56 protein-coding genes and 1 pseudogene (1 of these 57 running past the window's edge) are annotated in these 56,329 nt (G+C 64.4%); 17 read left to right on the top strand and 40 right to left on the bottom strand.

Features of this window, described 5'->3' with window-relative positions:
* Positions 1-32 precede the first annotated feature (32 nt).
* The 4 genes and pseudogenes from R2669_RS19935 (at position 33) to R2669_RS19920 (ending at position 3,224) form a co-directional block, all read left to right on the top strand.
* Entirely contained in the window at positions 33-950 is a 918-nt protein-coding gene (locus tag R2669_RS19935) for a LysR substrate-binding domain-containing protein (protein WP_316887775.1), read from the top strand.
* A 3-nt stretch (positions 951-953) separates the two neighbouring features.
* A pseudogene (locus tag R2669_RS19930) lies at positions 954-1,151 on the top strand (DsbA family protein); the annotation flags it as partial.
* 3 nt (positions 1,152-1,154) lie between these two features.
* A complete protein-coding gene (locus R2669_RS19925; protein ID WP_316887773.1) occupies positions 1,155-1,982 on the top strand; it encodes an isocitrate lyase/PEP mutase family protein in 828 nt (275 codons plus the stop codon).
* Positions 1,983-2,012: 30 nt separating this feature from the next.
* Positions 2,013-3,224 (top strand): MFS transporter, encoded by a 1,212-nt coding sequence (locus R2669_RS19920; protein WP_316901806.1) that lies wholly within the window; start codon positions 2,013-2,015, stop codon positions 3,222-3,224.
* On the opposite strand, the gene R2669_RS19915 is transcribed toward R2669_RS19920, so the two are convergent.
* On the bottom strand, positions 3,217-4,119 hold the full coding sequence (locus R2669_RS19915) for a LysR family transcriptional regulator (protein ID WP_316901805.1): 903 nt from the start codon (positions 4,117-4,119) through the stop codon (positions 3,217-3,219). The genes R2669_RS19920 and R2669_RS19915 overlap by 8 nt on opposite strands.
* 108 nt (positions 4,120-4,227) lie before the next feature.
* Here R2669_RS19915 and R2669_RS19910 point away from each other — a divergent pair, with 108 nt between their 5' ends.
* Positions 4,228-5,109, top strand: coding sequence for an MBL fold metallo-hydrolase (locus R2669_RS19910; RefSeq protein WP_316901804.1), 882 nt, complete (start codon positions 4,228-4,230; stop codon positions 5,107-5,109).
* Between the two features lie 25 nt (positions 5,110-5,134).
* Positions 5,135-5,830 carry a DsbA family protein gene (locus R2669_RS19905; RefSeq protein ID WP_316901803.1) on the top strand — a complete coding sequence of 232 codons (696 nt, stop codon included), beginning with the start codon at positions 5,135-5,137 and terminating at the stop codon, positions 5,828-5,830.
* An 11-nt stretch (positions 5,831-5,841) separates the two neighbouring features.
* On the opposite strand, the gene thpR is transcribed toward R2669_RS19905, so the two are convergent.
* From thpR to pcaH, 3 genes are all read right to left on the bottom strand, one after another.
* Entirely contained in the window at positions 5,842-6,510 is a 669-nt protein-coding gene (gene thpR / locus R2669_RS19900; protein ID WP_316901802.1) for an RNA 2',3'-cyclic phosphodiesterase, read from the bottom strand.
* A 61-nt stretch (positions 6,511-6,571) separates the two neighbouring features.
* Complete coding sequence (pcaG, locus tag R2669_RS19895) at positions 6,572-7,267, bottom strand: protocatechuate 3,4-dioxygenase subunit alpha (RefSeq protein WP_004626744.1); 696 nt, start codon at positions 7,265-7,267, stop codon at positions 6,572-6,574.
* Positions 7,267-8,016: a protocatechuate 3,4-dioxygenase subunit beta gene (gene pcaH, locus R2669_RS19890; protein ID WP_004626742.1), complete on the bottom strand. Its 750-nt coding sequence runs from the start codon at positions 8,014-8,016 to the stop codon at positions 7,267-7,269. Before pcaH ends, pcaG begins: the two co-directional genes overlap by 1 nt.
* A 93-nt stretch (positions 8,017-8,109) precedes the next feature.
* Here pcaH and pcaQ point away from each other — a divergent pair, with 93 nt between their 5' ends.
* A complete protein-coding gene (gene pcaQ / locus R2669_RS19885; protein ID WP_096744913.1) occupies positions 8,110-9,054 on the top strand; it encodes a pca operon transcription factor PcaQ in 945 nt (314 codons plus the stop codon).
* A gap of 63 nt (positions 9,055-9,117) precedes the next feature.
* On the opposite strand, the gene R2669_RS19880 is transcribed toward pcaQ, so the two are convergent.
* From R2669_RS19880 to R2669_RS19830, 11 genes are all read right to left on the bottom strand, one after another.
* Positions 9,118-10,506 (bottom strand): L-cystine transporter, encoded by a 1,389-nt coding sequence (locus R2669_RS19880; RefSeq protein WP_316901801.1) that lies wholly within the window; start codon positions 10,504-10,506, stop codon positions 9,118-9,120.
* Positions 10,507-10,742: 236 nt separating this feature from the next.
* Complete coding sequence (locus R2669_RS19875; RefSeq protein ID WP_316876132.1) at positions 10,743-11,798, bottom strand: porin; 1,056 nt, start codon at positions 11,796-11,798, stop codon at positions 10,743-10,745.
* A gap of 48 nt (positions 11,799-11,846) precedes the next feature.
* On the bottom strand, positions 11,847-12,191 hold the full coding sequence (locus tag R2669_RS19870; RefSeq protein WP_316887762.1) for an L-rhamnose mutarotase: 345 nt from the start codon (positions 12,189-12,191) through the stop codon (positions 11,847-11,849).
* Positions 12,192-12,198: 7 nt separating this feature from the next.
* Positions 12,199-12,975 (bottom strand): SDR family oxidoreductase, encoded by a 777-nt coding sequence (locus R2669_RS19865; protein ID WP_316901800.1) that lies wholly within the window; start codon positions 12,973-12,975, stop codon positions 12,199-12,201.
* Positions 12,976-12,978: 3 nt separating this feature from the next.
* Complete coding sequence (locus tag R2669_RS19860) at positions 12,979-13,860, bottom strand: L-fucono-1,5-lactonase (RefSeq protein WP_316901853.1); 882 nt, start codon at positions 13,858-13,860, stop codon at positions 12,979-12,981.
* A gap of 19 nt (positions 13,861-13,879) precedes the next feature.
* Positions 13,880-15,157, bottom strand: a complete 1,278-nt coding sequence (locus R2669_RS19855; protein WP_147218343.1) for an L-fuconate dehydratase — start codon at positions 15,155-15,157, stop codon at positions 13,880-13,882.
* A 41-nt stretch (positions 15,158-15,198) separates the two neighbouring features.
* Entirely contained in the window at positions 15,199-16,059 is an 861-nt protein-coding gene (locus R2669_RS19850; RefSeq protein WP_316901799.1) for an ureidoglycolate lyase, read from the bottom strand.
* A 40-nt stretch (positions 16,060-16,099) separates the two neighbouring features.
* Positions 16,100-16,849: an SDR family oxidoreductase gene (locus R2669_RS19845; protein ID WP_316901798.1), complete on the bottom strand. Its 750-nt coding sequence runs from the start codon at positions 16,847-16,849 to the stop codon at positions 16,100-16,102.
* 141 nt (positions 16,850-16,990) lie between these two features.
* Positions 16,991-17,938, bottom strand: coding sequence for an ABC transporter substrate-binding protein (locus R2669_RS19840; RefSeq protein ID WP_316901797.1), 948 nt, complete (start codon positions 17,936-17,938; stop codon positions 16,991-16,993).
* 153 nt (positions 17,939-18,091) lie between these two features.
* Positions 18,092-19,123 carry an ABC transporter permease gene (locus tag R2669_RS19835; RefSeq protein WP_027677438.1) on the bottom strand — a complete coding sequence of 344 codons (1,032 nt, stop codon included), beginning with the start codon at positions 19,121-19,123 and terminating at the stop codon, positions 18,092-18,094.
* Complete coding sequence (locus R2669_RS19830) at positions 19,116-20,621, bottom strand: sugar ABC transporter ATP-binding protein (RefSeq protein WP_316901852.1); 1,506 nt, start codon at positions 20,619-20,621, stop codon at positions 19,116-19,118. The genes R2669_RS19835 and R2669_RS19830 overlap by 8 nt, the downstream gene beginning before the upstream one ends.
* A gap of 297 nt (positions 20,622-20,918) precedes the next feature.
* On the opposite strand from R2669_RS19830, the gene R2669_RS19825 reads away from it, so the two are divergent.
* The 4 genes from R2669_RS19825 to R2669_RS19810 all read left to right on the top strand — a co-directional run bounded on the left by R2669_RS19825 (position 20,919) and on the right by R2669_RS19810 (position 25,702).
* Positions 20,919-21,626: a FadR/GntR family transcriptional regulator gene (locus tag R2669_RS19825; protein WP_027677440.1), complete on the top strand. Its 708-nt coding sequence runs from the start codon at positions 20,919-20,921 to the stop codon at positions 21,624-21,626.
* 410 nt (positions 21,627-22,036) lie between these two features.
* The gene (locus R2669_RS19820; RefSeq protein ID WP_316901796.1) at positions 22,037-23,044 is read left to right on the top strand and encodes a zinc-binding alcohol dehydrogenase family protein; all 1,008 of its coding nucleotides are present in this window, start codon (positions 22,037-22,039) and stop codon (positions 23,042-23,044) included.
* 4 nt (positions 23,045-23,048) lie between these two features.
* Positions 23,049-24,176, top strand: a complete 1,128-nt coding sequence (locus tag R2669_RS19815) for a mannitol dehydrogenase family protein (RefSeq protein WP_316901795.1) — start codon at positions 23,049-23,051, stop codon at positions 24,174-24,176.
* 14 nt (positions 24,177-24,190) lie between these two features.
* The gene (locus tag R2669_RS19810; RefSeq protein ID WP_316901794.1) at positions 24,191-25,702 is read left to right on the top strand and encodes a UxaA family hydrolase; all 1,512 of its coding nucleotides are present in this window, start codon (positions 24,191-24,193) and stop codon (positions 25,700-25,702) included.
* A gap of 19 nt (positions 25,703-25,721) precedes the next feature.
* On the opposite strand, the gene R2669_RS19805 is transcribed toward R2669_RS19810, so the two are convergent.
* On the bottom strand, positions 25,722-26,495 hold the full coding sequence (locus R2669_RS19805) for a DUF2182 domain-containing protein (protein WP_316901793.1): 774 nt from the start codon (positions 26,493-26,495) through the stop codon (positions 25,722-25,724).
* Positions 26,470-27,240: a DUF899 domain-containing protein gene (locus R2669_RS19800; RefSeq protein WP_316901792.1), complete on the bottom strand. Its 771-nt coding sequence runs from the start codon at positions 27,238-27,240 to the stop codon at positions 26,470-26,472. The genes R2669_RS19805 and R2669_RS19800 overlap by 26 nt, the downstream gene beginning before the upstream one ends.
* An 87-nt stretch (positions 27,241-27,327) precedes the next feature.
* Between R2669_RS19800 and R2669_RS19795 the strand changes: the two genes are divergently transcribed.
* The gene (locus R2669_RS19795) at positions 27,328-28,548 is read left to right on the top strand and encodes a helix-turn-helix domain-containing protein (RefSeq protein WP_316901791.1); all 1,221 of its coding nucleotides are present in this window, start codon (positions 27,328-27,330) and stop codon (positions 28,546-28,548) included.
* Positions 28,549-28,584: 36 nt separating this feature from the next.
* Positions 28,585-29,229, top strand: a complete 645-nt coding sequence (locus R2669_RS19790) for a Vgb family protein (protein WP_316887745.1) — start codon at positions 28,585-28,587, stop codon at positions 29,227-29,229.
* Between the two features lie 74 nt (positions 29,230-29,303).
* On the opposite strand, the gene R2669_RS19785 is transcribed toward R2669_RS19790, so the two are convergent.
* The 4 genes from R2669_RS19785 to guaB all read right to left on the bottom strand — a co-directional run bounded on the left by R2669_RS19785 (position 29,304) and on the right by guaB (position 33,538).
* The gene (locus R2669_RS19785) at positions 29,304-29,507 is read right to left on the bottom strand and encodes a cold-shock protein (RefSeq protein ID WP_027677448.1); all 204 of its coding nucleotides are present in this window, start codon (positions 29,505-29,507) and stop codon (positions 29,304-29,306) included.
* Between the two features lie 271 nt (positions 29,508-29,778).
* Positions 29,779-31,398 (bottom strand): glutamine-hydrolyzing GMP synthase, encoded by a 1,620-nt coding sequence (guaA, locus tag R2669_RS19780; RefSeq protein ID WP_012761918.1) that lies wholly within the window; start codon positions 31,396-31,398, stop codon positions 29,779-29,781.
* Positions 31,373-31,951 (bottom strand): hypothetical protein, encoded by a 579-nt coding sequence (locus R2669_RS19775; protein WP_012761917.1) that lies wholly within the window; start codon positions 31,949-31,951, stop codon positions 31,373-31,375. The genes guaA and R2669_RS19775 overlap by 26 nt, the downstream gene beginning before the upstream one ends.
* 123 nt (positions 31,952-32,074) lie before the next feature.
* Complete coding sequence (guaB, locus tag R2669_RS19770) at positions 32,075-33,538, bottom strand: IMP dehydrogenase (RefSeq protein ID WP_102067139.1); 1,464 nt, start codon at positions 33,536-33,538, stop codon at positions 32,075-32,077.
* A 154-nt stretch (positions 33,539-33,692) separates the two neighbouring features.
* Here guaB and R2669_RS19765 point away from each other — a divergent pair, with 154 nt between their 5' ends.
* Complete coding sequence (locus R2669_RS19765; RefSeq protein ID WP_316901790.1) at positions 33,693-34,637, top strand: DMT family transporter; 945 nt, start codon at positions 33,693-33,695, stop codon at positions 34,635-34,637.
* 154 nt (positions 34,638-34,791) lie between these two features.
* Positions 34,792-35,331, top strand: a complete 540-nt coding sequence (locus R2669_RS19760; RefSeq protein ID WP_316876158.1) for a DUF4124 domain-containing protein — start codon at positions 34,792-34,794, stop codon at positions 35,329-35,331.
* A 9-nt stretch (positions 35,332-35,340) separates the two neighbouring features.
* Here the strand turns inward: R2669_RS19760 and R2669_RS19755 are convergent, their stop codons facing one another.
* Together R2669_RS19755 and R2669_RS19750 are read right to left on the bottom strand one after the other, a co-directional pair.
* The gene (locus R2669_RS19755) at positions 35,341-35,706 is read right to left on the bottom strand and encodes an RnfH family protein (RefSeq protein ID WP_316901789.1); all 366 of its coding nucleotides are present in this window, start codon (positions 35,704-35,706) and stop codon (positions 35,341-35,343) included.
* Positions 35,693-36,130 carry a type II toxin-antitoxin system RatA family toxin gene (locus tag R2669_RS19750; protein ID WP_009238217.1) on the bottom strand — a complete coding sequence of 146 codons (438 nt, stop codon included), beginning with the start codon at positions 36,128-36,130 and terminating at the stop codon, positions 35,693-35,695. The genes R2669_RS19755 and R2669_RS19750 overlap by 14 nt, the downstream gene beginning before the upstream one ends.
* 125 nt (positions 36,131-36,255) lie before the next feature.
* On the opposite strand from R2669_RS19750, the gene smpB reads away from it, so the two are divergent.
* On the top strand, positions 36,256-36,702 hold the full coding sequence (gene smpB / locus R2669_RS19745) for an SsrA-binding protein SmpB (protein WP_027677453.1): 447 nt from the start codon (positions 36,256-36,258) through the stop codon (positions 36,700-36,702).
* 20 nt (positions 36,703-36,722) lie between these two features.
* Here the strand turns inward: smpB and R2669_RS19740 are convergent, their stop codons facing one another.
* The 3 genes from R2669_RS19740 to ppsA form a co-directional block, all read right to left on the bottom strand.
* Complete coding sequence (locus R2669_RS19740; RefSeq protein WP_316901788.1) at positions 36,723-37,649, bottom strand: SPFH domain-containing protein; 927 nt, start codon at positions 37,647-37,649, stop codon at positions 36,723-36,725.
* Positions 37,650-37,698: 49 nt separating this feature from the next.
* Positions 37,699-38,124 (bottom strand): NfeD family protein, encoded by a 426-nt coding sequence (locus tag R2669_RS19735; RefSeq protein WP_316901787.1) that lies wholly within the window; start codon positions 38,122-38,124, stop codon positions 37,699-37,701.
* A 164-nt stretch (positions 38,125-38,288) separates the two neighbouring features.
* Complete coding sequence (gene ppsA, locus R2669_RS19730; protein WP_316901786.1) at positions 38,289-40,676, bottom strand: phosphoenolpyruvate synthase; 2,388 nt, start codon at positions 40,674-40,676, stop codon at positions 38,289-38,291.
* A gap of 230 nt (positions 40,677-40,906) precedes the next feature.
* Here ppsA and ppsR point away from each other — a divergent pair, with 230 nt between their 5' ends.
* Positions 40,907-41,758: a posphoenolpyruvate synthetase regulatory kinase/phosphorylase PpsR gene (ppsR, locus tag R2669_RS19725; protein WP_147218375.1), complete on the top strand. Its 852-nt coding sequence runs from the start codon at positions 40,907-40,909 to the stop codon at positions 41,756-41,758.
* Positions 41,759-41,825: 67 nt separating this feature from the next.
* On the opposite strand, the gene R2669_RS19720 is transcribed toward ppsR, so the two are convergent.
* The 14 genes from R2669_RS19720 to R2669_RS19655 form a co-directional block, all read right to left on the bottom strand.
* Positions 41,826-42,722, bottom strand: coding sequence for a metal-dependent hydrolase (locus tag R2669_RS19720; RefSeq protein WP_316901785.1), 897 nt, complete (start codon positions 42,720-42,722; stop codon positions 41,826-41,828).
* A 32-nt stretch (positions 42,723-42,754) separates the two neighbouring features.
* On the bottom strand, positions 42,755-44,563 hold the full coding sequence (locus tag R2669_RS19715; protein ID WP_316901784.1) for an SDR family oxidoreductase: 1,809 nt from the start codon (positions 44,561-44,563) through the stop codon (positions 42,755-42,757).
* A gap of 17 nt (positions 44,564-44,580) precedes the next feature.
* Positions 44,581-45,456, bottom strand: coding sequence for a M24 family metallopeptidase (locus tag R2669_RS19710; protein ID WP_316901783.1), 876 nt, complete (start codon positions 45,454-45,456; stop codon positions 44,581-44,583).
* A gap of 142 nt (positions 45,457-45,598) precedes the next feature.
* Positions 45,599-46,381, bottom strand: coding sequence for a TrmH family RNA methyltransferase (locus R2669_RS19705; protein WP_316901782.1), 783 nt, complete (start codon positions 46,379-46,381; stop codon positions 45,599-45,601).
* Between the two features lie 22 nt (positions 46,382-46,403).
* Entirely contained in the window at positions 46,404-47,102 is a 699-nt protein-coding gene (gene rnhB, locus R2669_RS19700) for a ribonuclease HII (protein ID WP_316901781.1), read from the bottom strand.
* A gap of 4 nt (positions 47,103-47,106) precedes the next feature.
* Entirely contained in the window at positions 47,107-48,240 is a 1,134-nt protein-coding gene (gene lpxB, locus R2669_RS19695) for a lipid-A-disaccharide synthase (protein ID WP_374220548.1), read from the bottom strand.
* A gap of 41 nt (positions 48,241-48,281) precedes the next feature.
* Positions 48,282-49,097: an acyl-ACP--UDP-N-acetylglucosamine O-acyltransferase gene (gene lpxA, locus R2669_RS19690; protein WP_027677464.1), complete on the bottom strand. Its 816-nt coding sequence runs from the start codon at positions 49,095-49,097 to the stop codon at positions 48,282-48,284.
* Positions 49,094-49,597 (bottom strand): 3-hydroxyacyl-ACP dehydratase FabZ, encoded by a 504-nt coding sequence (gene fabZ, locus R2669_RS19685; protein WP_147218386.1) that lies wholly within the window; start codon positions 49,595-49,597, stop codon positions 49,094-49,096. The genes lpxA and fabZ overlap by 4 nt, the downstream gene beginning before the upstream one ends.
* Positions 49,594-50,667, bottom strand: coding sequence for a UDP-3-O-(3-hydroxymyristoyl)glucosamine N-acyltransferase (gene lpxD / locus R2669_RS19680; RefSeq protein WP_316901779.1), 1,074 nt, complete (start codon positions 50,665-50,667; stop codon positions 49,594-49,596). The genes fabZ and lpxD overlap by 4 nt, the downstream gene beginning before the upstream one ends.
* 10 nt (positions 50,668-50,677) lie before the next feature.
* The gene (locus tag R2669_RS19675; protein ID WP_124381025.1) at positions 50,678-51,229 is read right to left on the bottom strand and encodes an OmpH/Skp family outer membrane protein; all 552 of its coding nucleotides are present in this window, start codon (positions 51,227-51,229) and stop codon (positions 50,678-50,680) included.
* Positions 51,229-53,526 (bottom strand): outer membrane protein assembly factor BamA, encoded by a 2,298-nt coding sequence (gene bamA / locus R2669_RS19670; RefSeq protein WP_027677467.1) that lies wholly within the window; start codon positions 53,524-53,526, stop codon positions 51,229-51,231. The genes R2669_RS19675 and bamA overlap by 1 nt, the downstream gene beginning before the upstream one ends.
* Before the next feature lie 115 nt (positions 53,527-53,641).
* A complete protein-coding gene (gene rseP, locus R2669_RS19665; protein WP_316876178.1) occupies positions 53,642-55,030 on the bottom strand; it encodes an RIP metalloprotease RseP in 1,389 nt (462 codons plus the stop codon).
* Between the two features lie 86 nt (positions 55,031-55,116).
* Positions 55,117-56,307: a 1-deoxy-D-xylulose-5-phosphate reductoisomerase gene (gene ispC / locus R2669_RS19660; RefSeq protein WP_316901778.1), complete on the bottom strand. Its 1,191-nt coding sequence runs from the start codon at positions 56,305-56,307 to the stop codon at positions 55,117-55,119.
* Between the two features lie 11 nt (positions 56,308-56,318).
* Positions 56,319-56,329 carry the end of a phosphatidate cytidylyltransferase gene (locus R2669_RS19655; RefSeq protein WP_316901777.1) on the bottom strand. Its footprint extends 808 nt past the window's final position, so 11 of the gene's 819 nt are visible here — the last part of the coding sequence; its start codon lies beyond the right edge, outside the window; its stop codon occupies positions 56,319-56,321.

Below are 56,329 nucleotides of genomic sequence, written 5' to 3'. Positions count from 1 at the left end.
ATCTTTGAGAACGCCTTGCATGAGGAAAACGCATGTCGACTCCCCTGGTTCGGTTGGCCTCCCTGGACTTGTTGCGCGGCTTCGTGGCGGTAGGCCGGCGCATGAGCATCACGCTCGCGGCCGATGATCTGTGTCTGACGCAATCGGCTGTGAGCCGGCAGGTGTCTGCGCTGGAAGAGGCGCTGGGCGTGAAGCTGCTCGTGCGCGGGCACCGCTCGATTGCGTTCACGCCCGAGGGCGAACGCCTGTTCCGCAGCGCCGACAGTGCCGTGCAGCAGCTGCAGGACGCCATCGGGGCCATTCGCGTGGCGGCCGAACGTCGGCCGGTCACGATCACGGCCAGCATCGGCGTCACCGGCCTGTGGCTGCTGCCGCGCCTCGCCCGCTTCCAGCAGCAATACCCCGACATCGACGTGCGCGTCGCCACCAACAACCGCCTCGTCGACCTGAAGAACGAAGGCATTGAACTTGCCATCCGGTATTGCCCACCGAGCGATGCGCCGCCCGGTGCAATCCGGCTGTTTGGGGAGACCGTTGCGCCGGTCGCGCATCCGTCGCTGGGACTGCGCTCGCTGGATTCCGCCGAGGCGCTTGCTGGCCAAACGCTGCTCGACTTTGACGACCGCGACCTGCGCCGCCCCTGGCTCCAATGGACTGACTGGCTGGCCGCCGCCGGCTGGAGCCACGCCAAGCCGCGCACCGTGCTGCGCTTCAACCAGCACGACCAGATCATCCATGCAGCGGTGGCCGGCCAGGGCATCGCGCTGGGCCGTCTGGAGTTGATCGCGCCGCTGCTGGCGGACGGCCGCCTGGTCACCGTACCGACCATCGCCCCGGGGGTGCGCAACACGCATGCGTACTGGTTGATCCAATCCGAGCCGAGCCCGCGCCGCGACGTGCGCGATGTGGCTGCCTGGATCTGTTCGGAAGCGGCCACGCACGCTGCATGAAAGGTGCTTGAGGCGAGCACTGACAACGCTCGGTTTACCGCCCTGCGCGAGCAAACGCACGCCGGGCAGATTCGTGGCATCTTTGGCGCTCCCATGTTCTTTGTCGGCGACGCGATGTTCTGGGGCAATGACCGCCTGGACGATGCGCTCGCCCGTGCCGCAGCAGTGCAGTCCAACCCTCATCCACTTCACACCGGATAGCCCATGCCGACCCAGATCGAAAAAGCCCACGCCTTCCGCGCGCTGCACGAACGCAGCGGCACCTTTGTGATTCCCAATCCGTGGGACCCGGGCTCGGCCCGGCTGCTGGCATCGCTGGGCTTCGAAGCATTGACCAGCACCAGCGCCGGCTTCGCCTTCTCGCGTGGGCTGCCCGACTATGGCGTCGGCCGCGACACCATCCTCGCGCATGTGGCCGACCTGGCAGCCGCCACGGACGTACCCATGGCTGCCGACCTGGAAAACGGCTTTGGCGACGCCCCGGAAACCGTCGCCGAGACCATCCGCCTGGCGGGCGCCACCGGCATCGTCGGCGGCTCGATTGAAGACGCGACGGGCCGCGCAGACGCGCCGATCTACTCGCTGGAAGCTTCGGTCGACCGCGTGCGCGCTGCGGTGGAGGCTGCGCGCGCGTTGCCGTTTCCGTTCACGCTGACCGCCCGCGCCGAAAACCACCTGCACGGCCGCAACGACCTGGCTGACACGATCCGCCGCCTGCAGGCCTTTCAGGACGCCGGCGCCGACGTGCTCTACGCCCCAGGCCTGAAAACGCGCGACGAAATCGCCACCGTGCTGCGCGAGATCGATCGGCCGCTCAACGTGCTGATGGGCTTCGCCGACGGCAACCTTAGCGTGGCCGAGTTGACGGAACTGGGCGTCAAGCGCATCAGCGTGGGCGGCACGCTGGCACGCGTTGCCATGGGTGCATTCCTGCGGGCGGCGGAAGAGTTGCGCACCACCGGCACGTTCGCCTTCGCGCGCGATGCCGCCAGCGGCGCCAAGCTCAACAGCCTCTTCGCGCCGTTCGCCTGACGCTCTCGATCGAAGGAAAGCCAATCGTCCATGGCACCCTCCCCGACCGACACCAAGCCGCCCGGCGGCCTGCGCCAGATTCCCGCCGGGATCTGGGTGCTGGGCTGCGTCAGCCTGCTGATGGACATTGCCTCCGAGATGATCCACAGCCTGCTGCCGCTGTTCATGGTGTCGGCGCTGGGCGCCAGTGCGTTGTCGGTCGGACTGATCGAAGGCCTGGGCGAATCGACTGCGCTCATCGTCAAGATCTTCTCCGGCACGCTGAGCGACTACCTTGGCAAGCGCAAGGGCCTGGCGGTCTTCGGCTATGCGCTGGGCGCGCTGTCCAAACCGTTGTTCGCCATCGCACCCACCGCGGGCATTGTGCTGACGGCCCGCCTGCTGGACCGTGTCGGCAAGGGCGTCCGCGGGGCGCCGCGCGATGCGCTGGTCGCCGACATTGCCCCGCCTGCACTGCGCGGGGCGGCCTTCGGGCTGCGGCAGTCGCTCGATACCGTGGGCGCGTTTCTGGGGCCGCTGCTGGCGGTCGGCTTGATGCTGCTGTGGGCCGATGACTTCCGCGCCGTGTTCTGGCTGGCCGTGGTGCCGGGGCTGCTCTCCGTTGCGCTGCTGATGTTCGGCCTGCGGGAGCCCGAAACCCACAACGGCGCCCATCGCACCAACCCGATCCGCCGCGACAACCTCCGGCGGTTGAACAGCGCGTACTGGTGGGTGGTGATGATCGGCGCCGTCTTCACGCTCGCGCGGTTTTCCGAAGCGTTCCTGGTGCTGCGGGCACAGCAAGGCGGCATTCCGCTGGCGCTGGTGCCGCTGGTCATGGTGGCGATGAACGTCGTCTATGCGGTGGCGGCGTATCCGTTCGGCAAGCTCTCTGACCGCATGAGTCACACGAAGCTGCTCGCGCTTGGGCTGGTGGTGCTGATTGCCGCCGATGTGGTGCTCGGCCTGTCCGCTCACTGGAGCGTGGTCATCGCAGGCGTGGCGCTGTGGGGCGTGCACATGGGCATCACGCAGGGCTTGCTGGCAACCATGGTCGCCGACACCGCACCGGCCGACTTGCGCGGCACCGCTTACGGCATGTTCAACCTCGTAAGCGGGTTGGCCATGTTGGCTGCCAGCGTGCTGGCGGGCTTGTTGTGGGACAGGCTGGGCGCAGCCGCGACATTCCACGCGGGGGCGGTGTTCTGCGTGCTGGCGTTGGGCCTGTTGGCTATGCGAGGTAAGTCTTCCGGAATCATGTGACGTTCGGCTGCGCCCTGAACCAGTCCACCAGAAAATCCAGCATCGCCCGCAGCGCCGCCGGCATCTGCCTGCGCGAGCTGTACACGCCGTGAATGCCCAGCGCCTGCGGCACGTGGTCGGGCAACAAACGCACGAGTTGCCCGCTGGCGATCAGCGGCGCGGCAGCAAACACCGGCTGCAATGCAATGCCTGCGCCCTCCCGCGCCGCTGCCAGCAGGACCATCGATTCATTCGCACTCAGATTGCCGCCCACCGGCACGTCTGATGGGGCGCCCGTCTTCGCCTCGGTGAACTTCCACAGGCTCTTGCCGAAGTACGAATACGTCAGGCAGTTGTGAACGGCCAGGTCCTGCACGCGACACGGTGTGCCGTGCGCGGCCAGGTAAGACGGCGCCGCCACCACGACGGATTCGCACATGCCCAGCGGCCGCGCAATCAGGTTCGGATCCAGATCGTTGGTAATGCGCACGGCCAAGTCGATGCGCTCTTCCACGAGGTTGATGGTGCGGTTGTCGACCACCAGATCGACGGCCGTTTGCGGATAGCGTCGCAGATAGGCCGTCACCGCCGCGCTCAGCATCTGCTGCGCCAGGGACTGCGCGCACGCAATGCGCAGCAGACCGCGCGGCGTATCGGCTTCAGGACCATCCGTCACGGCCATCTGTGAAGCGATTTCCAGCATCTGCCGGCAGCGCGCGAGCGTGGCCTCGCCGGCGGGTGTCAGGCCGATGCGGCGCGTGGTCCGGTGCAGCAGCCGCGCGCCCGACCACGCTTCCATCTGCGCCAGATAGCGCGTGACCATCGCGCGCGACATGTCGAGCGCTTCGGCGGCGGCGCTCAGGCTGCCGCGCTCGACAATCGCCACAAACACTTCGGCCGACGTGATGCGATCCATATTCGATCGATTGGAGAAACAAATATGCGCATCTTAGGGGGTTTTTCGATCGAATCAAGCAACCTAAAGTGGCGACATTGCACTCATTTCGTCCGACTGGAGAAACCGATGTCCCTGCTCCGCACCTTGCTTGCCGCCGGCCTGGTCAGCGCTGGCCTTGCTGCTCACGCTGCCCCGGCCGCCCCCTTGCATCTCGAGGTCTACAACCCCGGCGCCAAGGGCATCTTCCCGGTGTCGTCGGAGATCATCAGCGGCGCGCACGAGGCGATCCTGATCGACGCGCAATTCCAGCGCAGCGATGCAGAAGCGCTCGTGCAGAAACTCAAGGCCGGCGGCAAGACGCTCACCACGGTCTACATCAGCCAGAGCGATCCGGATTATTACTTCGGCCTCGACGTCATCCGCGCTGCCTTCCCGAACGCGAAGATCGTGGCCACACCGCAAACCGTGGCCGCCATCAAGGCATCAATGAACGGCAAGCTCGCCTACTGGGGCCCGATCCTCAAGGACAACGCGCCCAAGACGCTCGTACTGCCCGACGTGCTGAACGCCGACCACCTCACGCTGGAAGGCCGCACCATCGACATCAAGGGACTGAACGGCCCCGACGCGGCACGCACGTATCTGTGGATCCCGTCGATCAAGACCGTGGCCGGCGGCGTGGTCGTCAACAGCGGCGACCACGTTTGGGTAGCCGACACGCAGACACGCGAATCGCGCCTGGGCTGGTTGCAGACGCTGGACAACATCACAGCGCTCAAGCCGACGACCGTGGTGCCCGGTCACTTCACGGGTGCAATGCCAGCGGGGCTGGACGCGGTACGCTTTACCGCGGATTACCTGAAGACCTTTGAGGTACAGGCCGCCAAGGCGAACAACTCGGCGGAGCTGATCAAGGCGATGAAGGCGGCTTATCCGACGCTGGCCGGCGAGGCATCGCTGGAGCTGAGCGCCAAGGTCATCAAGGGCGAAATGAAGTGGCCGCAGTAAGCTGGCCTGCCACCGAGGAAACAACATGACGACGTTGCATTACATCTACGACCCGCTGTGCGGCTGGTGCTACGGCGCCGCGCCGCTGGTGGAAGCCGCGCGCACGGTGCCCGGCCTCACGATCGCCTTCCACGGCGGCGGCATGCTTGCCGGGCCGAATCGCCGCGCGGTCACGCCCCAATGGCGCGACTACGTGATGCCGCACGACCATCGCATTGCCGAGTTGACCGGCCAGCCGTTCGGAGAGCCCTACTTTGACGGCCTGTTGCGCGACACCACGGCGGTGATGGATTCGGAGCCGCCGATTACCGCCGTGCTTGCAGCCCAGGCGCTCGGCGGCCGCGGGCTGGACATGATCCATCGCATCCAACGTGCGCATTACGAACAAGGCCGTCGCATTGCCGATGTGCCGGTACTGCGCGCGCTGGCAGCCGAGATCGGTCTATCGCCCGAAGCATTCGATGCGGAATACGCACGGCAAGCCGGTGCGCTCACGCAGCAGCACATCGCGCAAAGCCGACAATGGCTCGATCGAGTGGGCGGTCAGGGTTTTCCGACGTTTGCGCTGGAAGATGCCGAGGGTCAACTGGGCATCATCGACATTGGCCCGTGGCTCGGCAAACCGGAACACTGGGCTCAGGCGCTGGCGCAGCACATCGGCACGCCTGCCCCGGTGGACCAAGCCGATGGCCCTGTCTGCGGGCCGGACGGCTGCGCGTAACGACATGGCGCTCAACCTTTAAGCGCCCAGCGGCCGAGTTCGTCGTAGCGCGTTTTGCCTAGCCAACTATGGATGAGAACGAACTCGCGCACGGTCCACGTGATGGGCTCGACCGCTTTCGGCGCAAAGCCGCCGCGGTCATACAACAGCGTGATGTGCGGCTTGAAATGCCCACGCGGCACCGGCACGGCGGCATGCTGGAGCGCCTCGCCCAGCGCCGCCTGAAACGCCATCAAGCCGCCCACGCCCTCATCGCCCAGCAGCACGAACGGCCGATGGTCGCGCCGCCCATGAAAGCTCACCACCTGGTTGAACGTGGCGTCGAATGCCGGCAACGCCAAGCTGTCCGCCGCTGCGCGCACACGCGCCACGACGTCGTCAGGCGGCAGATGAACGAAATCGCCCAGATGATGCAGCGTGACATGCAGGCGCTCCGTACGCAGCGCCTTGCCCTTGAAGCCCACGACGGGCCGCAATTGCTGGATCAGCCGCGCGATGCGCTCGGCGGTATCCACGTCAGGCTTGATCGCCAGAAACAGGCGATGCGCGGGCAATTGCGGAGTGGCTTCGAATCCGGGAAGAGTGAGCTGGGTCACGGCAGGGTCGTCAAACGCCGGGCTGGCGATCCACCCATTATCGACGCCCGCATGACGTCCCGCTGAAAGTCTTGCTGCCCGCATCAAAAACAACGCCCGGCGGTGTGAACCTGCCGGGCGTGGTCTCTTGGATGTGATGCGGCGATCAGATGTCGAAGAACACCGTCTCCGCGCCGCCATCCGGCGTGTCTTGCAGGCGCACGTCGAAGGTGTAGACCACCTCGCCGTTACGCTCGCTGCGCTGGGCAATCAGCGTCTTGCGGCGCACTTCCCACTCGATGCCGTTCAGCACCGGGTCCGTGCCGTTGGCCGCGGCCTCATCGCTGAAGTACACGCGTGTGTGCAGACCGAGGTTGATGCCGCGCGCAAACAGGATCATGCAGATGTGCGGTGCCTGCGTGGTCCCGCTGCGACCCGCCACGGCGCCCGGCTTGATCGTGTCGAAGCGATAGACGCCCGTATCGAAATCGGCTCCGGCGCGGCCCCAGCCGCGGAATGCCGGGTCGACAGGTTTGTCTTGCCGATCGGCCGGATGGGCGTATTTGCCGTCCGCGTTGGCTTGCCAGATCTCGATCAGCACGTCGCGCACGAGCGAGCCCGAGCCATCGTAGACGCGGCCTTCCAGCGCGATGCGTTCGCCGCGTGTGGCGGGCGTCGTCAGGACGCTGCCGAATTCCTTGTCGTAGATGTCGAAGCCGGCCTGGCGCGGTGCGAGGCCGATGTGCACGTATGGGCCGCCCGTCTGCGATGCGGTTTCGTTGAAATGCGCGAACGGCGGCGTTGTCGTCATGGCCGTTGCCTGGGCACGTTCGAGCGATTCACGCAGTGTGGTCGTGGTCATCACTTGGCTCCTTGCAGGGCGGGCACGGCGTTTTCGAAATGCGTGGCACGGCGGCCGCGCAGCGTGATGTCGAAGCGGTAGCAGCGGCTGTCGAGGGGCACGTGGTTCGCCGTGTCGTGCAGCGCGATCAGGCCGCGCACCTGCTCTTCGCTGGGGATGGTCTTGATGATGGGGCACTGCGCGATCATCGGGTCGCCCTCGAAGTACATCTGCGTGATGAGGCGCTGGGCCCAGCCATCGCCCGAGAGCGAGTAATGGATGTGCGACGGGCGCCAATCATTGATGCGGTTGCGCCACGGATACGGGCCGGGCTTGATGGTGCGATAGACGTAGTAGCCGTTGGCATCCGTCAGCATGCGGCCGCAGCCGCCAAAGTTCGGGTCGATCGGCGCGATGTACTGGTCTTTCTTGTGGCGGTAGCGGCCGCCGGCGTTGGCCTGCCACACCTCCACCAGCGCGTTCGGCACGGGGCGGCCGAACTCGTCGCGCACGTAGCCGTGGACGATGATGCGCTCGCCGATCGGCAGGCCTTCCTTGGCGTAGTTGAGAATCAGGTCGTTGTCGAGCGCGCCCAGGTCGTCGGCATGGAATACCGGTGCGGTGGTTTCCGACAGCGTATTCAGGGTGGAAATGAGCGCATTGCGCGGCGAGCGCAGCACGCTGGTCTTGTAGCCGGGGGTCAGTGCGGGCGGATGCTGCGCGGTGTCGCGCTGGGCGAATTCGCCGGTGCCGGAAAGCGGCAGGGTCATGGGGCGTCTCCTTATGAAATCGTGCAGAGACTGTATCGCCGACAAAAAGTGAAGTAAATTGACTTCTTATCGGAAAATCGATAACCCCAAGTTATGGAAAGTGCCTTCTCAACGGACTTGCCGTCCCGCATCCGCTTTCGCCATCTGAGCTGCTTTGTCGCCATCGCGCAGGAGCGCAACCTGAGGCGCGCCGCCGAGCGGTTGCATCTGAGCCAGCCGGCGGTGTCGAAAACGCTCGGTGAGCTGGAGGCGCTGGCGGGTGTGCAGCTCGTGGAGCGCGGCCGGCAAGGCGCACGGCTCACCGCGGCCGGCGAGCAATTCCTGCGGCATGCGGTGGGCGTAACGCAGGCGCTGGAATCGGCCACCGCCGCGCTGATGGGATCGACGGATGCATCCGCGCCGGTCGTGCATGTGGGCGCCCTGCCCACGGTGGCCAGCAGCCTGCTGCCCCAGGCGATTGCCCATTTGCACGCGCAGCGCCCGCATGCCGGCGTGCGGTTGCGCACCGGCACCAATGTCGAGCTGCTGACCGCGCTCAAGGCCGGCGAACTCGATTTCATCGTCGGGCGCATGGCCGAGCCGGACCGCATGCAGGGGCTGTCGTTCGAGTTGCTGTATGCCGAGCCGCTGGCGCTGGTCGTGCGGCCCGGGCATCCGCTGCTAACGCAGCCGGGTGCATCGGCCTCGCTGCAGGCGGTGCTGGATTACCCGCTGGTGATCGCCACGCCGGGCACGGTGCCGCGCCATCACACCGAAGCGCTGTTCCAGACGCACGGGCTGCGCTTGCCGGCGGGCGTGACGGAAACGCTTTCGGTGTCTGTCGCACGGTTGCTGGCGTGCCGGTCGGATGCGGTGTGGATCACGCCCGAGCGCGCCGCCGCCGACGACCTGGCGCATGGTCAACTCGCCCGTCTGGACATCGTCACGTCGGGCACCAAGGAGCCCGTCGGCCTGCTACGCAGAAGCGCCGCCACGCCCAGCGAACTGGCCAGCGCGTTCATGGAACTGCTGACGGAGCTGGCGCAGACGCCCGACTGAGCCGCCCTGCGCTCAAAAAAAATGCCGACCCCATGGCCGGCATTTTTCGTTTCGACGCGCAGATCAGCGGTGCGCCATCTCCACGTCATCGTCAGCATCGAAGACACTGCGATCGGTCTGCCCCAGCAACTGGCTGGTGATCGTCCCGGCCGTCATCGAGCCGTTGACGTTGAGCGCGGTACGGCCCATGTCGATCAACGGTTCGATGGAGATCAGCAGCGCCACGAGCGTCACCGGCAAGCCCATCGCCGGCAGCACGATCAACGCTGCAAACGTGGCGCCGCCGCCCACACCCGCCACGCCGACCGAGCTGAGCGTGACCACCGCCACGAGCGTCGCAATCCAGACAGGATCGAACGGGTTGATGCCCACGGTGGGCGCCACCATCACTGCCAGCATGGCGGGATACAGGCCTGCGCAGCCGTTCTGGCCAATGGTCGTGCCAAACGATGCGGCGAAGCTGGCGATCGACTCCGGCACGCCGATGCGCCGCGTCTGCGCCTCGATGCTCAGCGGAATGGTGGCTGCACTCGACCGGCTCGTGAACGCGAACGACAGCGCCGGCCAGACCTTGCGAAAGAAGCGAAGCGGATTGATGCCGTTGAGCGTCAGCAGCACGGCATGCACGCCGAACATGATCGCCAGGCCCAGGTAAGACGCCACCACGAAACCGCCGAGCTTGATGATGTCCTGCACGTTGGACACAGCCACCACGTTGGTCATCAGCGCCAGCACGCCGTAAGGGGTCAGGCGAATGACGAGCCGCACGAGCTTCATCACCCACGCCTGCGCGGTGTCAATGGCGGTCAGCACGCGCTCGCCCTTCACCGCATCATCCTTGAGCAGGTTCAAGGCAGCCACGCCGAGGAACGCCGCGAAGATCACCACGCCGATGATGGACGTCGGCTTGGCGCCGGTCAGCTCGGCGAACGGGTTCTTCGGAATGAAGGACTGCACCAGCTGCGGCACCGACAGATCGGCCACCTTGCCGACGTAGTTCTCCTGGATGGCGGTCAGCCGCGCGGTTTCCTGGGCGCCTTGCACCAGCCCCTGCGCCGTCAGGCCAAACAGGTGCGTGACGAACACGCCGACCAGCGCAGAGATTAGTGTCGTAAGCAGCAGCGTGCCGATCGTCAGCACGCTGATCTTGCCCAGCGACGCAGTGCTGTTGAGCTTGGCCACCGAGTTCAGCACTGACACCAGCACCAGCGGCATGACGATCATCTGCAGCAACTGGATATAGCCGCCGCCAACGATGCCGAACCACGAGATCGACTGCTTGAGCGTCGCGTTGTCGTCGCCATAGATCAGGTGCAGTGCCAGCCCGAACACGATGCCCAGCACCATGCCCAGCAGCACACGTTTGGCCAGACTCCAGTTGGCGTTCACGCGACCCAGAGCGATCAGGAGGACGACGAACGTCGCGATATTGAGTAAGAGCGGAAGGTTCATGTTGCTTTGGTGTCGCACGCAGCGATCAAAAATCGAGCGGGCATCTTACGCCAGTTGCACAAAGGTTGCCGAGGCACGAAGCGCGTCGCAAATGCGGTTCGATCTGCAGCAGATCCGCTCGCAACGGCCATTCCCGCCGCGCATAGATGCACTCCAAAAAAGAAAAAAACCCGCACAAGTGCGGGCTGACAAGGAGCCGAGCGATCAGGAGGTCACGCTCAGTCAGAAGCCAGACGTCAGAACGAGTGAACGATACCCGTATAGGCACCCAGCTGGTTCTTGCCCGGTGCCGGGTTGTTGTTGGTCGCTTCCACCGAGAAATTGGCGGTGGAGCTGTTCTGCACCGTGCCCACGCTCGCGTACAGCATCGTGCGCTTGGACAGGTTGTAGTTCGCGCCGGCCATGAACAGGTTGGCGTTGCCGCCGCCATGGTTGACGTTGACGCGGTAGGCCGCGCCGATCAGCGTCAGCGCCGGCGTGACTTCGTAGTTGATGCCCAGCCAGTAGTGGTTCGCCTTGGTCGGCGCGCCCGCTGCAGCATCCGGCGCCGACAGGTTTTCATACGCGGCAAACAGCTTCGCCTTGCCGATGGTGTACGTGCCGCCGATCGTCGCTTCCTTCGAGAAGTTGAAGATGTCGCTGAACTTGCCGTTGCCGTCGCGGATCACATCGTAGATCGCGCGCACTTCCAGCGGGCCCGTCTTGTAGACGGCCGATACGCCATCGCGGCGGCTGTTGGTGAAGGAGCCCGGCTGCTCGCCCAGACCGGTCTGCAGGCCGATCTGGAAGCCGCCCCAGGTCGGGCTTTGATATTCGACGATGTTGTTGGCGCCCGGCCAGTTGCGTCCGCGCACCAGCGTGGCCGAGCCGATGAACTGCTGGCCGGTCGGGTCGAGGAACCAGACGTCGTTGCTGATGAAGAGGTTCTTACCGGCCGTCAACGTGCCCCAGGTCGGGCTGGACAGGCCGACATACGAACGGCGATTGAACAGCGCATCGCCGTTGGTCCGGCCCTGCGCCGCGCCGAAGCCGGATTCGAGCCGGAAGAGCGCCTGCAGGCCACCGCCCAGATCCTCCTTGCCCATGAACCCGAACATGCTGGTCCCCCACTGGTTGTCGGCGGCGCGCCAGAGGCTGCCGCCCGGCGAGGTCGCGGTGGGGGCGACGTTGTTCTGGTAGTCGATGCCGCTGGCGACGCGGCCGTACAGCGTGACGTTGGTTTGTGCATGCGCCGCGCCAGCAGCCGCGCACAGGATTGCCGCACACAGCGGCAGGGTGGCTCGTTTCTTCATTGTCATCTCCTCTCTCTGGTGTCATGCCGGCCACGGCCGGAATTGCTTCTACTGCGGTTGCTGTTGCAAATCGAAGATCCGGCGCATCGGCGTCCACTTCTGCCCGGCGGGCGTCCACGGGGTGGGCGCCTGGAACTGCCACATCAGCGCTTCCCATTCGCGGATCTTCGGGTCCGTTTCGGTGGCAAGCGCCATGCGGTCGGCGTCGTAGATGGCGTCGTCGGTCTCCATGAGCATCACCATGCGGGTGCCTAGGCGATAGATCTCCATGCCGGTCACGCCGTGCTTGCGCAGGTGTTGCGCGACTTCGGGCCAGATGCGTTGATGGTGGGCTTCGTACGTGGCGATGACCGCCGCGTCGTCTTTCAGGTCCAGAGCGAGGCAGTAGCGCATGGCAGCCTCACGTCAGGGCACGGTCGAGGTGCGTGTAGCCGCCGTCGACAAACACCCACTGGCCCGTCGTATGCGAGGCCTGCGCAGAGAGCAGGAAGACCGTGGTGCTGGCAATCTCGTCGGCGGTGGTCATGCGCTGGCCGAGCGGAATCTTCGATGTAATCGCCGCGAGCTTGGCATCGGGGTTGTCGAACGTGGCGATCCAGCGTTCATACAGCGGCGTCAGCACCTCGGCCGGAATGACCGCGTTGACGCGCACGCCGTCCGGCGCCAGCGACGCCGCCCATTCCCGTGTCAGCGACAGCTGCGCACCTTTTGCGGCGGTGTACCCGCTCGTATTGCCCTGCCCCGTCAGCGCCGTTTTCGACGAAATATTGACGATGGCCCCTCGGCTCGCTTTCAGGTGTGGCACGCACAGATGTGCCATGACGTAGTAATGGATCAGGTTCTTTTCGAGCGACCGCACAAAGGCGTCGCGGCCGGCGTCCAGGCCCACGCTGTCATTGATGCCTGCATTGTTGACAAGACCATCGATGTGCCCGAACGCGCGCACGGTTTCTTCCACCATGCCCCGGCAGTCGACTTCATCCTCCAGATCGAACTGGAAGAAGCGTGCCTTCGGCTGCCGATGCATCAGTTCGGCTTCAAACGCCGGGGCCATCGGGCTCTTGCCACAGACGACGGGAATGGCGCCCTCGGCTGCCAGTTGCAGCGAGATGGCCGCGCCAATGCCGGCCGCGCCGCCCGTGACGATGACGACTTTGTCTTGCAGATGCAAATCCATGGTTCAAGCCTTGAGTTGCAGGTTGTAGCAGCGGGCGGCGGTGCCACCCCAGAGATCGATGCGTTCGGTGGCGCTGAGCCGCTCTTCGGCCCAGACGTGCAGCACGTCGTACACCGTGCCGTACGACGCCGCCAACTGGCAGACGGGCCAATCCGAGCCGAACATCACGCGACCTGGGCCCAACACGTCGAGTGCCACGTCAAGGCACTGGCGAGCGTGCTGAACGTCGCGCACGGTCACGCCCTTTCGCCAGTCGGCTTCGGTCAGCAAGCCGGAAAGCTTGCACGCGACATGCGGCATGTCCTTGAGCGGTGCCAGCGCGGCCCGCCAGCGCGCCAGGGCCTGTGCGTCACGCTCGAACGCCTCCAGCGGCGGCTTGCCGAGGTGGTCCAACACCAGCCAGTGGTGATCGTGCCGACCGCAGAAATCCACGGCGGGCGCAAGCTGATGACCGAACACCAGCACGTCGTACGTGTAGCCCCAGAGCTGCAGCAGCGCGACGCCCTGCTCGAATGCCGGGTCTGACAAGAACGCCGCGACGTCCGGTTCGTCCTGCACGGTGTGCCGGAAGCCGACCAGCTTGTGGTCACCGCTCCTTGCCTCGAGGCGCGCTTCAAGGTCGGTGGCATGCAGGTCTTCCCAGCCCACCACGCCGACAATCCAGTCGTGCGCAGCGGCGAGTTCGAGCAGGAAATCCGTTTCCTCTCGCACGCCGCGCGCCTGCACGGCGATCGCAGCGTCCAGGCGTTGCGCCCGAAGCTCCGGCAGCAGGTCGGCAGGCAGGCGGTCTTCGGCCAGGGCTTCCATGCCGGGACCGATCCACGAATACGCCTCGGGGCGATAGCGCCAGAAATGCTGGTGCGCGTCTATTCGCGGCACGGGCAGCGCAGGATCCGTCATCGCATCAGCCCCGGAAGCGGTATTGCTCAAGCGATGCCGGTTTCATCGTGATGGAGAAACCGGGAGCCTGCGGCGGCAGATAGGCGGCATTGCGCACCACGCACGGATCGACAAAGTGCTCGTGCAGGTGGTCGACGTACTCGACCACGCGGCCTTCTCGCGTGCCCGACACGCAGATGTAGTCGATCATCGACAGATGCTGCACGTACTCGCACAGGCCCACGCCGCCAGCGTGCGGGCACACCGGCAGGCCGTACTTGGCGGCCAGCAGCAGCACAGCCAGGATTTCATTCACGCCGCCCAGCCGGCACGCATCGATCTGCACAACGTCAATCGCGCCGCGCATGATGAACTGCTTGAAGAGGATGCGGTTCTGGCACATCTCGCCGGTAGCGACCTTGACGGGGGTGACGGCTTCGCGAATCTTGCGATGGCCTTCCACGTCGTCCGGGCTGGTCGGCTCTTCAATGAACCACGGCTTGGCGAAACCGAGTTCGCGCACCCAGTCGATGGCCTCCTTGACGTCCCAGACCTGGTTGGCGTCGATCATCAATTCGCGGTCCGGCCCCAGCACTTCACGGGCGATAGAGACGCGGCGAATGTCATCCTTCAGATCGCGCCCGACCTTGAGCTTGATATGGCGGAAGCCGCTGTCGACCGCCTCGCGGCAGAGGCGGCGCAGCTTGTCGTCGTCATAGCCGAGCCAGCCGGCGGACGTGGTGTAGCACGGGTAGCCTTCCTGCTCCAGCGTGCGGATGCGCACGGCCTTGCCGGGCACCTGTTTGCGCAGCAGCTCCAGCGCTTCTTCGGGCGTGATGCCGTCGGTGATGTAGCGGAAGTCGATGCAGCGCACGAACTCTTCGGGCGTGAGATCGGCCACCAGGCGCCACAGCGGCTTGCCTTCCGCCTTCGCCCACAGATCCCACGCCGCATTGACGACCGCGCCCGTCGCCAGATGAATGGCGCCCTTGTCCGGGCCGATCCAGCGCAGCTGGCTGTCGGACGTGACATGGCGCCAGAAGCGGCCCATGTCTTCACGAATCCAGTCGAGGTCGAGCCCTTCCACCAGATGACGCATCGCCGCGATGGCGGCGCAGCACACCTCGTTGCCGCGACCGATCGTGAAGGTCAGGCCATGGCCTTCCAGGCCCGGCTGGTCAGTCTCCAGGATCACGTAGGCCGCGGAGTAATCCGGGTCCGGATTCATCGCGTCAGAGCCGTCGAGATGCTGCGAGGTCGGAAAGCGCACGTCCAGCACGCGCAGGGATCGGATGATGGTCATGAGTATCGTGTTCGGGATTGCGGAATGCGGAACGCGTGCTTTCAGCCTTGTGCATCCACCGTGCGCTGGCGCTGCTCGCCCAGGCCCTCGATGCCCAGGCGCATGGTCTGGCCCGCGCGCAGGTAGACCGGCGGCTTCTGCCCCAGCCCCACGCCCGGCGGCGTGCCGGTGGAAATCACATCGCCCGGCTGCAGGCTCATGAAGCGGCTCAGATAGCTGACGAGATGCGCCACACCAAACACCATCGTCGACGTCGATCCGTTCTGGTAGCGATGCCCATCCACCTCCAGCCACAGATGCAGCGCCTGCGGGTTGGGCACCTCGTCGGCGGTGACGAGCCACGGGCCGATGGGGCCAAACGTGTCGCAGCCCTTGCCTTTGTCCCACGTGCCGCCGCGCTCGAGCTGATATTCGCGCTCCGACACATCGTTGATGACGCAGTAGCCCGCCACATGCGCGAGCGCATCGGCCTCGCTGATGTACCGGCCGCCCTTGCCGATCACCACGCCAAGCTCGACTTCCCAATCGGTCTTGACCGAGCCGCGCGGGATCTCCACATCGTCGTTCGGGCCGCAGATGGCGCTCGTCCATTTGCCGAAGACGACCGGCTCGGCAGGCACCTCGGCGCCCGTCTCGGCGGCATGGTCGGAATAGTTCAGGCCGATGCAGATGAACTTGCCGACGTTGCCCACGCAGGCGCCCAGGCGCAGGCCCGCTTGCGGTGTGCCATCGACGATCGGCAAGCGGCTGATGTCGAGCGCGCGCAGGCGAGCCAGGCTCTCGGGCAGCAGCGCCGCGCCGGCAATGTCGTCAATCACGCCCGACAGGTCGCGCACTTGACCTTGCGCGTCGAGCAGGCCGGGCTTTTCCTGGCCCTTGGGGCCGTAACGGAGGAGTTTCATCGTGTTGTCGTTATCAGCTACTGCAATCAATCAAGCCAAATCAGTTCGACCAGCCGCCGTCGATCACGCAGCAGGTGCCGGTCGTGAAGCGGGACTCATCCGAAGCGAGGTAGGTCGCCAGCGCGGCAATCTCCTCTGCCGTGCCGACACGGCCCATCGGCTGGCGCGCAACGAAGGCTGCGCGGACGGTGTCGATCGACACGTTCTGCTCGCGCGCCTGCGCGGCAATGCGCTGCTCGAGCGACGGAGACTCCACCGTCCCCGGACAGATGGCGTTGCAGCGGATGCCGCGCGCCACAAAGTCGGCGGCAATCGCCTTGGTCATGCCGATGACGGCGGCTTTGGTGGTGCCATACACGAAGCGGTTCGGCACGCCCTTCACGCTGGACGCGGCGGAGGCCATGTTGATGATCGAGGCGCCGCCGTTGTCGAGCATCTTCGGCAGCAGCGCACGCGTCAGCCGGTACATCGACGTCACGTTGAGCTGCCACGAGAACGCCCAGTCGTCTTCCGAACATTCGAGGATGCTGCCCGGGTGCACGAAGCCCGCGCAGTTGAACAGCGCATCGAAGGCGGCTTCCTCGCGTGCCAGGACGGCGACGGCGTTGGCGTCTGTCACGTCCAGGCGCAGGGTGCGCACGCCGGCGGTCTCTGCCAGCGTGGCCAGCGCTTCTGCGTTGATATCGGTGGCGAGCACCTGCGCGCCCTCTCTTGCAAACATCATCGCGCTGGCCCGGCCAATACCCTGCCCGGCCGCCGTCACGAGGATGCGTTTTCCTTGGAGTCTCATTGCGTCTGCGTTCCGGCGCGGGCCACGTTGGCGATGGTCCGTTCCGGCAATGGAGTGAAAAGCACTGCGCCGTTCAGGAAGGAGATGCAGCCGGCATGGCGGTGAACGACACGCCGCCACGCCCCTTGTCGCGATGCCTCGTCAGTACAGGACGTTCTTGGCTTCAGGCGAATCCAGGTTCTGCTTGTTGACCATCATCACGCCGGTGTCGACCTGCTTCTGTACGGGCTTCTTCTCGATCACGCTGACGACCGTTTCGATGCCCTTGTAGCCCATCTGGTACGAGCTTTGGACAGCGATGGCGCGGATCGTGCCGTCGCGCACGAAGCCCTGCAGATCTTGGTTGCCGTCAAAGCCGATGGCCGCCACCTTGCCGCTCTTGCCGGACTGCTGCAGCGCGCGCCCCATCCCGACGGCCGTCGGCTCGTTCGCACCGAAGATGCCCTTCAAATCGGGATTGGCGGCCAGCACGTCCGTCGTCTGGTTCAGTGCCGTCGCCATCTGCGATTGCGAATAGAACGGCCCGACGACCTGCAGCTTCGAATGCGTCTCGATGTATTTCCTGAAGCCGCCCACGCGGCCGATTTCAGAGCCGGCGCCCGGCACGTACGACATGATGGCGATCTTGCCGGTCTGGCCGACGGCCTCGATCATGGCCTTCGCACACAGCTCACCGGCCTTCGTGTTGTCCGTCGACAGGAACGACTGGTAATACTGCTTGCCGGAATCGGACACCATCGAGTCGATCAGCACCACGGGGATGTGCGCTTCCCACGCTTTCTTCATCGCCGGCACCAGCGCGTCGGGGTCCGACGGCGCGAGCACGATGCCCGCCACATGCCGGTTGACGGCGTTCTCGACCATGTTCACTTCGTCGGCAATGGCCGATTCGGCAGCGGGCCCCTGGAAGGTCATCGTGTAGCCCTTCGCGTTGCCCATGGCGGCCGTCGCGCCTTTCTGAACGTTCTGCCAGTAGTTGGAATTTGCCGATTTCACGATCACGGCAATTTCACCGCCTGCCGCCTGCGCATAGGCAGAGAACAGTGCGCACGTTGCTGCAACCACCGCCAGCACGGAAAGCTTCTTCATGTCTCACTCCTTGGTTTTGGTTTGAACTTCTCGACTTAGAGCCGCCAACAAAACCGCCCTGGCGTCGTTGCGCCTCCCGAGGTGACGAACATTCGGTACTACATGTACTGTCTGCGTCGGCACGCCTAGCCAGGACAATTTTGTTAGCGGCTCTTACAACTTGCGGTTTCTGAGCTGATCGATCCAGACGGTGCCGAGGATGACCACGCCGATGATGATCTGCTGGATAAAACTCGATACGCCGTTCATGTTGAGCCCGTTGCGCAACACGCCGATCACGAACGCGCCGATGGCCGTGCCCGAGACCGTTCCGACACCGCCCATCAGCGACGTCCCGCCGATCACGGCGCTGGCAATTGCATCCAGCTCGTACATCACGCCTTCATTCGGCTGCGCCGTCACGAGGCGAGACATCAGCACGCAGCCCGTCATCCCGGCCAGCAAGCCCGAGAGCACATACGTGAACAGCTTCACGCCCTGCACGTTCACGCCGGACAGGCGCGCCGCCTCCGCGTTCGAGCCGACCGCGTAAATGTGGCGACCGAGCGAAGTCCGTGACAGCAGCACCGACACGGCGACGAACAGCGCCAGCATGATCACCACCGGGTAAGGAATGCCGGGAAAGACCGTGTCCGGAAAGCCGTCTGCGCCGATGTGCGAGATGCGGAACAGTGCGCCGTTGCCGAGTTCGCCAAAGGCGTCGCCCAGGCCCGAGACCGGACGGGCGCCCGTGATCTGCAGGGCCAGGCCGCGCGCGACCAGCATCATGCCCAGCGTGGCGATGAACGGCGGCAGGCCCATCCGCGTGATGCAGATACCGTTGACCCATCCGCACACGGCGCCGACGGCCACACCGGCCAGCATGGCCAGCGGCACCGGCACGCCCATCTTCACGAGCAAGGCGGCCACCACGCCCGAGAGCGCGAGCACCGAACCGACCGACAGGTCGATGCCGCCGGTGATGATCACGCACGTGGCGGCCACGCCCAGGTAGGCAATCGACGTGACCTGCAGTGCGACGGTCATGAAATTGCCGACCGAAAAGAAGGCCGCGCTGGTGGCGGAGAACGCAATCACGAGCGCCACAAGGCTGCCGAGCGCTGCAAACTTCTGGATCAAGTCGCGGTGGTGTTGCTTGCGCTGCGTCTTCACGGGCTGCGGCTGATCTGATGTCATTTCAAGCATGGGTTCGTCCTGATGCGTAATGCAGAATTTCTTCCTGGTTGGTCTTCCGTGTTTCCAGGACTGCGGTGATGCGGCCTTCATGAAAGACGGCAATTCGATCGGTCATGCCCAGCAGTTCCGGCAACTCCGAACTGATCAGCACGACGCCGACACCGTCCGCGGCAAGTTGGTCCATCAATCCATAGATCGCGTACTTGGCGCCCACGTCGATGCCGCGCGTCGGTTCATCGAAAAACAGGATGCGCGAACCGCGATACAGCCACTTGCCGATCACGATCTTCTGTTGATTACCGCCGGAAAGATTGCGCACCGTCTGCCCGACCGACGGCGTGCGGATGTTCAGCTCGCGCACGTAGCGTTGCGCCACGGCGGTCTCTTCGGAAAAGCGCAGGAAGCCGTGCGAGGAAATCGCCCGCACGTTGGCCAGGGTGATGTTGACGGCCACCGGCATCGAGAGCGCCAGCCCGTCCTTCTTTCTGTCTTCCGACAGGTAGGCAATGCCTTGCCGGATCGCCTCGCGCGGCGAACGGATCGTGACCGGCTGATCGCCCATATGGCTCAGCATGATCGAGCCGGAATCGAGCCGCTCGGCACCGAAAATGGCGCGCGCCACCTCCGTGCGGCCCGCGCCCATCAAGCCGGCAAAACCAAGAATCTCGCCCTTGCGCAGCTCGAACGACACCGGGCCGAAGACGCCTGCCCGGCTCAGCGCATTGACACGCAGCAAGACCTCGTCGGTCGGCACCGATTTGCGCGCGGGAAACACATCGTCGAGCGAGCGACCGACCATCCGCGCGACGATCTCGTTGACGCTGGTGGAAGCGAAATCGCTCGTGGCGATATGGCGGCCGTCACGCAGCACCGTCACGCGATCGACGATCTCGGCCATCTCGTCCAGCCGGTGCGAGATGTACAGAATCGCCACGCCGTCAGCGCGCAGCTCCTTGATGATGCGAAACAGCTGGACGGTTTCGGATTCCGTGAGCGAAGACGTCGGCTCGTCCATGATCAGCACACGCGCGTTGAGCGAGAGCGCCTTGGCGATCTCCACCATCTGTTGCTGCGCGATCGACAACGCGCCGACCAGCGTAGTCGGCTCGACGGCCAGACCGATCCGCTGCAGATAGCTGCGTGCGTTCGTGTTGAGCTTGCGGTAATCAATGAACGGGCCGCGCTTGGGCTCGCGCGCCAGGAAGATGTTCTCCGCCACCGACAGATGCGGCACGAGATTCAGTTCCTGATGGATGATGGCGATGCCCGCCGCCTGCGCTTCGGAGGTCGAGGTAAAGCGCACTGCCTCGCCGCAGTAAGTGATGGCACCATCGTCCGCCGTGTACTGGCCGCTGATGATCTTCATCAGAGTGGATTTGCCGGCACCGTTTTCGCCGCAGATGGCATGGACTTCGCCCACACGCAGATCCAGATTCACGCCATCCAGCGCAACGACGCCGGGAAAGCGTTTGCCGATGCGCTGCAAGCACAGGATCTCTTGCGGCATCGACGATCTGGAGCTGCTTACGTGCGTAGGCACGGCATCAGCACTGCTCATCGTGGTCTCCGTTGTGTTGCGCGGCTCTGATCTTCCGCTCGACGCACTGGTAAGTCCAGTTTGGAACGTTTCGATCGGGTCGTGCATTTTTTGGTCAAGCCAATATCACTTATAACGTACCTGCCTGACCACTAGTGCAAACCCTGAACTGCTGCCGACACCAGTGTAGACAACGGCTCGCGGTGCGCATGCTAGACTCGAAACAGACCCCAACGCGGTAATGCCCGCGCCAAAAATCACACCACAATGAAGCAGACAGAGCCAAAGCGGCTTTACCAATCTGTAGCCGCGCAGATCCTCGCGCTGATCCAACAAGAAAAGCTGGGCCCGGGCACACGCCTGCCGCCCGAGCGCGAACTGGCGCAGACGTTGGGCGTGTCGCGACCGTCGTTGCGCGAGGCGCTGATCGCCCTGGAGATTGGCGGCCAAGTGGAAATCCGCATGGGCTCCGGCGTCTACGTGCAAGACGCAAGCGCGGTCAGCGAAAGCGCGGCCATTCCGTCGCTCGGCGAAAGCCCTTCTGAATTGATGCAGGCTCGGGCCGTGCTCGAAGGCGATGTCATCACGCTTGCCACTGGGCGGCTGACGGCCGCCACGCTCGACAAGCTCCAGCGCACCATCGACCGCATGAAGAAACTCGCATCGAGCGGAAAGTCGCCCACCGACGCCGACCGCCAGTTCCACATGCTGATTGCCGAGACCGCCGGCAATTCAGTCCTGAGCCGATTCGTGGCGGAACTGTTCGACAGCCGCCATGACCCGCTCGCCATGGCGATCCGCGACCATGCCGAGGGCGAATCCAGCTGGCATGCAGCCGTGCATGAACACGAAGAGATTCTCAAGGCGCTGCAGGCCGGCGACCCGATCGCGGCGCAAACCGCCATGCGGGCGCACTTGCGGGCGTCGGAAGAACGCTGGATCGCAGGCGCCATTCAGCAAGACGCCCCGCAGTAAGCCCCTTCTCCATGCGCGGCCCGCCTGTGGCTGCGCCCCCCTGCTTGGGCGCATCTACGCCACTCCGCCCGCCTCTCAAAGCGGTCTGACCAAATATCTCACCACCGCGCCTTGCCCCCTTGAAAACAAGGGATTTCCGGCATCAGGGTTTCCCCCCTCCAGGAATTTCACGCGAGATGTTAAATTGGCCTGACCAATAGGTGAGGCCTGTTTGGCATGACCAGTTGTGGGAGCCGCGCACCATTTCCCTCAACTTGGCGCAGTACACGCACGCAATCGCCCTCACCTCATCCCACTCAAGGAGACCGGAAGGTGACTCACCGTTTGTCATTGCCACGCGCCCATACACAACTTATTCAAGGCCCACGCCAGGCGGAGACTGGCGGCGCTACCTCGGCGGGAGCCGCATCATGCTGACCGTCGTTTGCGAAACGCCGGGCACGCTGCGCGCACTGGACCGGCCCGTCCCGAGCCCCGCCGACGGCGAAGTGCTGCTGCGCGTCAAACGCGTGGGCGTGTGCGGCACCGACCTGCACATCTTCACCGGCAATCAGCCTTACCTGAACTACCCGCGCGTGATGGGGCATGAGCTGTCGGGCATCGTCGAACAGGCGCCCGCCGGCAGCGCCCTGAGCAAGGGCGACGTGGTGTACGTGATGCCGTACCTGTCCTGCGGCCACTGCGTTGCATGCCGCCAGGGCCGGACAAACTGCTGCGTCAATATCCAGGTGCTGGGCGTGCATCGCGACGGGGCCTTCACGGAATACCTGAGCGTGCCGCAAGCCTTCGTGCACAAGGCAGACGGCGTCAGTCTCGATCAGGCCGCGATGGTGGAATTTCTGGCCATTGGCGCGCACGCCGTGCGTCGGGCGCAGGTGCGCGCCGGGCAGCGCGTGCTGGTGGTCGGCGCCGGCCCGATCGGCATGGCCGCCATGATCTTCGCCAAGCTGCGCGGCGCGATGGTCACGGCGCTGGACTCCCGCGCGGACCGCCTCGCCTTTGCGACGAAGCAACTCGGCGTGGATGCCAGCGTTGCGCTGGGCGATACCGACGAAGCGCAACTCGCCGCGCTTACGGACAACGAGTTCTATGACGTCGTGTTCGATGCCACGGGCAATCCGAAGGCCATGGAGCGCGGCCTGCGCTTTGTGGCGCATGCCGGCACGTATGTGTTGATCTCGGTGGTGGCGGCCAACATCTCGTTCTCCGATCCGGAATTCCACAAACGCGAGACCACGCTGCTCGCCAGTCGCAACGCCACCACGGAAGACTTTGAAACCGTGCTCGACGCCATGCGCGCGGGCAAGATTCCCGCCGCACTGAACACGCACCGCATGGCGCTGGCGGATGTGCCCAAGCATTTCAAGACGCTGCTCGATCCCGCCGCCGGCGTGGTGAAAGCCATCGTGGAGTGCTGAGCGCATGACGGCGCCGATCCTCCAGTTCGGCACGAGCCGCTTCCTGCAGGCGCACGTCGACTTGTTCGTGTCGGAAGCGCTCGACGCGGGACAAGCGCTGGGCGGCATCACGGTCGTACAGACGACCGCCAACCCGGCCAGTGCCGCGCGTGTGGCGGCGCTTGCCGGCGGCGCGGGTTACCCGGTGCGCATTCGCGGCTTGCGAGACGGCGCACCCGTTGACCAGACTGTCACCTGCCGCGCCGTGCAGCGCGCCTTGCAGGCCGACGCCGATTGGGAGCAACTGCGCGAACTCATGGCAACAGATGTGCAGGTCGTCGTGTCCAACACCGCCGACCAGGGCTACCAGCTCGACCCGCGCGACGATGCCAGCTTGATACAGCAGCCATCGCGCGTGCCGCGCAGCTTCCCCGCGAAACTGGTGGCGCTGCTGCTCGGCCGCTGGCTGCGACAGCCGCAGGCGCCGCTGTCGCTGTTTCCGTGCGAACTGATCGAGCGCAATGGCGACACGCTGTGCGCAACGGTCTGCGCGCTGGCACGGCAATGGGCGCTGCCCGCCGCGTTCGTCGAATGGCTGCGCACACATTGCGTGTGGGCGAATTCGCTCGTAGACCGCATCGTCTCCGAGGCATTGCACCCCGTGGGCGCCGTGGCTGAACCGTATGCCCTGTGGGCCATCGAACGCCGCCCTGGGCTGATGCTGCCCTGCACACACCCGGCCATCGTGCTGACGGATGAACTCGATCATCACGAGCGCCTCAAGCTCTTTCTGCTCAACGCGGGCCACACGTTTCTGGCCGAGCGTTGGCGCGAAGATGCGCACCCCGCCGATATGACCGTCGCGCAGGCCATGGAAGACGCGCGCCTGCGGCCGGAGCTGGAAGCCCTGTGGCACGACGAAATCGTTCCCGTATTCGCAGCGCTGGACAAGCGTGAGGCTGCAGAGGCTTATCTCGTGTTGCTGCGCGAACGGCTATTGAATCCTTACCTTGCCCACCGCCTAGCCGACATCGCGCAGAACCACGCGCAGAAGAAGCAGCGGCGCCTGGCGCCCATCGTCGCGCTCGCGCGGCAGTTGGGATTGCAACTGCCCCAGCCGCGCCTGAACGCCGCGCTGGCCAATCCGAATTGAACCTGCAAAGCATCATGTCCGACGCACCCCTCATCCTTCTTGCCCCTGACGACGACGTGGCCGTCGCGCGCGTGGCGCTCGCGCCCGGCGCAGCACTCAACGCCGGGTTGACCACCCGCGATGCCATTCCCGCCGGTCACAAGGTCGCGTTGCGCGACATCGCAGTGGGGCAGCCGGTGCACAAATATGGGCAGGTCATCGGCGTGGCGACAGCGGCCATTCGTGCGGGCGAGCATGTGCACGTCCACAACATCGGCATGGCGCACTCGTCTGCCCAGCACGCCGTGGGCCACGCGTACCGCGCCACCGTTCCCGTCGACACGCCTGCCACGTTCGAGGGTTACGTGCGGGCGGATGGCCGCGTCGGCACGCGCAATTTCATTGGCGTCATCTCCAGCGTGAATTGCTCGGCCACCGTGTGCCGGCATATCGTGCAAGCGGCCCAGGCAGAGGCGGCTGCATTTCCCAACGTGGATGGCGTGGTCGCCATCACGCACGGCAGCGGCTGCGGCATGGCCGGCAACGGCGAAGGCCTGGAACTGCTGCAGCGCACGCTGCGCGGCTACGCCGACCACCCAAACTTTGCCGGCGTGCTGATCGTTGGTCTCGGTTGCGAAGTCAACCAGGTCGCGCCGCTCGTGCAGATGCTAGGGGCGCGCACACCCGGCCTGTTTGCATCGCTGACGATCCAGGAAGAAGGCGGCACGCGTGAAGCCATTGCGGCCGGCCTGTCCATGCTGCGCGACATGCTGCCGATCGCGAACGAGGCACAACGCAGCACAGTCCCCGCAAGCCACCTCACGGTGGGCCTGCAATGCGGCGGGTCCGACGGCTACTCCGGCATCAGCGCCAACCCTGCGCTGGGCGCCGCGGTCGATTTGCTGGTGCGGCATGGCGGCACGGCCGTGCTGTCTGAAACGCCCGAGATCTATGGCGCGGAACACCTGTTGACCGCACGCGCTGCCACACCTGCCGTGGCCGATGCGCTGATGAACCGGCTGGCCTGGTGGGAGCACTACACCCGCACGCTGGGCGCCGACATGAACAACAACCCTTCGCCCGGCAACAAGGCCGGCGGCGTCACGACCATCCTGGAAAAATCCCTCGGCGCGGTCGCCAAGGGCGGCAGCAGCGGGCTGATGGCCGTGTATGAATACGCGCAGCCGGTGCACGCGCACGGCCTCGTGTTCATGGACACGCCCGGCTACGACCCCGTGTCTGCCACGGGCCAAGTCGCAGGCGGGGCCAACCTGATCTGCTTCACAACGGGCCGCGGGTCCACCTATGGCTGCAAGCCAGTGCCGTCGTTGAAGCTTGCGACCAACAGCACGCTCTATCGGCACATGGAACTCGACATGGACTACGACTGCGGCGGCATCGTCGATGGCCGCCTCAGCATCGCGCAAGCCGGCGAGGCGCTGTTCCAGCTGATGCTGGCCACTGCCTCCGGCACGCGCACCAAGAGCGAACTCAATGGCCTGGGCGACAACGAGTTCGTGCCGTGGCAGCTTGGCGCGGTGATGTAACGCGTGTACGCGGCACGCCTCAGGGCAACGCGGCGCGCAACATCAAGAACAACCCGGCGCCGATGGCAACCGCGCCAACGCAGCGGGCCATACGCTGTCCCGCAGGTGCCAGGCGCTCCAGCGTAATCGCCGCTGACACAGCCGCCATTGCGCGCAGATCCATCACACCGGTCACCAGCAGGATTGCCGTCAGGCTCGCGCACGACGCGGCGCAGCGCAGGCCGAGGCGCAAGCCAAATCGCCATGCAGCGCGCCCAGGCGCCGCCACTGCACGGCACCGTGCAAGCTGGCGCGCCTTCCATGCGCTGAACTGCAGTGCGCCCGCCGCAAGAACAACCGCGCCGCTGGCAAACGGCACCACGTGCGCCAACACCGGCCACGTCATTTCAAGCTGGGCCAACGCAGCACCTAGCGCAAAGACCATCGCACCGACCAGCGCCCACACCGCGAAGTACCCCGCGCCTGCCAACGCCGTCAGCGCATCAACGTTCGGCTTGCCCGTCAGGTAAAGCGCAATGCGATACCGCCGCAGCATTGGCAGCAATGACGGCAGCATCATCGCCATCATCATCCCTGTCCACATGCCAATGAAGGACGCGGCAAAGCTCCACCACGTCCGGCCGCACATCGGCATCCAGGCCATCGGCAGTTCGGTCATGCCCGGCATGGCGTTGCACCACGCTATCGTCGCTGTCGCGCTGGCGATGAACAGCAATGCCGAGACGGCCACGAAGCCGCGCTCGGACACGGCATGCTCGCGCGACGCCTCAACGCTGCTGAGCGTATTCGTCATGGCGACGCCACCAGACACCGGTTTCGTTGCGGCCCAGCGGCGCGCGGTCCAGCCACTGGTATGCGCCCCACAAGCCGTCAAGCCCGCGCGCGTAGGTGGAATACGTGTGATACACGACGCCATCTTCCAGCACGAACGCGCTCATGCCGGGCCGGTCGCGCACGTAGGTGGGCGCATCGGTGCCGCACATGCTGGCGAACTGCTGCACGGGTTCGGGCAAGTCCGATGCATCCATCACGTGGCTGCCGCGCACGTAGTTGTAGTCGGCGCTGCCGGCGCGCTGCTGGTCTTCCGTGATCGAGACGTTGAAGTCGTAGTTGAAATCGCTCCCCACCGACGACGCCCACGGGAAGCCCCAACCCATCCGCTCCCGATACTCGATCAGCTTGGCCAGTGGCCCGCGCGACACCGCCATCAGCGTGACGTCGTGGTTCGCCAGATGCGTGACAAAGCCATCGAAGCCGTCGGCAATCATCGAGCACGATGGGCAGCCCGCCTTGTAGTCGGGCCCGAACATGAAGTGATAGACCAGCAGTTGCGAACGTCCGCCAAACAGATCGGCCAGCGAGGCGTTGCCGTTCTCGGTTTCAAAGCGATAGGTTTTGTCGATGCGAACCCACGGCAGTGCCTGCCGGCGACGCGCGAGTTCGTCGCTGCGGCGCGTGAGTTCCTTCTCGGCCTTGAGCAGTTCAATGCGCTCTGCCAGCCAGGTTGCGCGGGTTGCTGTCGGGTGTGTTGCACTCATGCTTGCCTCCGTTTTTGGGTGAGTGGTCGTGTGCTAGATTAGGCGCCGACCTCGAACGGCGGGAGTGACAAGTGTGGCGGGATTCGAATGGATTCATTGATCACGGCTGCAGCCCGCGCACTCGCCGCCGGTGACCCATTCGGAGCGCTGAACCGCGTCGCCTTGCGTGACGACGCGCCCGCACTCGCCCTGCGCGGCATCGCCATGGCGCAGCTCGGTGACCTGGCCCGCGCCAAGCTGTTGCTCCGTCGCGCAGCCCGTGCATTCGGCGCCCGCGAGGCCGTGGCACGCGCACGCTGCATCGTCGCAGAAGCCGAAGTCGCCCTCGCCTCGCGCGATCTGGGCTGGCCCGCCAAAACCCTCGACACCGCATGCGCCACGCTCGAGGCGCACGGCGATCACGTCAACGCCGCACACGCGCGGTATCTCGGCATCCGGCGCCTGCTGCTGATCGGCCGCCTGGATGACGCCGAGGCCGCGCTCGCTGCGCTAAGCCCGGCGCATCTTCCTCCGGTCTTGCGGGCGGCGCATGCGCTCGTCGTCGCGGGCATTGCCATCCGACGTTTGCAGACCGCCGCCGCACGCGCAGCCTTGAACGACGCCGATCTCGCGGCGCGTCAGGCCGGCATCCCGACGCTCACGGCCGAAGTGGAACGTGCCGCCCAGGCCTTGAGCGCACCGGCTGCGCGACTCATCTCGCGCGGCGAAGAACGGGTCCTGCGTCTCGATGATGTCGAAGCCCTTTTTGCGTCAGACGCGCTGGTAGTGGACGCATGCCGGCTCGCCATCCGGCAGACCGATGCCGTCGTTCCACTTGCCACGCGGCCCGTGCTCTTCACGCTGGCGCGGGCATTGGCTGAGGCATGGCCAGAAGACGTGCCCCGAGACGCCCTCATCGCGCGCGCATTCCGCACCCGGCATCCCGACGACTCGCACCGCGTGCGCCTGCGCGTGGAGATTGGCCGTTTGCGCACGGCGCTGGGTGCGTTGGGCACGGTCAAGGCGACCAAGCGAGGATTCGCACTGCAACCCGATGCTGCGCAAGACGTTGTCGTGCTCGCACAGCCCGTCGACGAGCAATATGCCGCCGTGCTGGCGTGCCTGGCCGATGGGGAATCGTGGTCCAGCTCTGCATTGGCATTGGCGCTCGGGGCCAGCCAGCGCACGGTACAGCGCGCGCTCGACGCATTGGCCGCCGCCGGCAAGGTGCAGTTCTTCGGACGCGGGCGCGCGCGCCGTTGGGTGACGCCGCCGGTACCCGGATTCGCGACCACCTTGTTACTCCCTGCGCCGCTGCCAAGTGACTAGGATGAAGACTCCACAACCGAATCCAGCGAGCCCCACATGAAACGATCCACCGCCGAAGTCGTGCGCGAATACGGCCCCTTCCCCGGCGCTGAAAACGTAGGCGGCGTGACCTACGACGGTCAGCATGTCTGGTTTGCTGCCGGCGGCCAGTTGAAGGAACTCGACCCCGAGAGCGGCAAGGCACTGCGCTCCATCGACGTGCCCGCTCATGCCGGTACCGCGTTCGACGGGCGCCACCTGTTCCAGATTGCCGAAGACCGCATCCAGAAGATCGACCCGCAAACCGGCACCGTGCTCGCCACGATTCCAGCGCCCGGTGCGGGCGGAGACTCAGGGCTCGCCTGGGCCGAAGGCACGCTGTGGGTCGGTCATTACCGCGAGCGCAAGATCCGCCAGATCGATCCGGACACCGGCAAGGTGCTGCGCACCATCGAATCCAACCGCTTCGTGACCGGCGTCACCTGGGTCGACGGAGAACTCTGGCACGCGACGTGGGAAGGCGATACGAGCGAGCTGCGCCACATTGATCCGCAAACCGGTGAAGTGCTGGAGCAGCTTGATATGCCGGCCGGCATCACTGTGTCGGGGCTGGAATCGAACGGTGCCGATCAGTTCTTTTGCGGCGGCGGCACCACGGGGAAGATTCGCGCGGTACGGCGGCCCCGCAAGCAGGCGGCATAGGCGAGCCGTGGCGCATGCGTTTAGCCGAAAAAAAACCCCGCGATGCGGGGTTTTTTCTTGGCAGATGAGAGCGATCAGATCGCTTCGATCTTCGTGGCAGCCGGGCCCTTCTGGCCAACGCCTGCAACGTAGCGAACCTTCTGGCCCTCTTGGAGGGACTTGAACCCGCTGCCCTGAACTTCAGAGAAGTGGGCGAAGAGATCGTTGCCGCCTGCGTCCGGGGTGATGAAGCCGAAGCCCTTGGAGTCGTTGAACCACTTTACTGTGCCGGTTTCCATGTTGGATATCCTAAAAAGTTCTGTATGAGCCTGTGCTCACCAGGCACGACAATCAAGGAAGAAACATGGAGCAAAGGAAGTACCGCGTGGCGTGACGACCCAGAACATCGGAGTAACTGCTTGAAGATCCTGCGGGGATTGGTTCTACAGGTGTTCCGTGGATGTGTCAACAAATATTGCATAGCGCGCCACCTTTGGTCCGCTTGGCGCAGACGTTGAGCAAAAAAAAAGCCCGCGTCATGCGGGCTTCTTTCCACTTGGGGAGAAAACCTCACTCCCACTCAATCGTCGCAGGCGGCTTGCCCGACACGTCGTACACGACGCGGCTCAAACCACGCACCTCGTTGATGATGCGGTTCGACACGCGGCCCAGCAGCGTGTACGGCAGATGCGCCCAATGTGCGGTCATGAAGTCGGTGGTCTGCACGGCACGCAACGCCGTCACGTAGTCGTATGTACGGCCATCGCCCATCACGCCGACGGACTTGATCGGCAGGAACACCGCAAACGCCTGGCTGGTCAGGTCGTACCAGCTCTTGCCGACATCGCCTTCGCCGCAGAGGCCGGCGGCAGCGTCCTGCGCCGTGGCCTTGGTACCGCGCAGCTCTTCGATGAAGATGGCGTCGGCACGGCGCAGCAGGTCTGCATATTCGCGCTTGACCTCGCCCAGAATACGCACACCCAGGCCCGGCCCCGGGAACGGATGGCGATAGACCATTTCGTGCGGCAGGCCGAGCGCCACGCCCAGCTCGCGCACTTCATCCTTGAACAGATCGCGCAACGGCTCGAGCAGCTTCAGGCCGAGCGTTTCCGGCAGGCCGCCCACGTTGTGGTGGCTCTTGATGGTCGTTGCCTTCTTGGTCTTGGTGCCGCCCGATTCCACCACGTCCGGGTAGATCGTGCCCTGTGCCAGCCACTTGGCGTTGCTGAGCTTCTTGGCTTCGGCCTGGAACACCTCGACGAACTCGCGGCCGATGATCTTCCGCTTGGCTTCCGGGTCCGTCACACCGGCCAGGTGGCCGAGGAACTGCTCAGACGCATCCACGTGCACGACCTTGGCGTGCAGGCGGCCGGCGAACATGTCCATCACCATCTTGCCTTCGTCCAGGCGCAGCAGGCCGTGGTCGACGAACACGCAGGTCAGCTGGTCACCGATCGCGCGGTGAATGAGCGCCGCTGCCACGGAGGAATCGACACCGCCCGACAGGCCGAGGATCACCTCTTCATCACCGACCTGCTCGCGGATGCGCTTGACGGCTTCCTCAATGTGGTCGCGCATGATCCAGTCCGGCTTGGCACCGGCGATCTCCAGCACGAAGCGCTCGAGCATCGCACGGCCCTGCACGGTGTGCGTGACTTCCGGGTGGAACTGCACGGCGTAGTAGCCACGCGCCTCGTCGGCCATGCCGGCGATGGGGCAGCTCGGCGTCGAGGCCAGCAGCTTGAAGCCCGGGGGCAGCTCGGCAACCTTGTCGCCGTGGCTCATCCACACCTTGAGCATGCCGTGGCCTTCCGGCGTGGCGAAATCCTGGATGTCCTTGAGCAGGCGGGTGTGGCCATGCGCACGCACTTCGGCGTAACCGAATTCACGGTGGTCGCTCCACTCCACCTTGCCGCCCAGCTGCACGGCCATGGTCTGCATGCCGTAGCAGATGCCGAGCACCGGCACGCCCAGGTCCCACACGGCCTGCGGAGCGCGCAGCTGATGGTCTTCGTAGGTGCTGGCGTGGCTGCCGGACAGGATGATCGCCTTGGGCGCGAACTCGCGCACGAAGGCGTCGGACACGTCGTTCGGATGGATCTCGCAATAGACGTGTGCTTCACGCACGCGCCGCGCAATCAGTTGCGTGACCTGCGAGCCGAAATCAAGGATGAGGACTTTGTCGTGCATGTTGTGGAGGAATGGAATCGGCAATCGTGTCGACTTCAGTGCCGGGGCCGTAGCCCGGAGGCGGCATGTAGCCAGGTTCTTTGCGTTGCGCCTTTTCTGCGCGTTCGCGTTCGCGCGCGGCCGCGGCATCTTCACGGGCCTTCTGCGCGCGCACGCGCTCATGGGTGCGCACGCGGCGCGAGGCGGGAATCTGCACAGCGGAAAACGCGGCCAGCACCGCCGCAAACGTCGGCAGCCAGATGCGGCCTGCGCCGTCCACCGGCAGGTGGAAGAACAGCAACCAGGCGATCACCAGCACGGCGACCGCCAGGTTCACATGACCGACCACCTGCGCCACGGCGGTCGTCAGTTGACCGTTGACGGTGGCGTGCCACAGCAGCCAGGCCACGCCAATCAGCGTGACGCCGAGCAGCTGGCCGTACATCGCAGGCTCCGGCTGCGGCAATTGCAGCGCGCCGAAGATGGACGTCATCGGTGAAGCCAGCAGGACGAGACCGACGCACAGTGCGACAGCCGCATCCAGAAACAGAACGAGTCGCAATAGCGCTTTCATCATCGTCTCCAGTTGCGGGCGGCCGCCCGTGCTTCGGCCGCCGGTTGATTCAGCCGGAGCGCCCGCGCACCCCGGCGGCAGTACTGCTTGCCTTCTATCTTGTTTGCGATGATCGACAAGCGATCAGTCGCGGTGATAGTTCGGCGCTTCCTTCGTGATCTGCACGTCGTGCACGTGCGATTCGTTCATGCCGGCAGCGGTGATCTCGACAAACTGCGCCTTCTCGTGCCATTCGGCAATCGATGCGCAACCGCAGTAGCCCATCGACGAACGCACGCCGCCCGTGAGTTGATGCACGATCGGCAATGCGGAGCCCTTGTAAGGCACGCGGCCCTCGATACCTTCGGGCACCAGCTTGTCGACGTTGGCGGTGTTGTCTTCCTGGAAGTAACGGTCGGCAGCGCCGTCCTTCATCGCGCCTACCGAGCCCATGCCGCGGTAGCTCTTGTACGAGCGACCCTGGAACAGGAACACCTCACCCGGCGATTCATCCGTACCGGCAAACATGCCGCCCATCATCACGGTGTGTGCGCCGGCAGCCAGCGCCTTGGCGACGTCGCCCGAGTAGCGGATACCGCCGTCGGCGATCAGGGGAACGCCGGTGCCCTTCAGTGCCTCGGCCACATTGGACACGGCAAAGATTTGCGGCACGCCCACACCAGCAACGATCCGCGTCGTGCAGATCGAGCCCGGGCCGATACCGACCTTGACGCCATCCGCACCGTGGTCGACCAGCGCCTTGGCAGCGTCGCCCGTGGCGATGTTGCCGCCGATCACCTGCACTTGCGGGTAGTTGTCCTTGATCCAGCGCACGCGGCTCAGCACGCCCTGGCTGTGACCGTGCGCGGTGTCCACCACGATCACGTCCACGCCGGCCTTGACCAGCAAGTCGATACGCAGATCGTTATCCGGGCCCACGCCCACCGCCGCACCCACGCGCAGCGAACCGCGCTCGTCCTTCGACGCCAGCGGGTATTCGGTGGCCTTCTGGATGTCCTTGACGGTGATCAGGCCGCGCAGCTCGAAAGCCTCGCCCACCACCAGCACGCGCTCCAGGCGGTGCTTGTTCATCAGGCGCTTGGCCTCTTCCAGCGAGGCGCCTTCCTTGACGGTGACGAGCTTCTCGCTCGGCGTCATCTTGGCGCGCACCGGGGCGTCCAGTTCCTCTTCGAAACGCAGATCGCGGTTGGTGATGATGCCCACCACCTTCTTGCCTTCCAGCACCGGGAAGCCCGAAATGCCGTGCTGGGCCGACAGCGCCATCACGTCGCGGATCTTCATGTCCGGACCGATGGTGATCGGGTCACGCAGCACGCCCGATTCAAAGCGCTTGACCTTGGCGACTTCGCGCGCCTGTTCTTCCGGCTTCAGGTTCTTGTGGACGATACCGATGCCACCTTGCTGCGCCATGGCGATGGCGAGCCGCGCTTCCGTGACCGTATCCATGGCGGCGGAGACGAGCGGAATGGCGAGTTCGATCGAACGGGTGAGCTTGGTGCGAAGGGACGTATCGCGGGGCAGGACGGCCGAGTAGGCCGGGACGAGCAGCACATCATCGAACGTGAGTGCTTTCTGGACAAGACGCATAGCAATTTCCTCTAGGCGCAAAATCGGATTATACGGGAATTCGCCCCACGGTTGTAGAGACCCGTGCTATGCTCGATAAATTTTTCTTCGCGCACGCACCTCCAGCGCCCTGCGCCGCCAGCGGCCGCGCCGAATCAGCCTCGCGAGTGTTCGAATGGGAATTGGCGTATTGTGCGCCCTGCTGGCCGGGGCGATGTGGGGCATGGTCTTTATTGCGCCCCGCGCGCTGCCCGCCTTTTCACCGTGGGAACTGACCCTCGGCCGCTACCTCGCCTACGGCCTCATCGCGGCCATTGCGGCCGGCCCGATCCTCCCCCGCATTGCCCGCAAGATAACGCGCGCCGATTGCCTGGCGCTCGTCAGACAATCCTGCAGCGGCAACCTTATCTATTACGTACTCCTGGCCTTCGCCGTGCAACTGGCCGGAGTCGCGCCCACCTCGCTGATCATCGGCATCTTGCCCATCACCGTCACGGTCCTGGGGCGGCGGGACCACGGCGCTGTGCCGCTTTCCCGGCTGATCTGGCCGCTGCTCGTGGTGGCTGCGGGCATTGTCTGCATCAATGTCGACCTGTTTGGCCATCAGGCCACCGCTGCGGCGGCCAATGTCCGGCCGATCTGGCAGCGCATTGCCGGCATCGTCTGTGCGACCGGCGCGCTGTGCAGCTGGACCTGGTACGCCGTCGACAACGCCCGCTACCTGCAGCGCAATCCGCATTTTTCCAGCAACGAATGGTCTGCCCTATATGGCATTTCGAGCGGCATTCTGTCGGCAGCGCTGATCACGGTGGCTTTGCTCACGGTGGGCACAGCATGGATGGGCGCCGGCGGGCGCGCCTGGGGCACGTTCTGGGCGGTCAATGCGGCCGTGGCACTTGGCGCGTCGCTGATCGGCAACAACCTGTGGAACATCGCCTCGCGACGGCTGCCGCTCACGCTGTCGGGCCAGATGATCGTGTTCGAGACACTGTTTGCGCTGGCATATGGCTTTGTGTACGACGGCCGCTGGCCACGCCCGCTTGAGATCGCCGCAATCGCCTTGCTGATCCTGGGCGTCGGCTGGTCGGTGCGCTTGCACGCCGACGACAAGTCTGCATAAACTGGGCGCCTTGCCGGGGGGCGAGTCGACAGGCCGAGCCAGGCCGTCGGCGTAGATTGGCGAGTGGCGATCACGCCACCGGGCTCCCGTGCGCGTCGAGGGGCCGTCGTCGGGTCGGCCAGCGCGCCGTCGGCAGTCCACGAACGAGAACTCCATGAAACGACTGCACGTCCTGTTGCCTGCCACTGCTGCCCTGATCGCCCTTGCCTGCCCGGTTGCCCAGGCGCAATGGGCCTGGCAATGGCGCGACGACAAGGGCCACATGGTCTACAGCGACGCCGCACCGCCGCCGTCGGTGCCGCCCAGCCGCATCATCCGCAACCCGAACAGCCGCACGGCGACGGCTTATGAAGCGTTGTCTGCGCCGGCCTCGGGCGTCAAGGCGGCAGACCCGAACGCAGCCGCGAAACCCGGCCAGCCGGCCTCCGGCGTCGCCGCGTCCAACCCGGACGAAGAACTGCGCAAGCGCATGGCCGACCGCGCCAAGAAGGAACAGGACGAGGCCAAGCAGGCGGAGCAGGCCCAGCGCAAACAGGCAGAATGCCAGCGCCTTCGCGCCGACACCGCCTACCTGCAAGGCGGTCGCCGTTATGCCACGCCGCAGCCGGATGGGTCGCTTTCGTATATGGATGACAACCAGCGCGCCCAGGCCATTCAGCGCAACCAGGCCGTGCTGGACCAGAACTGCGGCTAAGACTAAGACTTACTCGAGGACGTCGTCCTTGGGCGGCGCCTCGTTGCGCAGCCATTTCAGCCCTTCGCGCGTGCCGGTGGCCCGCACTTTCTGCACGCGCCGCCGACGTGCGGTCTTTGGATCGGCGATCAGCGCGCCCAGGATTTCCACCCGGTCACGCGCATGCAATGCGGCATCGGGCGTCTTGCGCTTGCCGTAGACGCCCAGCCGGCAGGTATCGATGGTCAGATCCAGGCCGCTGAGCAAGCCGGACGCGCGCACGGCGTCGGCCACCGTCGCCTGCGCCGGCACTTGCACATTGACGAGCCGCGGCGGCGTGACCGTCGCCAGGCAGACCATCACGTCAATCACGGACCCGGATTCAGGACTCGCCATACACCGCCTCGGCGCGTTTGACGAATGAATCGACGAAGGTATTCGCAATCATGCTGAACACGGGGCCGATCAGCTTTTCCAGAATCACGCTGGAAAACTCGTAATGCAGGTGGAAGTTGATCTTGCAGGCATCCGCGCGCAGCGGCGTGAAGATCCAGAAACCGGTGAACGACTTGAAAGGCCCGTCTGCGAACGTCATATCGATGCGGGTGGGCCGCGTTTGCACGTTGCGCGTGCGAAAGAACTGATGGATGCCCTTGAAAGCGATATCGACACGCGCGTCGAGTGACGTTTCCGTCTGCTCGTAGATTTCCACGCCGCCGCACCACGGCAGAAAGTTCGGATAATCCTTGACGTCGGTGACCAGGTCGAACATCTGTTCGGCCGAGTAGCCAATCAACACGGTTTTTTCAACGTCTGCCATGCGTGATCCGAAAGCTTTGCGCGCCGCGCCCCGGTTGGGATTGCGGCGGATTTGTTAAACTCGCCATTTTATCGCAGCGCATGCAGGGATCATCACCCCAATGCGCGCACCGCATATTCCAACGTATGACCATCGCCGACAACAAGAAGGCCTTCTTCGATTACTTCATCGAGGAGCGCTACGAGGCAGGCATGGCTCTCGAGGGCTGGGAGGTGAAAGCCATCCGAGCCAACCGTGCGCAAATCAAGGAAGGCTACGTCGTCATTCGTAACGCCGAGCTGTTCCTGATCGGGGCCCATATCAGCCCGCTGCAATCGGCCTCCACGCATGTCAATCCAGACCCCGTGCGCACGCGCAAACTGCTGCTGCACGCCGAAGAGATCAAGAAGCTCATCGGCAAGGTGGAGCAACGCGGCTACACGCTCGTGCCGCTCAACCTGCACTACACGCGTGGCCGCGTGAAATGCGAAATCGGCCTCGCCAAGGGCAAGAAGCTTTTCGACAAGCGCGAAACCGAGAAGGACCGCGACTGGCAGCGCGAAAAAGCGCGCCTCATGCGCGAGAAGGCCTGAGCCCTCTCGCTTGCCCACCTTTACGCGCTCGGCCGCTGCTGCTTCACAATCGTCAATGCTGACGCAATCATCGTGCTCAGGTCGCCCATGTTGCCCGGCACGATGAGCGTGTTGCCCTGCTTGGCCAGGTTGCCGAACGCGCTCACATACTCTTCCGCCACTTTCAGGTTGACGGCATCGATACCGCCCTCGGTGCGAATGGCCTGACCGATCTTCTGGATCGCCTGGGCATTGGCCTCGGCCACCGCCAGAATTGCCGCCGCCTCGCCTTGCGCCTTGTTGATGGCGGCCTGCTTTTCCCCTTCGGATTTCTGGATAGCGGCCTCGCGCGCACCAGATGCCAGGTTGATCTGCTCCTGACGTTTACCCTCCGATGCGGCGATCAGCGCACGCTTTTCGCGCTCGGCCGTGATCTGCGCCTGCATGGCGTGCAGGATTTCCTTCGGCGGGGTCAGATCCTTGATTTCGTAGCGCAGCACCTTCACGCCCCAGTTGGATGCCGCCTCATCCAGCGCATTGACGACGCTGTGGTTGATGAAATCGCGCTCTTCAAACGTCTTGTCCAGCTCCAGCTTGCCGACCACCGAGCGCAGCGTCGTCTGCGCGAGCTGCGTGATGGCGATCACGAAATTGCTGGAGCCATACGATGCCCGCATCGGGTCCGTCACCTGGAAATACAGGATGCCGTCCACCTGCAGCTGCGTGTTGTCCTTGGTGATACAGATCTGGCTCGGCACGTCGAGCGGGATTTCCTTGAGCACGTGCTTGTAGGCCACGCGGTCGACAAAGGGCAGCACGATGTTGAGCCCCGGCGAGAGCGTCGCGTGATACTTGCCCAGCCGCTCCAGAATCCAGGCGTGCTGTTGCGGCACGATCTTGATGCCTTGCGCAATGAGCACGACGGCGGCAAACAGGACGATGATCGCGAGAGTCCCCAGCTCGAACATAGAACCTCCGTGGTTGAGCTTGTTGGTTGTTTTAGGTGCTATTTGCGTGTTATTTGGGCGCGACGACGAGCACGTTGCCACGCACTTCGACGATCCGGAATTCACCGGCCGTGGCCGGCGCGTGCGGTGCAAGTTCGACATCCCACGCCGCGCCGCGATACTGCACGCGCGCGCGGCGCTCCGGCGACCAGGCATCGACGCGCAACATCTCGCCGATATCCAGATTGACGTTGCGATTGCGTGCGGCATTCTCGCGCGTGGTCCGCCCGTAGCGCGTACGCCGCAGCCCGACGATGCCGAACACCGCCACGATGGCGGCCACGACAGCCTGGGCAGGAAACGCAAGGCCGATCAGCGCCGCAAGACCGCCTGCGATGAGGCCGATTGCCACCATCAGCAGATAGAACGTCCCCGTCATCAGCTCGCCGATGACGAGCAGCACGGCCAGAGAAAACCAGACGGTCTGAGCCGACATACTCCCTCTCCCTGAATCCCATAAAAAACCCCCGCGACGCTGCACGTCTGCGGGGGCATGTCGCTCGGCCCCCGCCAGCGTTGGACGCCACCGGGCACTTCGCGGTCTTGTTGGCGCATATCCGTCAGGATACGCGCCTCGTCTTACGACACTCTAGGCCGGAATTAAACCGTACCGAGCTTCTGCCATGTGTCGACCACCGAATCCGGGTTCAGCGAGATCGACGAAATCCCTTCCTTGGCCAGCCACTCGGCAAAATCCGGATGGTCGGACGGGCCCTGACCGCAGATGCCGACGTACTTGTTCATCGACAGCGCCGTAGAAATGGCACGCTGCAGCATGAACTTGACCGCCGGATCGCGCTCATCGAAGTCCTTGGCCAGCAGCTCCATGCCGGAGTCGCGGTCCAGGCCGAGCGTGAGCTGCGTCAGGTCGTTCGAACCGATCGAGAAGCCGTCGAAGTACTGCAGGAACTGTTCGGCCAGGATCGCGTTGGACGGCACTTCGCACATCATGATCAGGCGCAGGCCGTTCTCGCCGCGCTTCAGGCCGTACTTGGCCAGCAGCTCGACAACCTTCTCGGCCTGGCCCAGCGTACGCACGAACGGCACCATCACTTCAACGTTGGTCAGGCCCATCTCGTCGCGCACGCGCTTCATGGCACGGCACTCCATCTCGAAGGCTTCGGCAAAGTCTTCGGCGATGTAGCGCGAGGCGCCGCGGAAGCCCAGCATCGGGTTTTCTTCGTCCGGCTCGTAGCGCGAACCGCCGATCAGCTTCTTGTACTCGTTGGACTTGAAGTCCGACAGGCGCACGATCACGGGCTTCGGATAGAACGCCGCTGCGATGGTGGCAATGCCCTCGGCGAGCTTGTCGACGTAGAACGCGCGCGGGCTGGCATGGCCACGGGCCACGCTTTCCACGGCCTTCTTCAGGTCGCTGTCGACCTGCGGGTAGTCGAGGATCGCCTTCGGGTGAACGCCAATGTTGTTGTTGATGATGAATTCCAGACGCGCCAGGCCCACGCCGCCGTTCGGGATCTGGCAGAAATCGAACGCCAGTTGCGGATTGCCGACGTTCATCATGATCTTGGTGCTGATCGTCGGCATTTCGCCGCGCTGGACTTCCGTGATTTCGGTTTCCAGCAGACCGTCGTAGATCTTGCCTTCGTCGCCTTCGGCGCACGAGACCGTCACGAGCGTGCCGTCCTTCAGCAGGTCGGTCGCATCGCCGCAGCCGACCACCGCCGGCACACCCAGCTCACGCGCAATGATGGCTGCGTGGCAAGTACGGCCGCCACGGTTGGTGACGATGGCCGAGGCGCGCTTCATCACCGGTTCCCAGTTCGGGTCGGTCATGTCGGCAACCAGGACGTCACCCGGCTGCACACGTTCCATTTCAGCCGGATCGTTGATCACGCGCACCGGGCCCGTACCGATCTTCTGGCCAATGGCGCGGCCGGTGGTCAGCACCGGCGCCGAGCCCTTCAGGCGGAAACGCTGCTCGACCTTGCCGTGCGCCTGGCTCTTCACCGTCTCAGGGCGGGCCTGGAGGATGTAGATCTTGCCGTCCTTGCCGTCCTTGCCCCACTCGATGTCCATCGGGCGGCCGTAGTGCTTTTCGATGATGACGGCGTACTTGGCCAGCTCTGCCACGTCGGCATCATTGATGGAGTAGCGGTTGCGGAGTTCGCCCGGCACGTCGACGGTCTTCACGCGGCCTTCTTCGCCCGGCGCAGTGAACTCCATCTTGATCAGCTTGGAGCCGATCGAGCGGCGGATGATCGGGTACTTGCCGGCAGCCAGCGTCGGCTTGAAGACGTAGAACTCGTCCGGGTTCACAGCGCCCTGCACCACCGTTTCGCCCAGGCCGTAGCTGGAGGTGATGAAGACGACATCCTGGAAGCCCGATTCGGTGTCGATGGTGAACATCACGCCCGAGGCGCCGCAGTCCGAGCGGACCATGCGCTGGACACCGGCCGACAGGGCGACCACGTCGTGGGCAAAGCCCTTGTGGACGCGGTACGAAATCGCACGGTCGTTGTACAGCGAAGCGAACACGTGCTTGATCTTGTCGAGCACGTCGTCGATGCCCAGCACGTTGAGATAGCTCTCTTGCTGGCCGGCAAACGAAGCGTCCGGCAGGTCTTCCGCCGTGGCCGAGGAGCGCACGGCGAACGATGCCTCGGCGCCTTCGCGGGCCGACACGCGAGCGTACGACTCGCGAATCTCCTTCTCCAGACGCGGCTGGAACGGCGCGGTGGCGACCCACTCGCGGATCTCCTTGCCGGCGACAGCCAGCGCCTTGACGTCGTCGACGTCGAGGCTGGCCAGACGCTGCGAGATGCGCTCGGTCAGGTTGTTGTGTGCAAGGAAATCGCGGAACGCCAGTGCCGTGGTGGCAAAACCGCCCGGAACGCGCACGCCGGCGCCATCCAGCTGGGAGATCATCTCGCCCAGCGAAGCGTTTTTACCGCCAACGACCTCGACATCGGTCATCCGCAATTGCTCGAACGGCAGCACATAGGCGCCGTCTTGCGACAGGTTAGTCATACAAGCCCCTAAACTAAGTGAAAAACCGGTCGGACGCGCACGGGGCTTTCTTGTTGTGGTTTGGCCGTACGAATCGCTTGGCTAAATCATCCGGAAGCCGTGCCAAGACTGCCGCCGCGGCAGCGCCTGACAGGCAATTGGCCCGAATTGCTTAGCTAAACGATCGCCGCTATTCTACCGTGCCGCAGCACGATTTCCTGCCGGCGTGCTGGAAAAACCCCTCCTTTTCGATGACCGACCTCGCCTCCGCATCTCCCAACCGGACACCTTTCCGGACCGTTTTCATCGTGTCGGATGGCACCGGGATCACTGCAGAAACCTTCAGCCACTCGATCCTGGCGCAGTTTGAGATGAAATTCCGCCAGGTGCGGATTCCATTTGTCGACACGATCGACAAGGCGCATGTTGCAGTCGCCAAGATCAATGAGGCGTTTCACGTCGAAGGGGTGAGGCCGATTGTCTTCACCACGTTGGTGGATGCCGAGGCAAACGAGATCGTCCATCGGGCCAAGGCCACCATCCTGGACATGTTCCAGACCTTCATCGAGCCGCTCGAGAGGGAGCTGAACCTCAAGTCCACGCATGCCATCGGGCGTTTTCACCAGAATGCTGACACCGAGGCGTACAAGAACCGCATCGAAGCGATCAATTTTTCACTTGCCCACGATGACGGGCAGTCACACAAGAACCTGGCCGAGGCGGATGTGATTTTGGTGGGGGTATCGCGCAGCGGCAAGACGCCGACCAGCCTGTACCTGGCGATGCAATATGGCGTGAAATCGGCCAACTATCCGCTCATTCCGGATGATTTCGAGCGCGGCAAGCTGCCCACCGTGCTGTACGACTACAAGAGCAAGATTTTCGGGCTGTCGATTGACCCTCAGCGCCTGTCGGAAATCCGCAATGAACGTCGCCCAGGCAGCAAATACGCCGCGCTGGAAAATTGCCGCTACGAGATCAACGAGGCCGAAGCGATGATGCGGCGCGAGGGCATCAAGTGGCTGTCGTCAACGCACAAGTCGATCGAGGAGATTGCCACGACGATCCTGCAGGACATCAAGATGGAGCACGGCAACTACTGAGCGCAGGACGCCAAAGCACAAGCAAAACGGCCGGCATTGCACCGGCCGTTTTGCTTTTCTGTGCCGGTCAGGCGCGATCGCGCACCCAGTTGCCGCCGTGCGCCGCGGCCTGCGCTGCCGGCGATGTTTCCAGATAGGCCAACGCCTGCTCGGTCGAACCTTCATGATGCGGCGTATAGCTCGGCCGGAAATAGCGCAGCGCGGCCCCCAGCATTTTCCAGAACGAGGGCAGGCAGTTACGCCGCGAGCCATGCCACCAGCCGCGAATGAAGCCGGGAAACCTGCCCGCGTCCGGATCGCGCTTGTACATGAAACGGAAGCCGGTCATCAGGAAATACAGCAGTAGCAGGATCGTGGTCAGCATGTGGAAGCAGCGCTCGAGATACGTGCCGCCCATGTGGCGGAAGATGTCGAACGCGACGGTACGGTGCTCGACTTCCTCCGCGCCATGCCAGCGCAACAGGTCCAGCATGACGGGATCGGCCTGGGCGGCGTCCAGCCCCTTTGCGTTGAGCACCCAATTGCCCAGATAGCCGAAAAAGTGCTCGAGTGCGGCGATGATACCGAGTTGCTGCCGCAGCCAGAAACGCGTGTGACCGATCTTCAGACCCAGCGGCTGTTCGCCGAGCACCTTGGAGAACAGCCAGTCGAGCCGCTTGGTGAAAGGCTGGGTATCGATGCCGTGGTCCTTGTAGTAATGCGTCAGCACGCCGCCATGCGAGCGCGAATGGACGGCCTCCTGGCGCAGAAAGCCCTCGGCGTCGGCGCGCAGCTTCGCGTCGGCAATCAGCGGCAGCGCCTTGTTGTAGACGCGGCAGAACCACAACTCGCCGGCGGGGAAGAGCAGGTTCAGGATGTTGATGATGTGCGTGCTGGACGGATCGCCAGGAATCCACTGGATGGGCGTGTCCTTCCAGTCGAAACGGACGTGGCGGGCCTTGATGAAGTAATCGGGCGCGGTCATGGTGGTCTCCTGATGTTCTTGTCGGCGCGGGTTCAATGCCCGGCCATGCTCACGCGCGCGATCAGCCGGCTGAGCCATTGCGCGTAGCGCGAGATGAAGCGTGACGAATGCGCCTCGATACCGATCGTGACGACGGGCTTGTTGCGCTGAATCGCGCCAAACATCGCTTTCGCGACGGTTTCGGGCTTGAGGCCCCGCAGTTGATAGAGCTTCGTCGCGCGGGCGCGCAGTTGCGCCTGCTGTGCCTCGGTCGTGCCGGTGTAGACCGTGGAGGCCATGATTCCAGTCTCTGCAAAACCGGGGCAGATGGCCGACACGCCAATGCCTTGCCCGGCCAGTTCGCCACGCATGCATTCGGACAACATCAGCACCGCGGCCTTCGTCGTGGCATAGGCGGCAAGATCGCGCGATGGCGCAAACGCCGCTGCTGATGCGGTGTTCAGGATGTGCCCGCCCTGCCCCCGCGCCACCATTTGCTTGGCGAACAGCCGGGCGCCGTGAATCACTCCCCACACGTTCACGTGCAGGATGCGTTGCCAATCGCGCTCGGACGTGTCGACAATGCCGCCCGCCATGCCGATGCCCGCGTTGTTGACGACGATGTCGGCGCCGCCTAACTCCTTGCCGACCCAATCGACCAGCGCTTCCATCTGCTCGGCGTTGCCCACGTCGACGGTACGCGCCCACGCCTTGCCGCCAGTGAGGCAGATGAGCTTGGCGGTGCGCTCGGCGTCCTCGGCACGAATGTCGACGGCGACAATGGCTGCGCCTTGCTCCGCGAATTCCAGCGCCGCGCAACGACCGATGCCGCTGCCGGCCCCGGTGATGACAGCGAGCTTGCCGGACAGCGGCTTGCGCTCGCCCTGCTGACGCGCGCGCTGCAGTGCTTCGGATTCCGGCTTACCTTCGGCGTGCTCGATCAGCTCGCGCGCCATCTCGGCCATGCGGGCGGCATGCGTGACCGGCAGCCAGTGCCGGGCCACAACCTCTCGGCGCCAATACTGCGGCACCCAGCGCGAGGGGTCCTCGGACAACGCGGGGCTGACGTACTTGTCCAGCATCGGCACGATCACCTGCACCGGCGCATGTGCGACACGCTTGCGCGGCGTGAACAGGCTGCGGATGAAGTTGGCGCGATACAGCGACACACCACGCACGCCATCGGCCGTCTGCGTGGGGCGCGGCTCGATGACGGTCTTCTCGACACGACGCAGCACGCGCGGCCACGCCCGCCCCAGCCACAGGCGCCAGCTCAGTTCCGGCACGATCGGCAAATGGAACAGCAGCACGTACCACGATCGCACGAGCTGGCCCAGCATCTTGCCCAGCGACGACGGCGTCGGGCGCAGCAGTCGCGCGCGCATCCAGTGCCCGACGTGGTCCAGGCACGGCCCCGAGCACGACGTGTATGACGCAATGCGGCCGCGCAGGCGCGCCTCTGTCACGAATTCCCACGACTGGATCGAACCCCAGTCATGCGCGATCAGGTGCACGGGCTTGCCGGGGCTCAGCGCTTCGATCACGGCGATGAAGTCATCGGTCAACCGCGCGAAGGTGTAATTGCGCATCCCGCTGGGCGAACTCGACCGGCCTGCACCCCGCACGTCGTAGGCAACGACGTAGTAGTCGCGCGCGAGCAGCGGTGCCATCTCGTGCCAGACCTCGCTGTTGTCGGGATAGCCGTGCACCAGCACGACGGTCGGATGCGCCGGATTGCCCCACGTCTTGACGGCGAGCGAGACGCTGCCGGACTGCACCATCCGCTCCGAATAGTCGTTGGGCGAAACCGCTGCGGGCGATTCGAACAACGCCAGCGGGGCCTCTTCAAGAAGCGTTTTCATCTGGGCCTCCGCGTGCGTCAGGCGGCGCGTTGCTGCGCGAGTTGACGCTGCTGCCAGCGACGCACGTGCGGCAGATCGTCGTCGAGCCAGTAGGCGTCGTCTTCGGTGATGACGAGCAGTTCCTCGAACTTGGCCCCGACGCCATGGAAGCCGAGGTGCGGCTCGACGGCCCACAGGCCCGGCACCGGCGCGTGTTCGGATCGACGATCGATCGACCACAGCGGCGACCACCCTTCCTGCTTGCCGCTGCGCACCTGGTCGAGGATCAGGTTGCGCGTGGCGTTCAGCCCGAAGCGCGCAACGAAACGCGGCTTCGATGGGCTGTCGAGCTTGGCCACGCGATGCGCCAGCACTTTGAACGGATACGCCTTGTGACGCGGCTCCACGCCCTGCCTCATGCAAAGCTGGTCCACCGCACGGGCCACGTCGGCCATCGACCGACGCTCGCGGATCAAGCGCACGATCAACTCACGATGCGCCATCAAGTCGTCCTGCAGCTGCTCGAGGATGGCGTTTTCGCCGAGACACGTGGCATAGCCGACATCGGCGATCACGCCATTGCGCACGGGCGCCACGTCCAGGATGACCGGCATGTTCTCTTCCAACCGCCGCGACGACGGAAAGAACGCCAGGTTGAAGCCGGCCATATGCGTCAGGCCCGACAAGCCCTGGAACGCGGTGCGGTCGCCAAACCACGCGAACGGCTTGTGCAGCCAGTCATGGACGCCGCGATCGCCAAGCCACTCGGTGAGCAGCTTGGCCGCGTCCTTCTCGGTCATGCCGGGGCGCAGCATGCCGCCGACGGCTTCGACGCACGCGTAAGCGAGCTGCTGGATTTCGCGAAACTGGGCGAGTTCGTCGACATGGACGCGCGCCAGGGTGGGGTTCGGCATGCCGGTCTCCTTGAGTCTGGGTATCGAGGGCGCTCGATGGCACCGCGCTCAATGTTCCATTACTCAATGTCAAAGTCAATGCGGGACTTTTCTGGCGTTTGAAAACGCCGTAGGACCGGTAACCGACAGAAAAAAGAGAGGGCTAACCCGCGCGGCGTTGTCGCACGGCCTCAAACAGGCAGATCGCTGCTGCGGCAGCCACATTGAGCGATTCCATGCCGCCCGGCTGTGGAATCGTGACGGGCGTCGTCACGGCAGAAAGCCATTCCTCCGACACGCCCGCGCCTTCGTTGCCGAACACCCAACCCACAGGTGCATTGAGCGGCACATCGAACACCGCCTGCTTTGCGTGCGACGAGGTCGCCAACAGCGGCACCTGAAGCCGCGAATGCACGCTTTCGAAGGTGCAGTGCTCAACGATATTCAGGTGGAAATGCGCACCCATGGCGGCGCGCAATGTCTTTGCGGACCACGCGAACGCGCAGCCCGGTGTCATGAACACATCGCGCACGCCGGCGGCGGCCGCACACCGCAGGATGGAACCAACGTTGCCCGCGTCCTGAATGCCATCGAGGACGACGCAGTCTGCATCGATCGTCTGCGGCAACTTGCCCTCCGGCGTCTCGACCAGCGCCATCAGATCGACGCCGTTGACGACGGTGGTGAGTTGGCCAAACAGGTTGTCCGCCAGCAGGATGACGGTGTCCGGATCGACGCGATCGAGCACCGCGGCCACTTCCGGGTGACGGATATGGCGCTCCGAGACCAGGCATTGCGCCGGCATATGGCCCGCATCCAGATATGCCATGACGAGATGCACGCCATCGAGCACGGATTGCCCCGCGCGCCGACGATGCTGCGTCGAGCCCGAAAGCGCCTTGAGATGCTTGAACACCGCGTTGTCGCGGGAAGTGATGTGCTTCACGAATGGGCCCAGCGGAAAAAGGTCAGTCGTCCCAGGCGCTGCCTGCAGCGGCGGTTTCGATGCTGATCGCGCTCATCCCCTCCAACGCACGACGCACCGGTGCAAACGAGCGGCGATGATGCGGCGTTACGCCATGCAGGTCGATCGCGGCGAGATGCTGCGGCGTGCCATAGCCGGCATGGACGTCAAAACCGTAGAGCGGAAATTCGGTATGCAGCGCGGCCAACTGGCGATCGCGCGTCACCTTCGCCAAGATGGATGCCGCTGAAATGGCGGGTACCAGCGCATCGCCCTTGACGATGGCCTCCACCGCAAACGCCACTTGCGGGCAACGATTGCCGTCCACCTGCACGAGATCGGGCAGCGTGCCCAGTGCAGCCACGCCCTGCACCGCGCGCTGCATGGCGAGCATGGTCGCGTGCAGGATGTTGATGCGATCGATTTCTTCGACGGTGGCTTCCGCCACGTGCCAGGCGAGCGCCTTTTCGACGATTTCGTCGTACAGCGCTTCACGCTTCTTGGCAGTCAGGATTTTGGAGTCGGCCAAGCCCTTGATCGGCTTGCGCGGATTGAGCACGACCGCTGCAGCCGTCACCGGCCCGGCCAAGGGCCCGCGGCCAGCCTCATCCACACCGCACAGGATGCGACGCGCGCGCTTGGCCGCCGGCTCTTGCGAGAGCAGCAGGCCAAGCTGATCGGGATTCGGTTTGCGGGAAGCCATGGACTCAAAGCTTACCGCGACTGCGCAGCAGATCGACCACGACTTTCGCGCCGATCTCGGCCATGTTCTGCTTGAGCGTCAGGTGCATCTGCGTGAAGTGTTCACGCAGGAACGTGGCGTTGCCATGGTCGCTCAGCTGCAGCAGCGTTTCGCGCGCGAGTGCCTCGGGCGTTGCGTCATCCTGCAGCAGTTCTGGCACGACAAAGCGGCCGGACAGGATGTTCGGCAGCCCAACATACGGCAGATAGCCTTTGCGCTTCATGATCTGCGCGGTCAACCAGGGCACCTTGTAGGTGATGACCATCGGTTTCTTGTACAGCGCCGCTTCCAGCGTTGCCGTGCCGCTCGCCAGCAGGATCACGTCAGCCGCTTCCATGGCGGCGTGCGACTGACCATCGACGACCCACAGATGCAGGCCCGGATGCTCCGCGCGCATGGCATCGATGCGCTCGCGCAGCGTCGCATTGGCCGCCGGCAGCACAAACGCCAGATCCGGCTCGACCGCCTGCATGCGCGACATCGCCGCAAACAGCGTCGGCCCGAGATGCTTCACTTCGGAATTCCGGCTACCCGGCAGCACCGCAACCACCTTGCGGCCCAACGGCAGCCCCAGGCGCGTGCGAGCGCCCTCCACGTCGGGCACCAGCGGAATCTCGTCCGCCAGCGGATGCCCGACGTACGTGGCCGGAATGCCGGCCTTGGCGTAAATCTCGGGCTCGAACGGGAACAAACAGAGGATATGGTCGACGGCCCGGGCGATCGTCTTGATACGACCCGCTCGCCAAGCCCAGATCGACGGGCTCACGAAGTGCACCACCGGCACACCCGCCTGCCGCATGGCGATCTCGACGTTGAAATTGAAGTCGGGCGCGTCCACGCCGATGAACGCCAGCGGGGGCGCAGTCAGCAGGTTCTGCTTGAGTTCCTTGCGGATCGTGAGAATCTCGCGCAGCTGGCCGAGCACTTCCACGTAGCCGTTGACCGACAGCTTGTGCATGGGCCAGTTCGACTGGAAACCCTGCTCCGCCATGCGTGCCCCGCCGATGCCGTTGTAGGCGATGTCGGCAGGCAAGTGTGCGTGCAATCCCTTCAGCAGCAGCGAGGCCAGCAAATCGCCGGAAGCCTCGCCGGCCACCATGCCGATGCGGCGCACCGGCATGGCGTTCTGTGGCTGCTCGCTCAACGCACGATGCCGCGCTTGGTGGCGGCAATGAAATCAGCAAATGCGGTCAACACCTCGCGTGTCGGGGCGTCATCCGCCTGAGCGATCTGCGCGGCGATTTCCGCCTTGGCCTGATCAAAGCTCAGATCGCTCTTGTAGAGCAGCTTGTACGCCTGGCGCAGCGCGGTGATCTGCTCGGCCGTAAAGCCACGGCGGCGCAGGCCTTCCACGTTGATGCCGTGCGGTGCGGCCTTGTTGCCGCCCTTGTCGCTGGCGGCGATCACGAACGGCGGCACATCCTGCACCAGCGCCGATGCACCACCCAGCATGGCATGCGCGCCGATGCGCACGAACTGGTGCACGCCCGACATGCCGCCGAGGATCGCCCAGTCGCCCACTTCCACGTGGCCCGCGATCTGCGCGTTGCTCGAGAACACCGTGTGGTTACCCACGCGGCAATCGTGCGCGATATGCACGTAGGCCATGATCCAGTTGTCGTCGCCGATGGACGTGATGCCGGCATCCTGCGCCGTGCCGGTATGGATCGTGGTGAATTCACGGATCGTATTGCGATCGCCGACGATCAGCTGCGTCGGCTCATCACGATACTTCATGTCCTGCGGGCGGCCACCCACCGATGCGAAGTGGCCGATGCTGTTGTCACGGCCCAGCGTCGTGTAGCCCTCCACCACCGTGTGGTGGCCGACGCGCGTGCCCGCGCCCATGCGCACGTTCGGGCCCACGACCGTGAACGCACCGATCTCGACGCTCGAATCCAGTTCGGCCTTCGGATCGATCTGCGCGGTCGGGTGGATCTTCTGTGCTTGCGTCATGCCTCGCCCTTGGACTTGTCTTCGCGCACGGCACACATGATTTCGGCTTCCACGGCGACTTCGCCGTCAACCTTGCCGTACACCTTGAACTTCCACATACCGCTCTTCGAGCGCAGCAGCTCAGCCGTCATCACGAGCTGGTCGCCCGGGATCACCTGCCGCTTGAAGCGGGCACCATCGATGCTCACAAACAGGTAGAGCTGATTTTCCTTGCGCTCGTGGTCTGCCTCGCCGAAGGTCAGCAGCGCAGCGGTTTGCGCCAGCGCCTCAAGCATCAACACGCCCGGCATGACCGGATGGCCGGGGAAGTGCCCGTTGAAGAACGGCTCGTTGAACGTCACGTTCTTGATGGCCGTAATCGACTTGCGCGGCTCCAGCGCGATCACGCGGTCCACCAGCAGCATCGGGTAGCGATGCGGCAGCAGGTCGAGAATCTTCTTGATGTTGAAATCGCAGACGACGCTGGGGTTGGCGCTCGTCGCATTCGTTGCTTCGGTCATGATTGTTGCTGCAGGTCTTTGACCCGCTGTTCGAGTTGTTGCAACCGTTCGCGCATGCGCGTCAGGCCTCGGACGATGGCCGCGTTACGCTCCCAGTCGCTGTGCGGCATGAATGGGAAAACGCTGGTGAAATGGCCACCGGGCTTGGTGATGGATTTGGTAATGGATGTGCCGCCCGAGACGGTCACGCGATCAGCGATGGTCAGGTGGCCGGCAAAATTGGCCGCGCCGCCGATGATGCAGTAGCGCCCGATCTTCGTGCTGCCCGAAATAGCAGCGCAGCCGGCGATCACGGTATAGGCGCCCACGTGCACGTTGTGCGCGATCTGCACCTGGTTGTCGATCTTGCAGCCTTGCTCGACCACCGTATCGGCCATCGCGCCGCGGTCGATGGCGGTGTTCGCGCCGATCTCCACGTCGTCGCCAATCACGGCTCGGCCAACCTGCGGAATCTTCACCCATTCGCCGCCCTGCGGACCGAAGTCCGGGGCAAAGCCGAAGCCATCCGCGCCGATCACGACGCCGCTATGCAGAATGCAACGCGCCCCGACCACGCAGCCGTGGTAGATCGAAACGTTCGCGTAGATCAACGTGTCCTCGCCAATACGCGCGCCGGCGCCAACGAAACTGTTGCCCGCGATGCGCACCCGCTCGCCGAGCACAGCACCGGCTTCGATGGTGACGTTCGGACCGATGGAGCACGACGCCGGCACCGTGGCGCCCTGTTCCACGCTGGCAGTGCGGTGGATGCCCGGCACAACGGGGCGCGCCGCCAGCGCAACGAAGCGCTGGGCGACACGAGCAAACGCAGCATACGGATTGGCCGCAATCAGCCAGTTCCGGCCAGCAGCGTGGCCCTGACTTTCGAGCGTTTCCAGATCGCGGGGCGACACGATAATCGCGCCCGCGCCGGAACTGACAGCCTGATTGAGGTACAGCGGATTGGAGAGAAAAGCGAGCTGATCAGCGCCCGCTTGATCCAGCGGCGCGATCGACTTGACGATCAGGCCTGCGTCACCCTGGACGGTCGCGCCAAGCGACGCAGCAAGTTCACCAAGCGAAAACGACATGCGAACAACCTCATTTGGCCGATTGCGAATTCAGCGCCTTCAGCACCTCGTCCGTAATGTCGATGCGCGGGTTCACGTACACGGCTTCCTGCACGATCAGGTCGTACTTACGCTGCTCTGCGATCGAGCGGATCACGCGATTGGCGCGCTCGAGCACCTGGGCCAGCTCTTCATTGCGGCGCTGGTTCAGGTCTTCACGGAATTCGCGCTGCTTGCGCTGGAAGTCACGATCCAGGTCCGACAGTTCACGCTGACGGCGGGTGCGATCGGAATCGGCCAACACGGCAGAATCCTTGTCCAGCTTGTCCGACATGCCTTTCAGTTTGGCGGCCATGTCCTGCAGTTCGCGGTCGCGCTTGGCGAACTCCGTTTCCAGCTTTGCCTGGGCGGCCTTGGCCGGTTGCGAGTCGCGCAGGATACGCTCGGAATTGACGGCGGCGATGCGCGCTTCCTGCGCCGTGGCCGGCAGCGCGAAGCTGGCTGCGGCAAGTGCGGCGAAAGCAGCGGACACGCCCATGCGGGACAACGTGATGCGCGTGGATTTCATGATGAATGCAGTCATTAGAATGCAGTTCCGATCTGGAACTGGAAGCGTTGCGTTTGATCTTCGGTCTTGCGTTTGATCGGGAAGCCCATGCTGATCTTCAGCGGGCCGATCGGCGACAGCCACGACAGACCGAAACCAGTCGAGTAGCGCATGTCGCCCAGCTTGTACGGCTGACCTTCGGCGAACACGTTACCGTAGTCGAAGAACGTGAACAGGCGAACCGTGCGGTCCACGCCAGAACCCGGCAGCGGGAAGATGAATTCGACGTTGCCGACGAACTTGCTGGCGCCGCCAATGGCCACGCCGTTGGCGTCGCGCGGGCCCAGCGTGCTGGTTTCGTAACCGCGCACCGAGCCGATACCGCCCGCGTAGTAGTTCTTGAAGACCGGGAAATCCTTGCCGCCGTAACCGTGGCCGTAACCGATTTCGTTGTTGAACGCCATCGTGAACGACTTCGACAGCGGGTAGAAGTACTGGTGCTGGTAGTACGCACGGAAGTACTGCAGATCGCCGCCCGGGATACCGAATTCCAGGTTGGCCTGCTGATAGCGGCCGCGCGTCGGCACCAATGCGCTGTCACGCTGATCCTTCGACCAGCCGATGGTGATCGGGAAGTTGTTGGTGATGCGGCCGTTCTTCGCGACGTAATTCTGGTAAGCCAGCGGCGTGTTGGTCGTCACGTCGATGGTCGTGCGCTCGTAGCCGATGCCGAAGAAGACGGTATCGGTTTCGGAGAACGGCACGCCAAACTTGACGTTGCCGCCTTGTTGCACAACGCGGTAGTCCTGGTCACCCGTGTAGTACAGCGGGCGGTACGTGCGGTAGTACAGTTCGGTCGAACGGCTGATGCCATCCACCGTGAAGTACGGATCGAACTGCGTCACCGCAATCGTGCGGTTCGACTTGGACGTGTTCACATCCAGGCCGAGGCTCGTACCGGAGCCGAACACGTTGTCCTGACGGATACCAGCCGACAGCACCAGCTTGTCGGTCGACGAGAAGCCCACGCCCAGGTTGATCTGGCCCGTCGGCTTTTCGGTCACGTTGACGTTCACATCGACCTGGTCCGTCGTGCCGGGCACGTCTTCCGTCGTGATGTTGGCATCGGTGAAGTAACCGGTGCGGTTCACGCGATTCTGCGACAACTGCAGTTTCTCGCCATCGAACCACGACGCTTCCATCTGGCGCATTTCGCGGCGCACGACTTCGTCGCGCGTCTTGCTGTTGCCGACGACGTTCACGCGACGCACATAGACACGGCGGCCCGGATCGACCACCAACGTGAGCGCCACCGTGCGGTCCGACTGGTTGATCTGCGGCTGCGGATTGATGGTGGCGAAAGCGTAGCCGTACGTGCCGAGCAGGTCGGTAATCGACTTGGTCGTCGACGACAGCTTGGCCGACGAGAAGACATCGCCCTGCTTGAGCTTGATGAGCTTCTCCATCTCGGCCTGCTTGCCGAGCAGTTCGCCGGTCAGCTTGATGTCCGACACCTTGTACTGCTCACCCTCGTGGATGTTCAGCGTCAGGTAGATGTCCTTCTTGTCCGGCGTGATCGACACCTGGGTCGACTCGATGGCGAATTCCAGGTAGCCGCGATCCAGATAGAACGAGCGCAGTGCTTCAAGGTCAGCCGTGAGCTTCTGCTTGGAGTACAGATCGTTCTTGGTGTACCACGACAGCCAATTCGGCGTGGACAGTTGCATCTCGTCGCGCAGGTCGCCTTCCTTGAAGGCCTTGTTGCCGACGATATTGATCTGGCGAATCTTGGCGGTCGGACCTTCGTCCACCGTGAACGTGATCGACACGCGGTTGGCGTCGACCGGCGTCACGGTCGTCGTCACCTCGGCCGCGTAGTAGCCGCGCGAAACATACTGGCGCTTGATTTCCTGCTCGGCGCGGTCGATGAGGGATTTGTCGTAGTAACGGGCCTCGGCTACGCCCACGCCACGCAGCGTACGACGCAGCGCTTCCTTGTCGAACTCCTTGAAGCCGATGAACTCGAGCTGCGAGATCGCCGGGCGCTCTTCCACGCGCACCACCAGCACGTTGCCTTCGGAGCGGATCTGCACGTCCTTGAAGAAGCCGGTGTTATAGAGCGCGCGGATCGATTCGGCGCCCTTCTCGTCGGTGAAGGTCTCACCCACCTTCACGGGCAGATAGCCGAACACGGTGCCCGGCTCGACGCGCTGCACCCCCTCCACGCGAATGTCCTTGACGACGAACGGCTCCACTGCATGAGCCTGACCGGCAGTGACGGTCAGCACGGAAGCCGCCAGCACGCTGAGCGGGAAGCGATGTTGTCTGATCAATCTAATCCCCTAGTTGGATTCAATCGGAATCCACTTCTGAGTGTTTTCAAAACCCTGAGTTGCCCGCTCACGCCGGTGGCAACGATGCGGCTTACCGACCCAATTTGAATACGGTCTAGCCTCGAGTCAAAAACAACCGACTCAAATCGTTGTACAGGGCGAGCGAAGTGAGAAGCAGGATGCAGGCGACGCCGATCTTCTGAAGGACTGCTTGCCAGGATTCCGGCACGGGTCGGCCAGTCAAAAATTCCACGCAATAATACAGCAAATGCCCCCCATCCAATACCGGAACGGGCAATAAGTTCAGCACGCCGAGACTGACGCTGATCAACGCGAGAAAGCTCACAAACGTCTGCCAGCCAAGGCTTGCCGCCTTGCCCGCAAAGTCCGCCACCGTGATCGGCCCGCTCAGGTTCTGCAGCGATGCCTGACCGACGATCATCTTGCCGAGCACCTGCAGCGACAGCACCGAAGTCCGCCAGACCTCGCCCACGGCATGACGCAAGGCGGCGACCGGCTCGTCCCGGATCATCGCCGTTTCCACCTTCTGGTTGAGTTGTGCACCCAGCTTGCCGATCTTCGGGCCTGTCGGGTTCTTGGGATCGGCGTCTGCATCCGGGCGAACGGGCAACGTCATGGGCTGATCATTGCGCAGGATATCGATCGACGCGTTTTGCTCGGGCATGGCGCGGATCTGGCGGATGAGGTCCATCGCCTGATCGGCCGGCTGACCCGCGAAGCGCACGATCTGGTCACCCGCCCGCAACCCCGCGCGTGCCGCGGCACTGCCCGGCAGGACGTCGACGATGGTGACGGGGCCGCCGAGCAGGCGCAAACCGATCTGGTCAATCACGTCGGCCTGCGGCGTACGGGCAGCGCTCGGCAAGCCCTGCAGGCGGACGGTACGTTCGACTCCATCGGTGCCGCGCACTTGCACAAGCGCGTCGCGCCCGGCGATGCCAGCCGAGTACAAACGCATGCGGACATCGCTCCAACTGCGCACGGCGGCCGGCGCTTCGCCGTCCGTGCCGATCGCGATCACGCGGTCCCTTGCGCGCAGGTCGGCCTGCGCGGCGATGCTGCCCGGCGGCGGCGCGCCCAGAATCGGCACCGGCTCGATCGCACCCACCCATGCCAGCACTGCATAGAGCGCAATGGCCAGCAGGAAATTGGCGATCGGGCCCGCAGCGACGATGGCGAATCGCTTGTAAACCGGCTGGTGGTCGAACGTGCGCGGGAGATCTTCCGGGAGGATGGGCGGGTCTTTCTCCGGGTCTCGCGAGCCCTCGCCGAGCATCTTGACGTAGCCGCCCAGCGGAATGGCGCAGATGGTCCATTCGGTGTGGTCGGGCCCACGGCCGACACGGCGGAACAGCACCTTGCCGAAGCCAACGGAAAACCGGAGCACCTTGACGCCGCACAGGCGCGCGACGCTGTAGTGGCCCAGTTCGTGAATGACGATCAGTACCGCGATCGCAAAGACAAACGCTAAAACGGTCTGCAAAACCTTCTCCGGATGCACTGAAGGGCACGCGCGGGGCTGGCCCGCGCGAAGCCGCTATGTTACCCGCTTGCTCTGACGGGGCGCTTTCACGCGGCCGGCAGTTGCGCGCATACGGTCGCGATATAGCGCTCGGCCTGCTGACGCGCTTGGGCGTCGGCAGCAAAAACGGTGTCGAGCGAGTCGGCGGGCACGACAGACGTGCGGGCGAGCGTGTCGCCCACCACGGCAGCGATCTCGGTGAACCGGATGCGGCGCTGTAAAAATGCTTCGACAGCCACCTCGTTGGCCGCATTCAGCGCAGCAGGTGCCGTACCACCGGCGCGCAGCGCGTCGAAGGCCAGCGCCAGGCACGGGAAGCGGCGTAGATCTGGCGCCTCGAACGTCAGTGCGCCCGTGGTGACGAGATCGAGCAGCGGAACGCCAGCTTCAATGCGGTCGGGATAGGCCAAGCCGTAGGCAATCGGCGTGCGCATGTCTGGGTTGCCGAGCTGCGCCAGCACCGAGCCATCGTCGTAGCCAACCATCGAATGGATGACACTCTGCGGGTGGATCAGGACTTCGAGATGCTCGACCGGCACGCCGAACAGCCAGTACGCCTCGATCACCTCCAGCCCCTTGTTCATCATGGTGGCGGAATCGACCGAAATCTTCCGCCCCATCACCCAGTTCGGATGCGCGCAAGCCTGATCTGGCGTGACGTCCGCAAGGGACTCCACGGCGCGCGTGCGGAACGGACCACCTGATGCCGTCAGGACGATGCGCGATACACCGCGTCCGAACTGCGGAACTTGCTGGGGCAAGCATTGGAAGATGGCGTTGTGCTCGCTGTCGATCGGGAGCACGGTGGCGCCATGCTGACGCACCGCGTCCATGAAGAGCGCGCCGGACATGACCAGCGCCTCCTTGTTGGCCAGCAGCACGCGCTTGCCGGCGCGCACAGCCGCGAGTGTCGGGCGCAACCCCGCTGCGCCGACGATGGCCGCCATCACGGCATCGCAGTCGGGGTGGCCCGCAGCCTCTTCCAATGCCTCGCTGCCGAAACGGATGTCGATGCCGGCGGCCTCTGCGCCGAGCTGGTCACGCAATGCATCCACCGCGACCGCCGAACCAAGCACCGCCATCTTCGGGCGAAACTCGCGGCAGAGCACCGCGAGCTTGTCGGCCTGCGCGTTGGCGGTCAGCGCAAAAACGCTGTACTTGTCGGGATGACGGCGCACCACGTCGAGCGTGCTGTCGCCAATGGAGCCGGTGGCGCCAAGAACGGTCAAACGCATCATGTTCAGACGCCTCAGGAAATCA

It is taken from the genome of Ralstonia edaphi, assembly GCF_958350185.1.
In the GTDB taxonomy this organism is placed as follows: Bacteria; Pseudomonadota; Gammaproteobacteria; order Burkholderiales; family Burkholderiaceae; genus Ralstonia; species Ralstonia edaphi.
The sequence above is the reverse complement of the archived record's forward strand: the minus strand, read 5'-3'. Positions and strand labels throughout refer to the sequence as shown.

Bases quoted from the DNA above. Each gene is read 5' to 3' on its own strand.
- R2669_RS19815 (WP_316901795.1), top strand. From the start codon at position 23,049: ATGACGGCGCCGATCCTCCAGTTCGGCACGAGCCGCTTCCTGCAGGCG.
- guaA (WP_012761918.1), bottom strand. From the start codon at position 31,398: ATGCACGACAAAGTCCTCATCCTTGATTTCGGCTCGCAGGTCACGCAA.
- R2669_RS19760 (WP_316876158.1), top strand. From the start codon at position 34,792: ATGAAACGACTGCACGTCCTGTTGCCTGCCACTGCTGCCCTGATCGCC.
- R2669_RS19810 (WP_316901794.1), top strand. From the start codon at position 24,191: ATGTCCGACGCACCCCTCATCCTTCTTGCCCCTGACGACGACGTGGCC.
- R2669_RS19675 (WP_124381025.1), bottom strand. From the start codon at position 51,229: ATGACTGCATTCATCATGAAATCCACGCGCATCACGTTGTCCCGCATG.
- R2669_RS19775 (WP_012761917.1), bottom strand. From the start codon at position 31,951: ATGAAAGCGCTATTGCGACTCGTTCTGTTTCTGGATGCGGCTGTCGCA.
- pcaG (WP_004626744.1), bottom strand. From the start codon at position 7,267: ATGACCACGACCACACTGCGTGAATCGCTCGAACGTGCCCAGGCAACG.
- R2669_RS19795 (WP_316901791.1), top strand. From the start codon at position 27,328: ATGGATTCATTGATCACGGCTGCAGCCCGCGCACTCGCCGCCGGTGAC.
- R2669_RS19850 (WP_316901799.1), bottom strand. From the start codon at position 16,059: ATGAAACTCCTCCGTTACGGCCCCAAGGGCCAGGAAAAGCCCGGCCTG.
- lpxB (WP_374220548.1), bottom strand. From the start codon at position 48,240: ATGGTGGCCGGCGAGGCTTCCGGCGATTTGCTGGCCTCGCTGCTGCTG.
- thpR (WP_316901802.1), bottom strand. From the start codon at position 6,510: ATGCGGGCAGCAAGACTTTCAGCGGGACGTCATGCGGGCGTCGATAAT.
- R2669_RS19910 (WP_316901804.1), top strand. From the start codon at position 4,228: ATGTCCCTGCTCCGCACCTTGCTTGCCGCCGGCCTGGTCAGCGCTGGC.
- R2669_RS19785 (WP_027677448.1), bottom strand. From the start codon at position 29,507: ATGGAAACCGGCACAGTAAAGTGGTTCAACGACTCCAAGGGCTTCGGC.
- fabZ (WP_147218386.1), bottom strand. From the start codon at position 49,597: ATGACCGAAGCAACGAATGCGACGAGCGCCAACCCCAGCGTCGTCTGC.
- R2669_RS19855 (WP_147218343.1), bottom strand. From the start codon at position 15,157: ATGACCATCATCCGATCCCTGCGCGTGCTGGACGTGCGCTTTCCGACC.
- R2669_RS19830 (WP_316901852.1), bottom strand. From the start codon at position 20,621: ATGCCGCAAGAGATCCTGTGCTTGCAGCGCATCGGCAAACGCTTTCCC.
- ppsA (WP_316901786.1), bottom strand. From the start codon at position 40,676: ATGACTAACCTGTCGCAAGACGGCGCCTATGTGCTGCCGTTCGAGCAA.
- pcaQ (WP_096744913.1), top strand. From the start codon at position 8,110: ATGGAAAGTGCCTTCTCAACGGACTTGCCGTCCCGCATCCGCTTTCGC.
- R2669_RS19920 (WP_316901806.1), top strand. From the start codon at position 2,013: ATGGCACCCTCCCCGACCGACACCAAGCCGCCCGGCGGCCTGCGCCAG.
- R2669_RS19800 (WP_316901792.1), bottom strand. From the start codon at position 27,240: ATGAGTGCAACACACCCGACAGCAACCCGCGCAACCTGGCTGGCAGAG.
- R2669_RS19765 (WP_316901790.1), top strand. From the start codon at position 33,693: ATGGGAATTGGCGTATTGTGCGCCCTGCTGGCCGGGGCGATGTGGGGC.
- R2669_RS19845 (WP_316901798.1), bottom strand. From the start codon at position 16,849: ATGAGACTCCAAGGAAAACGCATCCTCGTGACGGCGGCCGGGCAGGGT.
- R2669_RS19820 (WP_316901796.1), top strand. From the start codon at position 22,037: ATGCTGACCGTCGTTTGCGAAACGCCGGGCACGCTGCGCGCACTGGAC.
- R2669_RS19880 (WP_316901801.1), bottom strand. From the start codon at position 10,506: ATGAACCTTCCGCTCTTACTCAATATCGCGACGTTCGTCGTCCTCCTG.
- ispC (WP_316901778.1), bottom strand. From the start codon at position 56,307: ATGATGCGTTTGACCGTTCTTGGCGCCACCGGCTCCATTGGCGACAGC.
- rnhB (WP_316901781.1), bottom strand. From the start codon at position 47,102: ATGGCTTCCCGCAAACCGAATCCCGATCAGCTTGGCCTGCTGCTCTCG.
- R2669_RS19715 (WP_316901784.1), bottom strand. From the start codon at position 44,563: ATGAAAACGCTTCTTGAAGAGGCCCCGCTGGCGTTGTTCGAATCGCCC.
- R2669_RS19790 (WP_316887745.1), top strand. From the start codon at position 28,585: ATGAAACGATCCACCGCCGAAGTCGTGCGCGAATACGGCCCCTTCCCC.
- R2669_RS19755 (WP_316901789.1), bottom strand. From the start codon at position 35,706: ATGGCGAGTCCTGAATCCGGGTCCGTGATTGACGTGATGGTCTGCCTG.
- smpB (WP_027677453.1), top strand. From the start codon at position 36,256: ATGACCATCGCCGACAACAAGAAGGCCTTCTTCGATTACTTCATCGAG.
- R2669_RS19875 (WP_316876132.1), bottom strand. From the start codon at position 11,798: ATGAAGAAACGAGCCACCCTGCCGCTGTGTGCGGCAATCCTGTGCGCG.
- R2669_RS19735 (WP_316901787.1), bottom strand. From the start codon at position 38,124: ATGTCGGCTCAGACCGTCTGGTTTTCTCTGGCCGTGCTGCTCGTCATC.
- R2669_RS19805 (WP_316901793.1), bottom strand. From the start codon at position 26,495: ATGACGAATACGCTCAGCAGCGTTGAGGCGTCGCGCGAGCATGCCGTG.
- R2669_RS19925 (WP_316887773.1), top strand. From the start codon at position 1,155: ATGCCGACCCAGATCGAAAAAGCCCACGCCTTCCGCGCGCTGCACGAA.
- R2669_RS19840 (WP_316901797.1), bottom strand. From the start codon at position 17,938: ATGAAGAAGCTTTCCGTGCTGGCGGTGGTTGCAGCAACGTGCGCACTG.
- lpxA (WP_027677464.1), bottom strand. From the start codon at position 49,097: ATGACGCAAGCACAGAAGATCCACCCGACCGCGCAGATCGATCCGAAG.
- R2669_RS19710 (WP_316901783.1), bottom strand. From the start codon at position 45,456: ATGCCGAACCCCACCCTGGCGCGCGTCCATGTCGACGAACTCGCCCAG.
- lpxD (WP_316901779.1), bottom strand. From the start codon at position 50,667: ATGTCGTTTTCGCTTGGTGAACTTGCTGCGTCGCTTGGCGCGACCGTC.
- R2669_RS19870 (WP_316887762.1), bottom strand. From the start codon at position 12,191: ATGCGCTACTGCCTCGCTCTGGACCTGAAAGACGACGCGGCGGTCATC.
- R2669_RS19905 (WP_316901803.1), top strand. From the start codon at position 5,135: ATGACGACGTTGCATTACATCTACGACCCGCTGTGCGGCTGGTGCTAC.
- R2669_RS19915 (WP_316901805.1), bottom strand. From the start codon at position 4,119: ATGGATCGCATCACGTCGGCCGAAGTGTTTGTGGCGATTGTCGAGCGC.
- R2669_RS19750 (WP_009238217.1), bottom strand. From the start codon at position 36,130: ATGGCAGACGTTGAAAAAACCGTGTTGATTGGCTACTCGGCCGAACAG.
- R2669_RS19720 (WP_316901785.1), bottom strand. From the start codon at position 42,722: ATGACCGCGCCCGATTACTTCATCAAGGCCCGCCACGTCCGTTTCGAC.
- R2669_RS19865 (WP_316901800.1), bottom strand. From the start codon at position 12,975: ATGGATTTGCATCTGCAAGACAAAGTCGTCATCGTCACGGGCGGCGCG.
- R2669_RS19740 (WP_316901788.1), bottom strand. From the start codon at position 37,649: ATGTTCGAGCTGGGGACTCTCGCGATCATCGTCCTGTTTGCCGCCGTC.
- guaB (WP_102067139.1), bottom strand. From the start codon at position 33,538: ATGCGTCTTGTCCAGAAAGCACTCACGTTCGATGATGTGCTGCTCGTC.
- R2669_RS19935 (WP_316887775.1), top strand. From the start codon at position 33: ATGTCGACTCCCCTGGTTCGGTTGGCCTCCCTGGACTTGTTGCGCGGC.
- pcaH (WP_004626742.1), bottom strand. From the start codon at position 8,016: ATGACCCTGCCGCTTTCCGGCACCGGCGAATTCGCCCAGCGCGACACC.
- R2669_RS19835 (WP_027677438.1), bottom strand. From the start codon at position 19,123: ATGCTTGAAATGACATCAGATCAGCCGCAGCCCGTGAAGACGCAGCGC.
- R2669_RS19825 (WP_027677440.1), top strand. From the start codon at position 20,919: ATGAAGCAGACAGAGCCAAAGCGGCTTTACCAATCTGTAGCCGCGCAG.
- ppsR (WP_147218375.1), top strand. From the start codon at position 40,907: ATGACCGACCTCGCCTCCGCATCTCCCAACCGGACACCTTTCCGGACC.